The sequence below is a fragment of the Oceanobacillus luteolus genome (assembly GCF_023715655.1).
Classification (GTDB): domain Bacteria; phylum Bacillota; class Bacilli; order Bacillales; family Amphibacillaceae; genus Oceanobacillus; species Oceanobacillus luteolus.
Genome location: NZ_JAMBON010000003.1, coordinates 115,343 through 160,199, shown reverse-complemented (window position 1 = coordinate 160,199; position 44,857 = coordinate 115,343). Strand labels below are relative to the sequence as shown.

Annotated in this window: 45 protein-coding genes and 1 rRNA gene (1 of these 46 only partly in view); 11 read left to right on the top strand and 35 right to left on the bottom strand. The window is 38.2% G+C overall.

Annotated features, from left to right (window positions below):
• Positions 1-346: ribosomal RNA gene (locus M3210_RS04655) — 16S ribosomal RNA — on the bottom strand; the annotation flags it as partial.
• Positions 347-923: 577 nt separating this feature from the next.
• On the opposite strand from M3210_RS04655, the gene M3210_RS04650 reads away from it, so the two are divergent.
• The gene (locus tag M3210_RS04650; protein WP_251512024.1) at positions 924-1,301 is read left to right on the top strand and encodes a YgzB family protein; all 378 of its coding nucleotides are present in this window, start codon (positions 924-926) and stop codon (positions 1,299-1,301) included.
• A 49-nt stretch (positions 1,302-1,350) separates the two neighbouring features.
• On the opposite strand, the gene perR is transcribed toward M3210_RS04650, so the two are convergent.
• The 3 genes from perR to bcp all read right to left on the bottom strand — a co-directional run bounded on the left by perR (position 1,351) and on the right by bcp (position 3,396).
• Positions 1,351-1,794, bottom strand: a complete 444-nt coding sequence (perR, locus tag M3210_RS04645; RefSeq protein ID WP_251512023.1) for a peroxide-responsive transcriptional repressor PerR — start codon at positions 1,792-1,794, stop codon at positions 1,351-1,353.
• 149 nt (positions 1,795-1,943) lie between these two features.
• A complete protein-coding gene (locus M3210_RS04640) occupies positions 1,944-2,891 on the bottom strand; it encodes a D-2-hydroxyacid dehydrogenase (RefSeq protein ID WP_251512022.1) in 948 nt (315 codons plus the stop codon).
• Positions 2,892-2,925: 34 nt separating this feature from the next.
• Positions 2,926-3,396: a thioredoxin-dependent thiol peroxidase gene (bcp, locus tag M3210_RS04635; protein WP_251512021.1), complete on the bottom strand. Its 471-nt coding sequence runs from the start codon at positions 3,394-3,396 to the stop codon at positions 2,926-2,928.
• 167 nt (positions 3,397-3,563) lie between these two features.
• On the opposite strand from bcp, the gene M3210_RS04630 reads away from it, so the two are divergent.
• Positions 3,564-4,853 carry a glutamate-1-semialdehyde 2,1-aminomutase gene (locus M3210_RS04630; protein ID WP_251512020.1) on the top strand — a complete coding sequence of 430 codons (1,290 nt, stop codon included), beginning with the start codon at positions 3,564-3,566 and terminating at the stop codon, positions 4,851-4,853.
• Positions 4,854-4,897: 44 nt separating this feature from the next.
• On the opposite strand, the gene M3210_RS04625 is transcribed toward M3210_RS04630, so the two are convergent.
• The 20 genes from M3210_RS04625 to mutY form a co-directional block, all read right to left on the bottom strand.
• A complete protein-coding gene (locus M3210_RS04625) occupies positions 4,898-6,655 on the bottom strand; it encodes an ABC transporter ATP-binding protein (protein ID WP_251512019.1) in 1,758 nt (585 codons plus the stop codon).
• Between the two features lie 120 nt (positions 6,656-6,775).
• Entirely contained in the window at positions 6,776-7,303 is a 528-nt protein-coding gene (gene ntdP, locus M3210_RS04620; protein WP_349774315.1) for a nucleoside tri-diphosphate phosphatase, read from the bottom strand.
• 306 nt (positions 7,304-7,609) lie between these two features.
• A protein-coding gene (locus tag M3210_RS04615) for an IS3 family transposase (RefSeq protein ID WP_251512018.1) occupies positions 7,610-8,961 on the bottom strand; the annotation gives its coding sequence in 2 pieces (ribosomal slippage) (positions 7,610-8,511 and positions 8,511-8,961; 1,353 coding nt in all).
• A 163-nt stretch (positions 8,962-9,124) separates the two neighbouring features.
• Positions 9,125-10,471 (bottom strand): type VII secretion protein EssB/YukC, encoded by a 1,347-nt coding sequence (locus tag M3210_RS04610; protein ID WP_251512017.1) that lies wholly within the window; start codon positions 10,469-10,471, stop codon positions 9,125-9,127.
• A 15-nt stretch (positions 10,472-10,486) separates the two neighbouring features.
• Entirely contained in the window at positions 10,487-11,311 is an 825-nt protein-coding gene (locus M3210_RS04605) for a serine/threonine protein kinase (RefSeq protein ID WP_251512016.1), read from the bottom strand.
• Positions 11,308-12,171, bottom strand: a complete 864-nt coding sequence (locus tag M3210_RS04600; RefSeq protein ID WP_251512015.1) for a PP2C family protein-serine/threonine phosphatase — start codon at positions 12,169-12,171, stop codon at positions 11,308-11,310. Before M3210_RS04600 ends, M3210_RS04605 begins: the two co-directional genes overlap by 4 nt.
• Positions 12,164-13,615, bottom strand: coding sequence for a DUF6382 domain-containing protein (locus tag M3210_RS04595; protein WP_251512014.1), 1,452 nt, complete (start codon positions 13,613-13,615; stop codon positions 12,164-12,166). Before M3210_RS04595 ends, M3210_RS04600 begins: the two co-directional genes overlap by 8 nt.
• Before the next feature lie 12 nt (positions 13,616-13,627).
• On the bottom strand, positions 13,628-14,146 hold the full coding sequence (locus M3210_RS04590) for an A24 family peptidase (RefSeq protein ID WP_251512013.1): 519 nt from the start codon (positions 14,144-14,146) through the stop codon (positions 13,628-13,630).
• Between the two features lie 23 nt (positions 14,147-14,169).
• Complete coding sequence (locus M3210_RS04585) at positions 14,170-14,754, bottom strand: TadE/TadG family type IV pilus assembly protein (RefSeq protein WP_251512012.1); 585 nt, start codon at positions 14,752-14,754, stop codon at positions 14,170-14,172.
• Positions 14,755-14,842: 88 nt separating this feature from the next.
• Positions 14,843-15,445: a DUF4352 domain-containing protein gene (locus M3210_RS04580; protein ID WP_251512011.1), complete on the bottom strand. Its 603-nt coding sequence runs from the start codon at positions 15,443-15,445 to the stop codon at positions 14,843-14,845.
• 15 nt (positions 15,446-15,460) lie between these two features.
• The gene (locus M3210_RS04575; protein ID WP_251512010.1) at positions 15,461-17,740 is read right to left on the bottom strand and encodes a Tad domain-containing protein; all 2,280 of its coding nucleotides are present in this window, start codon (positions 17,738-17,740) and stop codon (positions 15,461-15,463) included.
• Positions 17,741-17,796: 56 nt separating this feature from the next.
• Positions 17,797-18,474 (bottom strand): DUF4352 domain-containing protein, encoded by a 678-nt coding sequence (locus tag M3210_RS04570; protein WP_251512009.1) that lies wholly within the window; start codon positions 18,472-18,474, stop codon positions 17,797-17,799.
• 19 nt (positions 18,475-18,493) lie between these two features.
• Positions 18,494-19,135: a TadE family protein gene (locus M3210_RS04565; RefSeq protein WP_251512008.1), complete on the bottom strand. Its 642-nt coding sequence runs from the start codon at positions 19,133-19,135 to the stop codon at positions 18,494-18,496.
• Between the two features lie 50 nt (positions 19,136-19,185).
• Positions 19,186-19,368 (bottom strand): Flp1 family type IVb pilin, encoded by a 183-nt coding sequence (locus tag M3210_RS04560; RefSeq protein ID WP_251512006.1) that lies wholly within the window; start codon positions 19,366-19,368, stop codon positions 19,186-19,188.
• Positions 19,369-19,395: 27 nt separating this feature from the next.
• Positions 19,396-20,262: a type II secretion system F family protein gene (locus M3210_RS04555; RefSeq protein ID WP_251512004.1), complete on the bottom strand. Its 867-nt coding sequence runs from the start codon at positions 20,260-20,262 to the stop codon at positions 19,396-19,398.
• 24 nt (positions 20,263-20,286) lie between these two features.
• Complete coding sequence (locus tag M3210_RS04550; RefSeq protein ID WP_251512001.1) at positions 20,287-21,216, bottom strand: type II secretion system F family protein; 930 nt, start codon at positions 21,214-21,216, stop codon at positions 20,287-20,289.
• Between the two features lie 20 nt (positions 21,217-21,236).
• The gene (locus M3210_RS04545) at positions 21,237-22,421 is read right to left on the bottom strand and encodes a TadA family conjugal transfer-associated ATPase (RefSeq protein ID WP_251512033.1); all 1,185 of its coding nucleotides are present in this window, start codon (positions 22,419-22,421) and stop codon (positions 21,237-21,239) included.
• A 115-nt stretch (positions 22,422-22,536) separates the two neighbouring features.
• A complete protein-coding gene (locus tag M3210_RS04540; protein ID WP_251511999.1) occupies positions 22,537-23,640 on the bottom strand; it encodes an AAA family ATPase in 1,104 nt (367 codons plus the stop codon).
• 1,088 nt (positions 23,641-24,728) lie between these two features.
• Positions 24,729-24,977, bottom strand: a complete 249-nt coding sequence (locus M3210_RS04535; RefSeq protein WP_251511997.1) for a gamma-type small acid-soluble spore protein — start codon at positions 24,975-24,977, stop codon at positions 24,729-24,731.
• 94 nt (positions 24,978-25,071) lie between these two features.
• On the bottom strand, positions 25,072-26,142 hold the full coding sequence (gene mutY, locus M3210_RS04530) for an A/G-specific adenine glycosylase (RefSeq protein WP_285853557.1): 1,071 nt from the start codon (positions 26,140-26,142) through the stop codon (positions 25,072-25,074).
• Positions 26,143-26,267: 125 nt separating this feature from the next.
• Here mutY and M3210_RS04525 point away from each other — a divergent pair, with 125 nt between their 5' ends.
• Positions 26,268-27,251 (top strand): metal-dependent hydrolase, encoded by a 984-nt coding sequence (locus M3210_RS04525; protein ID WP_251511995.1) that lies wholly within the window; start codon positions 26,268-26,270, stop codon positions 27,249-27,251.
• Between the two features lie 86 nt (positions 27,252-27,337).
• Here M3210_RS04525 and M3210_RS04520 read toward each other — a convergent pair whose 3' ends face one another.
• The gene (locus M3210_RS04520; RefSeq protein WP_251511992.1) at positions 27,338-27,670 is read right to left on the bottom strand and encodes a YfhH family protein; all 333 of its coding nucleotides are present in this window, start codon (positions 27,668-27,670) and stop codon (positions 27,338-27,340) included.
• 78 nt (positions 27,671-27,748) lie between these two features.
• The gene (gene recX, locus M3210_RS04515) at positions 27,749-28,558 is read right to left on the bottom strand and encodes a recombination regulator RecX (RefSeq protein ID WP_349774314.1); all 810 of its coding nucleotides are present in this window, start codon (positions 28,556-28,558) and stop codon (positions 27,749-27,751) included.
• 108 nt (positions 28,559-28,666) lie between these two features.
• On the opposite strand from recX, the gene M3210_RS04510 reads away from it, so the two are divergent.
• From M3210_RS04510 to M3210_RS04480, 7 genes are all read left to right on the top strand, one after another.
• On the top strand, positions 28,667-29,554 hold the full coding sequence (locus tag M3210_RS04510; RefSeq protein ID WP_251511988.1) for a TIGR01777 family oxidoreductase: 888 nt from the start codon (positions 28,667-28,669) through the stop codon (positions 29,552-29,554).
• A 375-nt stretch (positions 29,555-29,929) separates the two neighbouring features.
• Complete coding sequence (locus tag M3210_RS04505) at positions 29,930-30,487, top strand: GNAT family N-acetyltransferase (protein WP_251511986.1); 558 nt, start codon at positions 29,930-29,932, stop codon at positions 30,485-30,487.
• A 203-nt stretch (positions 30,488-30,690) separates the two neighbouring features.
• Positions 30,691-31,092, top strand: coding sequence for a GntR family transcriptional regulator (locus tag M3210_RS04500; RefSeq protein ID WP_251511984.1), 402 nt, complete (start codon positions 30,691-30,693; stop codon positions 31,090-31,092).
• Positions 31,085-32,185, top strand: coding sequence for a DUF1648 domain-containing protein (locus tag M3210_RS04495; protein WP_251511982.1), 1,101 nt, complete (start codon positions 31,085-31,087; stop codon positions 32,183-32,185). Before M3210_RS04500 ends, M3210_RS04495 begins: the two co-directional genes overlap by 8 nt.
• 19 nt (positions 32,186-32,204) lie before the next feature.
• On the top strand, positions 32,205-32,402 hold the full coding sequence (locus M3210_RS04490; RefSeq protein ID WP_251511979.1) for a PLD nuclease N-terminal domain-containing protein: 198 nt from the start codon (positions 32,205-32,207) through the stop codon (positions 32,400-32,402).
• Positions 32,403-32,405: 3 nt separating this feature from the next.
• Positions 32,406-33,314, top strand: a complete 909-nt coding sequence (locus M3210_RS04485) for an ABC transporter ATP-binding protein (RefSeq protein WP_251511977.1) — start codon at positions 32,406-32,408, stop codon at positions 33,312-33,314.
• Positions 33,311-34,090, top strand: coding sequence for an ABC transporter permease (locus tag M3210_RS04480; RefSeq protein ID WP_251511975.1), 780 nt, complete (start codon positions 33,311-33,313; stop codon positions 34,088-34,090). Before M3210_RS04485 ends, M3210_RS04480 begins: the two co-directional genes overlap by 4 nt.
• Before the next feature lie 55 nt (positions 34,091-34,145).
• Here M3210_RS04480 and M3210_RS04475 read toward each other — a convergent pair whose 3' ends face one another.
• From M3210_RS04475 to mbcS, 7 genes are all read right to left on the bottom strand, one after another.
• Positions 34,146-34,847, bottom strand: coding sequence for a hypothetical protein (locus M3210_RS04475; protein ID WP_251511973.1), 702 nt, complete (start codon positions 34,845-34,847; stop codon positions 34,146-34,148).
• A gap of 1 nt (position 34,848) precedes the next feature.
• Complete coding sequence (locus tag M3210_RS04470; protein ID WP_251511970.1) at positions 34,849-35,706, bottom strand: ABC transporter ATP-binding protein; 858 nt, start codon at positions 35,704-35,706, stop codon at positions 34,849-34,851.
• Positions 35,706-36,071 (bottom strand): GntR family transcriptional regulator, encoded by a 366-nt coding sequence (locus M3210_RS04465; protein WP_251511967.1) that lies wholly within the window; start codon positions 36,069-36,071, stop codon positions 35,706-35,708. The genes M3210_RS04470 and M3210_RS04465 overlap by 1 nt, the downstream gene beginning before the upstream one ends.
• A 156-nt stretch (positions 36,072-36,227) precedes the next feature.
• Positions 36,228-37,094: a ComEC/Rec2 family competence protein gene (locus M3210_RS04460; protein ID WP_251511964.1), complete on the bottom strand. Its 867-nt coding sequence runs from the start codon at positions 37,092-37,094 to the stop codon at positions 36,228-36,230.
• 551 nt (positions 37,095-37,645) lie between these two features.
• Entirely contained in the window at positions 37,646-39,784 is a 2,139-nt protein-coding gene (locus M3210_RS04455; protein WP_251511961.1) for an ATP-dependent Clp protease ATP-binding subunit, read from the bottom strand.
• Positions 39,785-39,953: 169 nt separating this feature from the next.
• Complete coding sequence (locus M3210_RS04450; RefSeq protein WP_251511958.1) at positions 39,954-40,130, bottom strand: hypothetical protein; 177 nt, start codon at positions 40,128-40,130, stop codon at positions 39,954-39,956.
• Positions 40,131-40,233: 103 nt separating this feature from the next.
• Complete coding sequence (gene mbcS / locus M3210_RS04445; protein WP_251512031.1) at positions 40,234-41,814, bottom strand: acyl-CoA synthetase MbcS; 1,581 nt, start codon at positions 41,812-41,814, stop codon at positions 40,234-40,236.
• A 237-nt stretch (positions 41,815-42,051) separates the two neighbouring features.
• On the opposite strand from mbcS, the gene M3210_RS04440 reads away from it, so the two are divergent.
• Positions 42,052-43,410 carry an IS1182 family transposase gene (locus tag M3210_RS04440; RefSeq protein ID WP_251512030.1) on the top strand — a complete coding sequence of 453 codons (1,359 nt, stop codon included), beginning with the start codon at positions 42,052-42,054 and terminating at the stop codon, positions 43,408-43,410.
• 126 nt (positions 43,411-43,536) lie between these two features.
• On the opposite strand, the gene pdaA is transcribed toward M3210_RS04440, so the two are convergent.
• Positions 43,537-44,322 carry a delta-lactam-biosynthetic de-N-acetylase gene (gene pdaA / locus M3210_RS04435; RefSeq protein WP_251511955.1) on the bottom strand — a complete coding sequence of 262 codons (786 nt, stop codon included), beginning with the start codon at positions 44,320-44,322 and terminating at the stop codon, positions 43,537-43,539.
• Between the two features lie 119 nt (positions 44,323-44,441).
• A protein-coding gene (locus M3210_RS04430; protein WP_251511953.1) for a Na+/H+ antiporter family protein crosses the window boundary here: on the bottom strand, positions 44,442-44,857 show its final stretch. It continues 901 nt past the right edge of the window; 416 of the gene's 1,317 nt are visible here — the last part of the coding sequence; the start codon falls outside the window, past its right edge — the gene reads right to left on this strand; its stop codon occupies positions 44,442-44,444.

The following is a 44,857-nucleotide window of genomic DNA, read 5'->3' as shown; positions in this document are numbered from 1 at the left end:
TCTCAGTCCCAGTGTGGCCGATCACCCTCTCAGGTCGGCTACGCATCGTCGCCTTGGTAGGCCATTACCCCACCAACTAGCTAATGCGCCGCGGGCCCATCTGTAAGTGACAGCAAAACCGTCTTTCGTCTCCACACCAGGAGGTGTGGAGCATTATCCGGTATTAGCTCACGTTTCCGCAAGTTATCCCGATCTTACAGGCAGGTTGCCCACGTGTTACTCACCCGTCCGCCGCTCGTTCCACAGACGTCACCCCGAAGGGATCAGTCTGCTTCCCGCGCTCGACTTGCATGTATTAGGCACGCCGCCAGCGTTCGTCCTGAGCCAAGATCAAACTCTCCATAAAAGTGTTTGAAAAAACTTAGCTGTTGTTTAATAAGAAAACGGGGTTTTCTTATTAAGTTTATGCTTGGTCACTCACGTGACCTCGCTTGACATACTGGTTGTTTTGTTCAGTTTTCAAAGAGCAAATATTTTGTTGCCGTTCGTAACGGCGACTTTTCTAATATAACACGAATGATATTTCCTGTCAACAACTTTTTTCAAAGTTATTTTATCGCTTTGTCGAATGTTGTACTCGTTTTTGGCGACGCTTATTAATTTACCATGTTATATTATAATTGTCAACGCGAAATTCAAATTCGAAATTATCACTTTAATCCCTCTGCCACGATTAAATTTTTCCTTCTATATATAGGACAACTTATCGTTCATTTCAAATGCCATAAAAAATAAAGATTCCTTTTAATAACCCTTCTTTTTAATCCAACTTAATAAAAGTAATCCTCCTCGTTTTATTAAAATTCAACACTTGCTTGTTCAATTAAGTAGGAATTCATCACATGTTCTTAGTCTTTTATTCTTCTACTTAATAGAAAATATGCTATACTACAATGGAAGATAAGGGAGGAATTTATGAGGTTATGGCACAACTGAAGTACTCAAATAAAATAAATAAAATCCGTTCATTTGCCCTGATATTGATCTTTGGTGGAATCCTGCTCATGTATGTAGGTCTACTCTTTAAACAAAAAGAATGGGTCATGATTATATTCTTTATATTGGGACTGCTGGCAATCTTTTTAAGCTTGATTGTTTATTTATGGATCGGCACGCTTTCCTTAAGAGCAATCCCGATTATATGTCCGAGTTGTGAGAAGCCGACTAAAATGCTAGGCCGTGTAGATGCTTGTATGCATTGCAAACAGCCGCTTACATTAGATCAAGACTTAGAAGGTAAAGAATTTGACGAGAAATATAACAAACGGAGTTATGCGAAATCCAAAGAGCAAAATACGTAACAAAAAAACCACACGAATTATCGCTGTGGTTTTTTATATCGAGATTAAATTAATGCTGTTGTGCCTCCACTGATTTACAATCTTCGCAAATACCATACAGTTCTAGGCGATGATGGCTAATATCGAAACCTGCCACCTGCTCAGCTAAAGATTCTACTTCTTCGAGTGTCGGATAGTGGAAGTCTACAATTTTCCCACAATCATTGCAAATAATATGGTAGTGGTCAGAAGTATTGCAATCGAAACGGCTAGATGAATCTCCATACGTCAATTCACGGACGAGACCAATTTCTTTTAATACGCGTAAATTATTATAAACCGTTGCAACACTCATATTAGGAAATTTGCCTTCAAGAGCTTTGTATATATCATCTGCTGTAGGATGAGTCATCGCATTGAGAAGGTATTCAAGAACCGCATGACGTTGTGGTGTAATTCGGACGCCTGATTCTTTTAATGTGTCAATTGCATCACGTAATCTCTTTTCAGACATCGCTAACAACCTCACTTTCGCTAGATAATGGCATTCAATAATATTATTAAATAATAATCTTTATAATTAGTTTATCGTTATTAGCTAGTCTAGTCAATATAAGTAACTTAAGAATAGTAATAATCCTCTTCCATTTATCTAAATTTCATTTAATATCCTAGTGACAAATCAATTTTATTTACAAATTCACCTTCATTATCCTCATATACGGTTAAATTGGTTTTAAAGATTTCTAATGCCCGCTTTACGTATTCAGGAGATGAGCCAGATATATGTGGGGTAATCGTTATATTTTGTTCTTTCCAGAAGGGATGCTCTGTCGGTAGTGGTTCTTCTTCAAACACATCTAAGACTGCATGTTGAATTTGCCCTTCTCGGACAGCCTGTAATAAATCATCTTCATCTAATACATTTCCACGCCCCATATTCAAAAACACCGCAGATTGTTTCATTGCTTTAAAATGATTATGAGTTAACAACCCTGCCGTTTCTTTTGTGCTCGGAAGGACGGAAACAATTAAATCCGCTTCAGGTAAAATGTCCAATAGCTCGGAAGTTTTATATACTTCATCAAAATGCTCTACCGTTTTCCCGCTCCTTGAAATACCTATCGTCTTCATGCGGAATGCTTTGGCGAGTCGTGCAGTCTCTCCGCCGATAGCACCTGTTCCCAGTATAAGGATTGTTTTACCTGTTATCTCCTGAACTTTAACACGCTTTTCCCATGTTGATTTCCGCTCATTTTCAATGATAGTCTTAGAATTCCGATACACTTGTAAAAGCATGGCAATCGCATATTCAGCCATTTGTATTTTATGAATTCCTCTAGCATTCGTAACAAGGATCCCTCTCTCCTCCAAACGCTCAAACGGAAAACCATCCACCCCAGCCGAGAGGCAGGCAATCCATTTTAGTTTGGGTGCGGAGTCAACGAGTTCTACTGTTATGTCATCCCCATACGTAACAAAAACCTCTGCATCCTTTAAATGACTTTCCGCTTCCTCTATCGATTCACAAAAAATAAACTTTTGATTCGTGAATTCCTCTTCTAGCTTCACACGATGTTTTTCTGAGATTTTAGCTGAAAATAAAATCATGACTTTCCCCCTCTGCCCCTTTGAAATCAAACTATTATTTCACTTCATCACGCAAGTACTCAAGTGCTTCTTCCACATGTCCTTTTACTCGAACTTTACGATACTCTTTTAATAATTTACCTTCTTTATCGATAATAAAAGTAGAGCGTTCAATTCCATAATACTCTTTACCGAAGTTTTTCTTTAGCTTCCAGACTCCAAAGTCTTCAGCTACCTTGTGATCTTCATCAGCCAACAATTCAAATGGCAGTTCATGTTTGTCGATAAACTTTTGATGCCTTTCCACCGGATCTGGACTGACACCAAGGATCACCGCATCCAATTCACCGAATTTCTCATGCTGGTCTCTAAAGTCACAAGCCTGAGTAGTACAACCAGGCGTCATATCCTTTGGATAAAAATAAAGAACTACGTATTTCCCTCTATAATCACTTAAGGATATATTTTCTCCAGCTTGGTTTGGTAATGTAAAATCTTTCACTTCTTTACCTACTTCTACTGTCATGATAATCCCTCCATCTCTATTTCCTCCACTATATCATAGAGATAAATGAGATACCTTCTAAAATGCTTGACAGCTTGCTCCTGTACGAAATGGATAATTTTGATATAGTAAAAAGAGTATATCCATCCTTTGTATGGAAATTGCAATCTTTCTAGGAGGCATAATTAATGAATTATTCAACATCCGAATCTTTACACGAAGAAGCATTAGAACATATAGTCGGTGGTGTGAATTCACCTTCCCGTTCGTATAAAGCTGTAGGCGGTGGATCCCCTGTTTACATGGAAAAAGCAAAAGGAGCATACTTCTGGGACGTAGACGGAAATAAATATATAGATTATCTGGCAGCTTATGGACCGATTATTACGGGACATGCTCATCCACATATAACCGAAGCAATTCAAAAACAAGCTGAAAATGGAGTACTATACGGAACACCGACCCGTTTAGAGAATAAGTTTGCGAAGATGTTAAAAGAAGCAATTCCTTCTTTGGAAAAGGTGCGTTTTAACAACTCTGGAACAGAAGCAGTTATGACGACCATCCGTGTTGCACGAGCTTATACCGGACGCAATAAAATCATTAAATTTGCTGGTTGTTATCATGGGCATTTTGATGCTGTACTCGTGGAAGCAGGTTCAGGTCCATCCACTTTAGGTACTCCTGATTCAGCAGGTGTTCCACAATCTACGGCGGATGATGTAATTACAGTTCCATTTAATGATTTAGACGGATTAAAAGAAGCTTTAGATAAATGGGGAGATGAAGTTGCCGCAGTTCTTGTGGAACCTATTGTTGGTAACTTCGGTATCGTGACGCCACATGAAGGATTCCTTCAAGGGGTAAATGACCTTGCACATGGAGCAGGTGCCCTCGTCATATACGATGAAGTGATTTCTGCTTTCCGATTCACTTATGGAAGTGCTCAACAAGTTTATGGTGTGGAGCCTGATATGACAGCGATGGGTAAAATCATCGGTGGCGGTTTGGCTATCGGAGCATACGGCGGCCGAAAAGATATCATGGAGCAAGTCGCACCTCTCGGACCAGCTTATCAGGCAGGAACAATGTCAGGTAACCCGTTATCCATGGCTGCAGGAATTGCTTGCTTAGAAGTACTCAAGGAAGAAGGTGTCTATGAAGAATTAGATCGACTTGGCTCACAACTAGAAGCTGGCATCCTTGAAAAAGCGGAAAAGCATGGCATCGATATTACAATCAATCGACTAAATGGTGCACTTACTGTTTTCTTCGGTACAGAGAAAGTGACAAATTATAAGGAATCAGAAGCAACAGACGGAGAAGCTTTTGCTAAATTCTTCAAACTGTTATTAAAAGAAGGTATTAACTTAGCACCTTCCAAATACGAAGCATGGTTCTTAACTACAGAACATACTGAAAAAGATATCGAAGAAACAATTGCAGCAGTCGACCGAGCATTTGAACAGATGAAATAAAAAAAAGGGAAGAATCCTTTTCATACGGATTCTTCCCTTTTATTTTATTTTTCACCGTTATCCAAATTCTGGATTTCATACAAATTATAGTAACTGCCTTGTTTCTTCATTAGTTCTTCATGGGAGCCTTTCTCGACAATTTCTCCATTTTCTATCACAACGATTGTATCGGCATGAGTAATGGTAGCGAGCCTGTGAGCAACGATAAAGGTTGTCCGTTCGGCAGCAAGCCGCTCCATCGTCTCTTGAATCAGATGCTCACTCTCCAAATCGAGGGCGGAAGTCGCTTCATCAAAAATAAGGATTGGAGGATTTTTCAAGAAAACACGAGCAATGGCGACACGCTGTTTCTGTCCTCCAGATAGTTTTACTCCTCTTTCACCGACTAATGTATCGTAACCTTTAGGCAGACTCATAATGAAATCATGGGCATTCGCCGCTTTTGCAGCTTCAATCACTTCCTCATCGGTTGCATAAGGATTCCCCATCCTAATATTCATCGCGATTGATTCACTGAATAAAATATTATCCTGTAATACCATTCCGATGTTATTCCGTAAAGAACGTGCTTTTACATCTCGGATATCCTTGCCATCGATGCGAATTGCCCCACTCGTTACGTCATAGAATCGAGGGATTAAACTGATTAGAGTGGACTTTCCTCCACCACTCATTCCGACAAATGCGACAGTTTCACCTTTTTCCACTGTAAGATTCACATTTTTCAACACTTGCAATTCATCTTCATCATAATAGAAGGAAACTTGGTCGAACTCGACATTCCCTTCGACGCGGCCCAGTTCCTCAGCATCTTCTTTATCTGTAATATCATACTTCTCATTTACAAATTCAAATACCCTGTCAATGGAGGCAACGGATTGGACTAAAACGGTCGATGAATTGACCAGACGACGCAACGGACTATATACCCGATCCATAAATCCGATAAAAGCAACCATCGTTCCAATGGAAGCAGCTCCGTTAATCACTTGATAAGCTGCAAAACCAATAACAAGTAATGGAGCAAGATCGGTGATTGTATTCGTTACAGCGAATGTCTTAGCATTCCAATCTGTATGCTCAATCGCCTTGTCTAAGAAGCTTTTATTACGACTACCAAACTGTTCCTGTTCATAGTCCTCCAACGCAAAGCTGCGGGTTACAGGAACTCCTTGAATACGCTCATGCAAATGACCCTGCACCTCTGCAAGTTTCTGGGACCTTTCCCTGGTCAGCTGCCTAAGCTTTCCATAGAAATACTTAATGGCGAAGCCAAAGATCGGAAACAACGCAACAGCAACAATCGTCAACGGAATATCCATCGTAAACATAATGCCAAGCGCAATCATGATGGTAATTAAATCAAGCCATACATTCATGAGTCCAGTAATGACGAAATTCTTCGTTTGTTCGACATCATTAATTACCCGGGAAATAATTTCACCGGATTTTGTCTTAGAATAGTACTTCAAGCTCAACTTTTGAATATGATCAAATAACCGATCACGGATATCAAATAAAATTGTATTTCCTACCCATTGCGCAAAATACTGACGATAATATTCAATCGGAGGACGAATGACAACGAATATAAAGAAGGCGATACCCATCACCCAAAAGAGCTGCGTTATCTTTTCATCAGTCGTCATCGTTTCCACATAAATAATATCATCAAGCACATATTTCAATAATAGTGGTAATAACAATGGAATCCCAAATTTAAGTATTCCAATAACGATGGTAAGAAGGATTTTCCATTTATACGGTTTTACAAAGTTCATATATTGCCTAATACTACCCATGCAGTCATCTTCCTTTTACATACACATATTCATACTTACTTATTCATTGTTAACTTGTTTACGCCCACTTGTAAAACAAAATGCCTTGCTACAAATCGTAACAAGGCTTTTATGGACGGCTTACCGATAGGTCAAATATCGTTCATACCAATTATCGACAAAGTCCGGCGCGAACGGTCCTTTCCGCTGATGAATCCAATGCTTAAGAATTATAATGTTTTTCTGTAGGATTCGGTCCAATACGGTTGGGTAATTCATTGTATTCCGGTGTGTTTCATACTCGTCTTCATCAAGCAGCTCATAAGTCATATCGGGAAATACTTTTATATCTAGGTCATAGTCAATATATTTCAGAGCTTCCTCATCATACACAAAAGGAGAACTTATATTGCAGTAATAATGGATGCCATCCGTCCTTATCATGCCAATGATGTTAAACCAATTCTCTGCATGAAAAAAACAGATTGCCGGCTCCCGAGTCACCCATGTTCTTCCATCACTTTCCGTTACCTGTGTACGGTCATTCGCTCCAATAACAACCATTTCCGTCCCCTTCAACACAAGACTACTTTCCCAAGTCCGATGAAGCATGCCATTATGTTTATAGCTTTGTATTTCTATCCTTGTACCAGGTTCCGGAGCAACCACTTGGATCAACCTTCCTTTACAAGATAATCATATATATGTTATTTTCTATAGTATCTTATCTATTATAAATGTTAAAACATAAAAGATAAAGGATAATGGGGAAGCATAACTTAGAGCACTTGGTTATCCACTACGACAGATAACTCTTCCCTCCTTCCTACCTGGAGATTAGTAACCCGCGCTGCTTTAATGGGATTAATGTATTCTACAAGATGGACTTTCACACCTAAATCGTTGCTATGCCGATATACATGATAAAAGCACTGCGAATGAAGTGACCCCTAAAAGTTAGACACGGTTAATTCATTATGCAGCTTGCTCAAAATGAGTTCGGTATTGTACCGGACTCATTTTTAACTTTGCTTTCAACCGTTTCGTATTATAGTATTCTATATATTTTTGTAGTTCTAGTTTAAAATGCTCTACATTTTCGAATTCCTTATAATAAAGAAATTCTGATTTCATAATCCCAAAGAAATTCTCCATCACAGAATTATCATAACAATTTCCCTTACGGGACATGCTTTGCTTGATCCCTCTATCTTGAAGGGCATGACGATATTGTTTCATCTGATAATGCCAACCTTGATCGGAATGCATGAGTAATTGATGCTTTGCCGGCAAGCGAATAAGAGCTTTCTCCAACATCTCTGAAACGAGTGAATACGTTGGTCTAGAACCTATTGTATATGTAATAATTTCTCCATTGAATAAATCTAATACTGGCGATAAATAAAGCTTTTCACCAAATAACTTAAACTCCGTTATATCTGTTACCCACTTTTGATTTGGTTCCTCTGCTGTAAATTGACGATCTAAATGATTTGGTGCCGTTTTTCCTACAGTACCTTTATAAGATTTGTATTTTTTCATTCGCACTAAACATTTTAGGCCAAGTTCTTTCATAATACGTTGGATCTTTTTATGGTTCACTTTTTGTCCACGGTTAGCTAGCTCATCACGAATACGGCGGTAGCCGTATCGACCATCATGTTCCTCATAGATAGCTTTTATTTCAGCTTTCAAATTAATATCTGGATCTGGCTGATTCATTCTCTTCACCAAATGATAATATGTACTACGTGGTATATCTGCGAGCTTTACGAGTGCCTTCACCGGATATTTATGCCTTAACTCATAGACTACTTGCGCTTTGTCTTGTTTGGTGATTTTTCCTTGTTTTGAACTAAGGCATTCAACTTTTTTAAATACTCATTTTCCATTTCCAGCTGTTTAATACGTGCTTCAAGTGCTTCTACTGAATCTTCAGCTGGTCCTTGTTTTGGTTGTTTAGATGATTTCTTTCCCATGGATGGACGCCCCTTACTTGGTTCAAGGGCTTCAATACCACCACTCTTCATCTTTTTCTGCCAATCATACACCATGGTATAACTAGAGATTTTAAAGAGAGCTGCGGTATCCATTAATGACGCACCAGTTCGAACCATATAGTTTAGTACGTCTAGTTTAAAACTAACAGAACAGTTTGTACAGGGGTTATTTAATCCTTCTACTCCATGCAATTCATATAATTTCAGCCAATATTGGAATAGTGCTCTGGGAATGCCCAGTTGCTTTGCATATCCTTTTTTAGACATTATTTTCGGATTATATCCTTGGATAATATTTAACTTCATATCACCTGTATATTTAGTCATATTAAAACTGCACCTCCAATTGTTAGTTAGTGTCTAACAATTGGGGTGCAGTTCAGAATTGCAGTGCTTTTAATATACAATCTTCAGCTATTTGAATTCATTTTCTATTTATAAGCTAAGGAAAATCAGTTAGAGTTAGAATCCCTGTGCTCCTCACCTTTATTTACTCTAATTCCTCTATCATTTCTTCTAATTCTTCAACTTGCTCTTCTATTTCACTTTCATCTAAATCTTTATCTTTCTTTATTTCTTTTATTTGAAGCTTTAGACTTTCGATTTGAACATTTTTATTCTCGAGTTCTTCTCCAAGCTGCATTGCTTTTTTATAATTACCTTGTTCGATATAGCTGTAAGCTGCCAAATATTTTGCCCTGTCATTATCTTTTAGACTAGTATAAGTATCAATTACCTTATCGTATGCACCATTTATCCAAGCTTGTTCTATAATTACTTCCGGTAAGGAAGATTCTATACTAAGAATCGCTGCTTTGGCTTCTTTAGTTTTCAAGCTGCGCAATTCCTCCACTAAGCTTATTGGATCATCCATCCCCATGTTCACTGCCTTTTTAAGACTTTCTTGAGTATTTAATAAGAGGTATTGTTCAAATAAAATCGCTTCTGCATGATCTTCGAGATATGCTGCACTTTCTAACAGATTAATTGCTTCTTCTGTATCGCCGTGAATGACATGTTCAAATGCTTCATTCATTATATCGCTGTGTTCGAGTTCTTCCTCCAGCTCGGCATTGACTTCTTTTAATTGGTTGTTTTCATCTTCCAATGAAGTTTTCCTATCCATCTGTACATCTGCAGCTTGTGTCATTGGCATTACCTGAAATAAATATATCAGCAGGACACCAGCAATAAGTCCAATTAAAACACCAGACAGTAATTGTTTATTTGGAAGCTGTACTTCCTTTGCGGCAGCAGGTGTTTCCTCAGCTTGGAGAATTTGACGAAGGTCATGGATACTGGAAGCACGGTAAATTTTTTCTAAAAAGGGATTTCCTTTCTTTAGATTTTTCCAATCTGACACTTCAGAAAAACGTGTCGAGGAAAACAGTAAAATAATGATTCTCTTTAAATCAGAAAGGAGCTGGGGAACCGTCAATTCTTCTGTCGGAAACACAGAACGTATTCCACGATGAGCAAGCTTTACATTTCCTTCAGCATCTGCATAAATATTCGTCGGATGGAGAAAAGTTGTATATTGTGTACCAATCAACTTTTCGACGGAAAGAAGACCAATCGCTATTTTCCGTTTTATTTCCTGATTTGCTTCAGTGAAGTTTATAATTGACTGATAACCGCTTTCCTTCTCATAATAAATATGTACGTGGTGCTTACTTTCTTGACCGTTTAAGAAATGAAAGAATAAAGGATCTGTTTTCTTCAATTCATTCAGCTGATCTGCATCAATCAGGTTGGTATACTCTTTATCAATCTGATAAATAACCTTTTCATTGTCTTCCGTGATATATCCCTGCTTGCTTCTCTGCGTATCTTCCATGTGATCACCTCCAAGTTATGTCCGTTCCGCCATTTCTATTTCTGGGCGGAATATATATTCCATAAACGTTGGTCTGACTTTTATTAAACTGCTTAGCACTTGATCAATTGAATGATAGCGTTCATCCAAATTTGTTTCAGTCAGTTTTATAATAAGTTTAGCAAAAGCTTTCGGCAGTTTGCTTGCCACAATTTTTTCGACATCACTTGTATAGATATTTTCACCTACACTTACAATGTAAAACAACACAGCTCCCAATGAGAATAAATCGGAACGTAAATCAGCAACCCCATGTTCAAACTGCTCCGGTGCAGCATAACCGATTGTCCCAATTGCTTTATGCTGCCCGGCAGCCTGCACTGGTACAGATGCACCGAAATCAATCAAATGTACTCGGTTCTCTTCACATAACAAGATATTAGAAGGCTTTATATCCCTAATGACAATTGGAGAACTGTGATGATGAAAGGCATGAATGATGTTCGCAAGCTGAATTGCTATTTCCAGCACTTCTCGCCAAATAAACCGTCTTCCATCTTCTTCAATTATTTCGGATAAACTTTTTCCTGGCATTTTTTTCATAATAATACCGTGATGATATTTTGCTATCGTTACTTTATCGTAGAGCTCAGGTACATTTTCATGATGTACAGCAGCAAGTATTTTTGCTTCATTGTCAATCTGCTCATTAAAAAGGGTTGTTGGCTGTTTCACTACTTTCAGTACAGCCCGTCTTTCGGAAGATGTTTTTATCTCATAGACGAAAGATGTACCTCCTTCAGATAAAAAATCTACCACCTGGTATTTATTATCAATCCATTCCTTTTTCTCTAATATCATTGGTCATCAGCTCTTTTACCGATATTCACAGCAATCAAAGAAGCATCATCTTGAAATTGCGACGCTTTTATCATTCCATAAAAATGGTCACAGACCCCCTGCATACTTGTTCCTTCCTCTACATGCTTACACCATTCTTCTCTTAATAAATCAGCCGAAAATAAGTCATGAAATCCATCTGTGCTTAATAAGAAATAATCAGCATAGGTAAATGAACCAGAGGCTGTAAAAGGCTGGATCTCTCCTTCTACACCAAGACATTGCGTAAGATAATTCGCTTTCTCATGTGCTCTTGCTTCTTCAACTTCCATATGACCATACTTTAACTGTTCGTTGGCCCATGAATGATCTTCCGTTAATTGAATGAGTGACTTTTCCTGATTCAGATCAATGGTATCGTCGCTAGGGTTCTCTTTTTCCAGCACACGTTCCCGAAAACGGTAAATTCTTGTATCGCCAATATGACAAATATAATATCTGTTTTCTGCATATAAAATGACACTTAATGTCGTGCCGATTTTCTTATTTTCAAGTCTGCCGAATTCAATGAGATCATGATTGATTTCATGAAATGCATCAATGATGCTTGTCTCGCATTCATTCATAAAACTTTCTGCTGACTGATGTGTCCAAACGGTACTTTTCCACCATTTCAAAATGAAATTGACTGCGTAATAACTTGCTGCATCACCTGCTGAATAGCCGCCCATTCCATCTGCAATGATGGCAATATGCACTTCCTCATCAGGTTGAATCAAAGCGCTGGAGTAAGTAAGATAATCCTCATTCACTTTTTTTGAATCAGGCTTAACACTTACCTTCCCAGCAAACAGTCCTTTGCTCTCCAATGTATTATTCATAGACGACCCTGTATGTATAGACTGTTTTTCCGATTTGTATATCATCTTCATCTTCCAATTCATGAATTTTATAAGGTATGACTTTTTCCTGATTAACATAGGTCCCGTTTTTGGCACCTAAATCCTTCAGACCATACGTATCAGACAACCTGATGAATTCGACATGCATTCGAGACACACCAACACCATTTTCTACAAAATCCGTACCCTTCTCTGCTCTTCCGATAATAAAGTTATCGCTATTTAGCTCAATTCTCTCTTCTGAACCATCCCGATTTGTAATTAAAAAGTTTTGTACTTTTGGTTTATTTGCTTGAGGTATCATTTCTGAAGCATCGAGCAGCATCGTTTCATCATAAGTTGGATTTTGGGGCTGATCCACGCGAACCTTATTTTCAACCGCTGTTTCTGTACTCATCGCAATTTCTCGCTGAGGTAAGTTATAGTCTGCTTCCGTAAACTGATAACCGTCTTGCTCCTCTGTACCTAATCCGAAGTGATCTGTTTCCGTATTTTCTTCTGTCTTTGATTGTACGGGTTGTTTAAATTGCTTACTCTTCACCTTTACTTCTTTTTCAGTAATAATCGGCTCTACACCCGGGCGCCAGATAAACCAGTAGACTACTACAGCAGCAATGACAAGCAGGGACAGAATAATCGATGTAATCAACATCACCGTACTCGGAGAATCCGTGTAAAACTTCCAGATAACAGCGATCGCAAGAAATCCAAACAGAATCGAATATAGTTTAATTTTACTGCTTAATGGTGGAAGGCTTCTCACCTTTTTTATTTTATACTCTTCCTGGTTACTATCATCTTCTGACTGACTTCTGTTTACTGGCATTTCTTCCTGCTGTTTATCCTGCAGTTTACTTAATAATTGTTTTATACCTCGGAGACTGAAACCGGGGTCTTTTAAATAATTGAGAATCATTTTGAATTGCGTACCATTTAATCCTCTAACTTCACTCGCCATATTCAATAATAGCTTCTTCAAACTTTCATTAACCGAAATACGGCTGTTATTCTGTTTAATCGGCACATACATAAGATATACATCGTGATAACCTTTACCAATGTAAATATTCTCTTCATTTAAAACAAAATGGTTATCATTCAGCATCGTGTTGTTTGAATCCTGTAATGCTTGAACCAGATTGATGAATAAAGAATAGTATTCCTGCATCGAAGGGGGGCGCTCCTTCGATATGGACCGAAGTCCTCGTAAACCTTCAATCTTATAATAAACGGATACCTCATTGTTTACATCTTCAAATGTCATTGGTACTAGTCGCGGTATATAATTGGACTGGATCATTTTTACTTGAAGCTCCTGAAAGTCTTCCTGCTGAAATCCTTCAGATTGCGACTTTTTCATTTTAATGTATGTACCGTTCGATTCGATATATTCAATCCAATAATCATCTAATTGATTAGCCATTTTCATTCCTCCTTATACGAGATACATATAGTAAAATGCTGTGAGTACACCTGGAATAACAGCATACATGAACGGAAATTTATTAGATATGTTGTTTTTAAATTCATCCAACGGGGTCAGTGATTTCTTTTTCATTGATTCTTTGATATGTAAGAGTGCTAACGTGATATTAACCAAAAATGTTTTTGTAAATAATAAAACAATAAGTCCGATAATCCCGGCAAAAATAATCGTATACATGATTGCATATAATGAAAATAAAATACCTGTAATAGCTCCGATCGCCGCAAACAGTTTCACATCACCTGCTCCGAGCGCCTTAAAGATATAAAGAACGAGCATAATACCCCCTGCAACGAGCAATCCTAGTACAGAATTCAGAAATCCATCGATTTGATAAACAACCAGGTGATAAGCCATTCCGACCAACATCCCGGTTACGTTCAGCCAATTTGGCAGCCGCTGGTATCTCATATCATAATAGGAAGCAAAGATTAGAAATATGAACAATATAATAAAGTGGTAGAGCATGTCTTTCTCCTTTTATTTTATTATCAGCCTCCAGCCCAAGCGCGTTCGACTGTTTTCTTCTTGATTTTTATATCTCTCTCAAAGAATGGAAATACTAGACGCAGTTCATTTTCAACTTCAATGACGACATCTGAATCCCCGCGGGTCTGAGGAAAATTATGGTCAGTAACGGTGATGCCGCTGGCATTGAAAAAGTCTGAACTACCTACTTTCTTTTCGTATTTATCTCTGACAGCAGCTTCGTAGACTGATTCTGCAACATAACTATTAAGCAAGGCTCCTGTTGTAGGGATAGCATTTTTAATTTCTTCACTTAACGCATCCAGTAAGTGTTCCGCAATTACATTGTTCTCGAACCTGTTTTTCTGTTCCTCCGTTAAATCATCAATAAATCCTTCCGTTCCATCCATAATCGCCCCTTCAATAACGAGAGCAAGAAATGAATAGTGTGCAATGGTTTGACCAGTTTCATTTACTGATTCCTGGAGTGCCATCTCTGCAATAGCTATTTTCACAAATGACATTAACGCAAGGAAAAACAGTAATAAAATAGGGATAAGCAAAGAGGCTTCAAGAGTGATGCTTCCATCTTCTTTTCTTAAGTTCAATGGTATTCAACCCGCCTTCTTTCTTAGACGTTAATCAGAGGAATATGCTGCCTCATATAGACAGCATACTCTTAGAACAATGGTTCTCTTAAGGTATAGGTAATTCAAATCTGAATTCAAGGTCAGAATCGTGGGTGTTGAAATATAGTTCGACCATTCCGTCTTCATCTAAAATTCTACTTGTAATGAAAATAAGATCAGCTGTCATTTCTTCACCAGGTTGAATCTCTTCATTAAATTCTGGCATTGCATCCCTTTCCGGACGTTCATTTGTGAAGTCACCAATTAATGAAGGAGTCATTGTATCATTTACAGAAAATGCATCATCACCTGTGTTTGCCACCGTGATATTTACAACTGAAAATCTTGTATCCTCACCTGGGTCAGATGTTTCGGAAAAGAATTCAGCAATCGTATAGCCATTTACCTCATCTGCAGTAACTTGAAAATCATTTACTGTAACTTCATATGGAAAACCATACGAACTGCTCTCTGCTACTGCAGTTTCACCGATCTGATAGACATCTTTCTGTTCATCTGCTGTTTCGTTTTCATTATTATTTTCGTTGTTTTCTTCTGTTTGTTCATTGTTGTTATTATCAGCGTTACTGTTTTCCGAATCCGAATCATCCCCACTGCAAGCTGCAATAAACAGGGTACTTGCTAATAAGATCATTAGTATTTTTTTCATCTGTCAACATTCCTCCTAGTATGAATAAACTTTTGTTTTCTCTATGCTGTACGTATTCCCTGACAATTGACCACTTTCATTCGGTATAAGATGCGTTAATGCTGGGATGAATAATAAATCCACCTCAGCAGTGACTGTCGCCTTAATATAGGAAGGATTTTCATCAAGCCGGACACCTGTATCTTCTGTAATAGCTGCCTGTAACCGCCGCATTTTGTCATTATTGTAGCCTTCTCCACCTAACGATCTTACAATCATAAAGAAACGCATAAATGTGGGCATCGTCATATTGAATCGTGGAGATATTTTTAATGGTTTCCACCTGTATACGTTATTTCCTGTTGTCAAATCAATAAGACCAGTAACCGTTTCGCTAAAAGCCAGAACAATTGCTCTTAAAACCCCTAAAGGGCCAGCATAGCCTCCTTCAAAAATGATGAGGTCGATCAACTTTACAACAAACAACAACATTGCAATATCTCTAATAAATGCCAAGTAATTGGCACCAGCTGTAGTATAACCGTAAGTAATAAATTGTGCCTGCTTCGTTTCATATAAAAATGCACCTAATTCCGGTTCTAAATTATATGGGGCACTTGTACCATAGTTTGCCATAATATATTCATTTACATAGAGCTGATTTCGAAACGAATCAGGAAACCCGGTCATAAATTCAATAAAGTGTCCAAATCTTTCAAATGCATTTCTTATAAATTCCAGTCTTCCCGGATCTTCATCATCCAAATCACCATTGACAGCATCATAATCGGCAATATATCCTGCTAATTCATCGTATACGTCTTGATCTCCAGCCAAGTTTTCAAGACCGCTCAGTAAATCCCACAGGTCAGAGAAAGCATCATCTGCTTCTTCTTCTTTCTCCTCCAGACCATCTTGTTCTTCCAGTAATTCTTTGGAATCCTCATAGGCATTTAAATGATCCTGGAGTATTTGTGCATCATTATCCCGATAAATTATATATCGCTGTCTTAGCTCATTTTTTATATTAGTAGCGGCATTCACATGATCCTTAATCGTTTTATAAAAACCATCTACAAGTTGGACAACTGTCTTTGAAGCGTAACCGCCTGCAAGTGCTTCCTCTAAACTCATACGCTTATCTGGATTGAATTGCTCGGCCAATATTTCAATATGATTATAGATGTCCAGGAAGAAGTCTTCTTCAAGAATCATCTTCTCCAGCTTTTCAATTTCACTGCGAGACTCTTCATCGACCTCAATATTATCAAAGTTTATATTGTCCATAATTCTTGCCATTTGGTCATTATAGTCCATTGCAGAGTTTGGACCATAATTATCTGGTGACCCTTCAAAAGATCCCATTCCAAATAGCAAAGTATAGATATCTGATTTTAAAGTTGAGTGGAACTGGTTAAATGCTCCTAAGTGATTGTCCCTTCCCTCACTAAGGGCATTCTCATAGTTTTCAATTTCCTGCTGTCTTGCTTCTCTTTCTTCTTCACTTTCTTCCTCTTCTTCTTCGCTCTCCTCATCGCTATCATTAACCTCATCCGCTGCCTCTTCTTGCTCCAGCAGCTCATGATAACGTTCATTATAATAGATTAACTCTTCCATATTTAGTAGTCTGTCCGGTATTGCTTCAGGTAAAGATGGATTAGGTGGACCTAGAATAGTGAATAATCCGCCATCTTCACTTAGCATATTAATGTACTTCTCAATATCGGCTCGTGCCGCATCAATTTTCTCATTGCGCTTTTTAGCTAATTCAAACAGTTCTTTATACGATTCAATTAATTCTTCAACACTTTCAACTCCATCTTCCGTTACACTATCAAAGCCGGAGTTTCTGACAAAGTCGAAGATTTCCTGCCCGATTTGGGCTGGTGCCTGATACTTCATACTTTCTAAGATCTGATGCTCAAAAACTTCTAAATCAACCAGGTTACGATCTGTATCAAATGAAGCTGTAGCTGAGCCGCTTTGTATATTCGGCTGTACCATCGTAAATACACCGCTTAGTTCTCCTGCGTCGTAAAATTGCGCATCTAGATAATGCTGGAAGTCTGCTTGGGCTTCGGCTTGACTTCCGCTATATCCAAACAAGCCTTTCGCAGCCAATTTTTCGTTGAACTCTGCCATCGTTGAACGAAGTGCGGTATCGATTGCATTTTCCATCTGTCGCTCCGCAGTGACAATGCGTATCGTATCAATAAATAAGGCGTTAAGCAGGAAAATCGGCACGATGATAAGTATGGCAAATACAGAAACCGCACCTTTTTCTCCATATAGAAGACGTTTAAAAAACTTTTTCATTCGTTCTCCTCCTAGAAGAGGTCTTGATTTTCTGCTGATAGGAGTTAATTAGCAGGTTACTCTATATCACTTTCCAAAACGTCCCAGTTCGCATATGTTAAAATTTGTTGTCCACTTCCACCAATAATAAATCTGTACTGATCGCTCACTTCGCCAATTTCAAAAATATGGTCGCCAGTTACTGATTCACCTGGGGCAATTTCTCCCTCTAATAATTCTTCATCGAGCTCCACACCGGCATCCCTAAATATGTCATTCATCGTTGTCTGAAGTCCTCCCTCAGGACCGAATCCCGGATTATACATATTGGCAGCATCAAAACTGGCATCACCAGTATTTTTAACGGTAATGTTAGCAACGACGAAGGTTTCTCCATTAGGTTCCAAACCTGCGACGCTGTCTTTAAATGTAACAGAGTTAAGTGTTACATCATATCTATTCTTATCGTTATCTACAACCGTACCCGTATCACCGATCCGTAGACCCTCCTGATGATTTCCAAAAGAAATATCACCGTCTTCTTCGGACTCGTCATTATCAGTTACTTCCTCCGAGCTGTCTTCTTCATTGATCACATCTTCTTCAGTTGTTTCATTTTCTTCAGTTTCATTTGTTTCCTGATTACTATTTTCTTCCTCGTTTACTCCCTCATCTACCTTATCATCTCCATTGCATGCAGCAATAAATAATATAGTAATGATAAGAATGAATGATAGTTTGATATATTTCTTCATGTTAACCTCCATAAGCCTGTCAGTTGAAAAAGTCACTGACAGAGTCTAAAATGTTTTGCGTTGCATCAGCTAACCCTGTTACCCTCCATAAATAGTTAGCAAAGTTATACGTACGAATTAATTCAGGGGTCTCGGTTACAACGTGTGTTGATTCAGCCGTTAATGAATCACTGCCACCCAACATTTCTTTTAAAAATTGTGGCATGAACAATTCAGTTTTAGCAGTTGCTGTCACTTCACTGTAAATAATATAATTATTGTAATCTACATCTACTGTAAGGGCGTTATTATACTCTAATTCCGCTTTCAACAGTTTTCTGTAAAATGTGCCATCATCTGATGGACTGAATACCCCATCCAAACCAAACATGCCAAGTATTCCGTTATCAAATATACGCCAATAAAGTCCATCACCTGCAGAATCACCTAATCCCGGGTACAGATGCTTTTCAAACTCACCAGTTTTCAGATCCTTATTTGAATTGTTCCAAGTATATGCAACCTGTGATGCCGCTTTTTGTGCAGTATAATGTGCTGTTCCCATCTGGAAAATAACAATACAAAGAAATACTCCAGCAAGAACAAACATGAGAAAAGCCGGAAAGACGAGGGTCGCTTCAACAGTAAAGCTCCCCCGTTCTCCTTTCAAGAAGGGTTTCATTTCTAGTCACCCCAAATTTCATTGATTTTTCGATTCACTTTTTAATACTCTTATTCTGACATCGGTAATTCTGTCTCTATCGTTCTAAAAATACCCTCTACCCATCCGATCAGTTCGTCTCGGAACATAAGGGCAACTACAATGAGCACAGATAAGATTAGTAGAATTTCTACCGTCTCAATCCCCTCTTCGTCATTCCAAAAATTCTTAATAAATGTCGTTAATTGTTGCATGTTAATCCTCTCCTTAATTTTAATTTTTTAAAATACCGCGATAGCCGGGTAGATTACAATTAGTAGTACTGCTCCAAAAATAAAAATAATCGGGAATACCAGTTTAGAAGAAGCCTCTTCTCCCTTAATGCGAGTAATCGTTTTTCTCTTCTCCCACAATGTTACAGAAAGTTCTTTAAGGGATTCTGTAAGCTGCGCTCCTCCTTTCCTGTAGTTCATCATTACAGTCGTTGTGAATACAGATACTTCCTGTATCCCACTCCTGTAACTTAAATCTTTTAATGCGTCCTGAAAAGAAGTGTTCGCAGACATTTTATTCACTGCTTCACTCAGTTCAAAATAGAGCGGTGATTCAAAAATTCTATGTTTATTTTGATTGACACATTTCTCAAAAGCTCCCTGAACGGTTTCACCCGCATTGACTAAGAGTATAATTTTATTGACAAATTCAGGGAGGTCAATCAAAATTGAATCCTTTCTTTGTTTCACTTTTTTATCTAAATCTTTTACGAGAAAAACACTGACAATACCTGTTAACAAGGAACCCCAAACGAGCATTTCATAGTCGCCGCCACTAGCTTCAACAGCAACTAACGTTAATAGAACCAGCAAAATCAGTGTAATGATCATTTTGGCCAGATAGACTCTTGTGTGGTCACCCGACAGCTTACTTCCCTTTAAAATAATCATTTTCTGATGAATAAAATTAACAAGTCTTGGAAGACGTCTGTTTACATCCAGTTTATCAATTACTGTAAAAGCAAATGGCGCAAGGACAGGCAGGGTAATATCCTCTTTGTACAATTCAATGAATTGCTGATAAATTTTCTTCTGTTTTAAGCTAGTTGTAAGTACAACGAGCAGGATAACTGCTATGAGTATTCTGATGATCATGTCCTTTAGCCTCCCCTCTGTTCATCAAATCTTGATATCCATAATTTTTTGACTGATAAATAGACTTAAAACGATGAAAATCAGCGCAACAGTCATTACTACTGGACCAGGGGTGCCAAGATCAAATAATGGTGCAACAAACTCAGGTGAAGAAACCCGAAGCATCAAGATAATCCCGATTGGTGCAATCGCCATTATTTTTGACTCGAATTTCTTTTGTGAGACTAGTATTCTAATTTCTTGCTGAATCTCGATTTTATCTGAGAGAATATCTGATGTCTGTTTAATTACCCTTACTAAGTCTCCGCCTGTACGCTTACACGTAATAAATACATTGGAAAAGTTAATGATATCTTCAATATCTGAACGTTTGGCAAAATCGTCAATTGCCCGTTCAACCGTTTCACCATTTTCTATTCTTCTATTAATCAAGTTAAATTCTTTAATAATGTGAATGTCATCATTTGGATAGAGCAATTTTAAATCTTTTAACGCATCCCGAAATGCATTTTCTATAGATTGTCCAGCTGCAAGTGATGAAGATAATGCTGAAATTGCTTCTTTAAATTGCAAGAGCAGTTCATTCTTGCGCTTTTCATTCAAGCTTTTCTTTTTCATCCGCGGATAGAATACACCAAGGAGTCCTACAATACTTGAAACGATGAAGTTATCGTAAAATAAATAAGCAATCCCGAACAGCACCGCTCCAGCCATCAGCGTATATTTCACTTTCTCCCCAAAGCTTAATTCATATGTAGCATAATCAATTAACGTATTACCACCAAGAGTTCGCATCCGGATCGCTTGAATACTTCTTTCTCTTTTCATGCTTTCCAGTTTACTCTGTTCTTTTTCTACCTGTTTTCTTCTACGGGATTGGAATAAACGGCGAAAAACAAGGGTTCCAAGGAGGAAAATAATTAAAATCGATCCAATAATTTGTTCTAAATCCATATCCATCAATCCCCAATTAATTAGTCAGAAAACTGTTCCAAAACATCATATTTCCCAGCTAATTTCAATTTGTTTGTGGACACTAATCCATTTTCTGTTTTCTGTAATTTACCGATGATTCTTCCACGATAATCTTCGCCTTCTTCTTCAAACTTATATAACGGCGCCGTTATAATTTTTCCGTTTTCCATTCCTCTTACTTCCGATATTTCGACAACTCTTCTTGAATGGTCCCGGAATCTGGAAAGGTGAACCATAATATCAATTGCTGAGCTGATTTGTTGGCGGATTGCCTCCAGTGGCAGTTCCGCAGCACTTAACACCATTGTTTCCAATCTGCTTAGCATATCAACAATCGAGTTCGCATGTCCTGTCGACAAGGAGCCGTCATGTCCTGTATTCATTGCCTGCAGCATATCCAGCGCTTCCTCTCCGCGGACTTCACCTACAATAATCCGGTTTGGTCTCATACGCAAGGAAGCTTTTATTAGATCTTTTATCGACACTTCGCCCTTGCCCTCTGTGTTCGGGTTCCTCGTCTCAAGACTAATAAGGTTAGGAATATTCCTAATTTGGAGCTCAGCTGAATCCTCTATTGAGATGAGCCTCTCGTCCGGCGGAATAAAATTAGACAAGACATTTAAGAAAGTTGTTTTCCCGGAACCAGTTCCTCCGCCTATGAATATATTGTATTTCGCTTCGACAAGGTGCTGCAGAAAATCGGCAACTTCTTCATCCAAAGCTCCAAACTTTATCAAATCCTTCATAGTTAAAGGATTCTGAGGAAATTTCCGGATGGTCATTGCTGGCCCTCTTAAAGCGATCGGCGGCAATACAACATTGACCCGGGATCCGTCTTCTAATCTGGCATCTGCTATTGGACTTGATTCATTTACTACGCGATTCACTTTCGACACAATCGTTTGGATTGTATCCTCCAACTTTTGTCTATTCTCAAAAGCAACATCCGTCCTTGTTACTTGACCATCTCGCTCAATAAAAATTTCTTCATGATTATTTACCATAATCTCTGTAATGGAAGGATCATCCAATAGCGGCTGCAATGCGCCCAATCCTCTAAATGCATTGTACATCCGGTCAACAATCCGCTTTATCATCGAAGAGTTGATAGCGTGTTCCCTTGCATAAGCAATTACAGTTTCTTCTACAAGCCCCAATAACTCTTCATTCGTAACTGAGTGCATAAAATCGAGTGTTTCCCTCAGTTCCTCAATCAGCTTTTTCGTTATCTCATCCTCATCGAGTGCAAGATGTTGTTTATCATCTTCCGAGGCTGGATTTTTTTTAATTTTCAGATCATCAGTTTTCAACAAAGTCCACCTGCCTAAACAATTCTTGATTTGTTATAAATAATTGGGCAAGCTTCTCCCCAATCTCGGTGTCTCCGAGGACCTTCTGCTGCTCATCCATCTCCATCCAGGATGAAAAGAAAGGAATACTTGCTTCAATACTGAAATTATAACTATCAAAATTACTGAATAAGTTTGAAGGAACTTTGTTTAGGATATAATGCAGTTTTGTCTTATCGATGTCGTTACCAATAAGATCGTTATCCAATATATACTTCGTTCTTGCCATACTCGTCTCACTCGAACTTAAAATCCAGAAAACTTCATCACTAATCTCCATTGCAGCAGTATTGCGTTCATGCAATGAAGCATCTAAATCTATAATGATATAATCATATTCCTGCATTGCTTTTAGAGCACTTACCAATGTTTTTACATCAGACGCCGTCAGCATTTCCATTTCTTCAGGCAGAACTGGAAAAGTGAAGTAATCAATATTAGTTAAGGCATCATGTGATTTCAATGCTTCTATTTTTGAAATCAAACGATCTGTATTATTTTTTAAGTAGTAGAACACTTCCGCAGAAGACACTTTCGGCTCTTTGAAAAATAGATATGTAGTATGTAATTGTTCCAGACTTATATAAAACACACGCTTATTCTGCATCGTCAAATTTTTTGCAAGGGATAGGGAGAGTATCGTTTTACCCGTACCAGCACTTCCACTGTAAAAACTGACGACCGTCTCCTTGTTTTCCTGATAAAATGATTTCTCAATCCTGCCGTTACTTTCATAATAAATGGATAGTACTTGTGATAATAATTCATTGAGCGGTTGATATTTAAATACATACAGATCATGCTCAGCTGCATTTGATTTATCTTCCGTAATGATAATCACTTTATCAAAATTGCTTTTGTCTGATTCTTCCAGATTCGCATCCGTCAACAAGATATGCTGTTTTTGGTTACGGATATTATTTTTGAAAGCAGCTTCATCCGTGAAAATCTTTGTCGAGAACTTCGAACTGTTCGAAGGATTTCTCATAAAGTTGGAAAAATATTCCGCATAGACAGTATCCTGCGTATATAAGACGACTTTAACTTTATTCATCTGGATAACCTCCTTAAGTAACTTCATTTGCTTTACAGTAAATAATCAACTAGAGTATATTCATAGTCTCAAAATTATGTCAATATTGTGTCAAAAGCAAATGCTGCCTTTAAATAAAATTAATATATTGTGTTTGCCGGATATAAAAGGATTGTTCGCTTTTCATAACATAAAAATCCGGTCAATGTTAAATTTTTGTAACAAAAGTGAAACGCTCCTTCTAATAAAATCAACTATTTTATGACAATGTAGCATAACAAAAAATAAAAATCCAATATCGATTAGAGAGAAAAACAGAGCATAGCAATATCATAGGAACATAGATATAGTGAATGATACCCTGTGTTTTCACTATTAGACTATAAAACTTATTTTCTCTATATAATCCGACCTGCTTCGACAGGCTCACGCTTTCTAGTTCATTCGAATCGTAAACTCTAATTGTCTTTATTCCTATACCATAAATCGTCTCTAGCTCTCGAATAGTACCTATTTGTGAATTACAAGCCAACATGCCAGTAAATTTCATTACATTCGAAGTGCAAACTATTAGAATTCATTGGTAAAAATTACCTAAAAATAATTCTGTTGCAACCAACAGAAAATTCTCCTCACCCCATAATAAAAAATAAGTCTTATGACCCCGCCACGTTAGCGCCTGCTTCTTCATGGAATTTGCTAAAAATGTCGAAGAAAAGGATGATTTGCATATCCGTTGATATACAATTATTCCAGGTTGCCACATTATGATATTCATCATATAGCTGTATATTTGTTACCAAAGAAACACTGTGCAAAGGTTTCCCATTGCTTCTATATGTTTACATTTAATTTCGGGTTATCATAAAGCAGCATCCTTTCACTCTTGTCCCACCTGTTCTGCAATATGCAGATATATTTTGCATACTGTTTTAATCGAGCATTTTCTACTACCCAGAACTTTCGAGTATTAAAAGTCGAGTAAAATCTTTGAAATAGTCTTTTTCGAAATGTAATACTATAGAGAAATTTCACCACTAGATAGTCACCTTGCTAGTAAATAAAGTAAAAAGAGCTTCCCACTAGTCAGGAAGCTCTTTTGTATGTTGTTACTTTTTATTTTGTTGAGACTTTTGGTTCTGACGTCTTACTTCTTGCGCATCCGTTTCAGAAGCAAACTCAGTCCCATATTGACCTTGACTTTGTCCTTGGCCTTGTTTAGACTTTTGGTTCTGACGTCTTACCTCTTGCGCATCCGTTTCAGAAGCAAACTCAGTCTCGTATTGACCTTGCTTAGACATTTGGTTTTGTTGTCTCACTTTTTGCACGTTAGTACCTGCTTGTGATTTTTTCGCCATTGATATCACCTCCGTAACTATAATTTAACCATTTACGAAGAAGCTATACGGAGGATATTTTAAGTATTTTTAATAAAACTTGGTAAAAGCTTGCCTACTCTAAACCTTTTCTTATTCGAAGATGCGACACTGGAAAAGGTAAATTTTTCATCTCCTCCAAGTCGACGATACGTAAACTTGAATCCTTTACTTCCGTATCATTCACCTCAGCCGAATGAATATCGATGTTCCAGATCAAATGACTGAATACATGCTTCAAATCACCACTTTGCACACCCATTTGTAGTTGCACACCATATTTCTTATAAAACCATGCAGGTATGTCTTCAAGCTTTACCTCTTCTAATGGGACCATCGGGAATTGATACATATTGGCAAGCAAGCCTTCTTCCGGTCTTTTCTCAATCAAATACTTGCCTTCCTGATTTCTGATGATCAATGCCGCATAATGAATTGACTTCTGTTTCTTTGCTTTTGTTTTCACCGGTAATTCAGCTTGCGCACCTACTTCAAAGGCTCTACAGTGTTCCTGGACCGGGCAAATTAAACAAGCAGGAGATTTCGGTGTACAAATTGTCGCACCAAGATCCATAATCGCTTGATTGAAGGATGATGGATCTTCTTTCGATATGACTTCGGCAACAATCTGCTCAAAATATTTCTTTGTTCTAGCACGTGCTATATCATCATTAATTAATAACAATCGAGAGAACACCCGCATAACATTTCCATCTACAGCAGGCTCAGGCTGATTGAAGGCAATCGAAAGAATCGCACCTTGAGTATACGGTCCAACACCTTTTAATTTTCCTAATTCATCCTTTGTATCAGGAACTTTTCCATCGTAGTTTTCCACGACTTCACGGACTGCCGTGTGCAAATTCCTCGCCCTCGAATAAAAGCCTAATCCTTCCCATACTTTTAATACTTCCTCTTCTGGAGCATTTGCCAATGAGTAAAGGTCTGGATATTTATCGATAAACCGATTAAAATAAGGAATAACTGTATCAACTTTGGTTTGTTGAAGCATGATTTCGGATATCCATATATAGTAAGGGTCACTTGTTTCACGCCATGGGAGGGCCCGCTTATTTTCTTGATACCAGTTAAGAATTTCCTTCTGAAATGCTTCTATGTTAAAATTCTGTAATATGTCTTTTATCAAAACTTCACCTTCTTTTGGTACAATAAATATATATGAACGCTTTTTCCATCATGGTTTTTTCTACGCTCTCTGTCTTACGGAGGCTGGACCGTGATAATCATATAAGATAGGAAGTGTCCAATACGATGGATACCGCAACGCATATCGTTATGGGAGTTTCACTCGCAGGACTTGCCACATTAGATCCTGTTGTGCAAAGTGATCCGGCATTGTTTAATGCCGTTTTAATTGGAACGATAGTTGGGTCGCATGCACCAGACTTCGATACCGTATTTAAAATGAAAGATAATGCAACGTATATCAGGCATCACCGTGGTGCAAGCCATTCGATCCCTGCCATCATCATGTGGGGGCTCCTTGTGTCTGGAGTGATCTATTTATTCGCCCCAGAAGTGAGTTTCCTCCATCTATGGCTTTGGACATTTCTTGCTGTCATTATTCATGTGACAGTGGATTTGTTTAACGCTTATGGCACACAAGCACTAAGACCCTTCTCCAGTAAATGGATAGCAAAGGGCTTCATCAACACTTTCGATCCTTATATTTTTTCTTTGAATGTAGTTGGGATTATTGCATGGACACTTGGTGCAAATCCGGCCTATACTTGGATTACGATCTACTCAGTGATTATCCTATACTATATTAAACGATATTTGGACAAACGGGAAATTGTAAACAAGATCAAGGAACATTTCCCTGATACGTTAGAAATTGCCACTTCACCAACTTTAAAACAAAATTATTGGCGTGTGGCAATCACTACAAAAGAACGTTTCTATGTAGGAAAAGTGGAAAATCGCCATATTGAAATTGTCGATGAGTTTAAGAAAATCCCTTTACCGGATCTGCCAATTATTGACGTCGCTAAGACCGATGACAATATAGCGGCCTTCTTGAATTTTTCACCGGTATACCGCTGGGAGATCAATGAATTCGACAATTATACGGAAGTTCGGCTTATCGATCTGAGATATCGTTCAAATGACTACTATCCATTTGTGGCTGTAGTAAAAATTAGTCCCGAACTCGAAATTATCAGTTCCTATACAGGTTGGATATTCTCGGAACATAAATTACAACGAAAACTATATGCGAGTGATTTTGTATAAAGACAAGAACAGCAGGCATCCCCTGCTGTTCTTTTTTGTTTCCAACTTCATCGCCTTAGCCTGTAAAGGCACTTCAGCTTTCGGATTTAATTTACTTTTTTACCTAATAATGCAATCGGCAGTGCTTCAATTTCTTCATACTGCTCGTCCAATAAATTGATTCGATATCCCCATGCAAACACGCCATTAATATAATCAATTTTGAAACGGAAGCCAGGCTCCATTTTGAATTGATAAATTTCACCAGCTTTGAAATCGTCTGGATTCATTGTATATGAAATTGCCACCTGCATTTTTCTTTCATTGATCTGCACCTCGGAAATATTACCAAGCTGCTCTGCCCTCTGAGCTTTCTCCTTCAGCTCGCTTATTTCTTTATATAATTGTTCCACTGAATAATCGCTATAACGATATGTCATTTTTCATCCCCCATTCTTCCTCTAGCTTATCAATTTTTAACCGGGAATGGAATACACGAGACCCGCCCCAACAAAAATTCATTCCTGCTCTAAGCTTTCTTGAATGAAACGCTGTATTAAATCAAAGGAAAAACCCTTCCGATAAAGTCCCTCTGTCAATTTATTCCTTAATTCGAAGCCCGAAAACTTGTTCTGATATTTTCGCAAAAGCTTCTCTCCTTGAAAGACTAACGCTTCCCATTCAGCATCTGCATCCTTTTGGTCTGAAAAATTAACAGCAACTTCTTGAATGATCTCCCGGGAGAATCCTTTTTGCATTAGATTCACTTGTATCTGCTCCAACCGTTTGCGGAACGCATGCTTGGACGATTGGCGCAGCTTTTTTTCCATAATCTTATACACTTTATCAAATTGTTTCTCTGTAGTATACAGTTCCAAAACGTCTGCAACTATCTTTGCACTTACTCCTTTTTCCCTCAACTCTTGAGCTATTACTTTCGGTCCTTTCGTCGATGTGTTGATTCTTGTCCGAACAAAAGCTTCTGCAAATTCCCGGTCATCAAGCAGTTTTTCCTTTGTTAACCGGTCAATGATTTCATCTATGTATTCAGGTTCTACTTCTTTTTTCTTTAAGTAATCATAAACTTCCTTTTTCGTCCGCATTCGATAGCTTAAATAGTTGATCGATTGGGTATAGAATTGGTACAGCTTCTCTTTTTGGACAATTTTATTGATTGCCGCTTCATCTAATTCAAGACCTTTGCGGAGACCAAATTCAATAAGAATTGCTTCATCGACACTAAATGCATACTCATCAGCAAGGAAAATATTATACCGATTCTTATTTTTCTGTTGAACGGTAATCCGGGTAATTTTTTTCAAAACCATTCACCCCTTCCCTACCATATTATCATGAATGCCTGTATACAACTAATACTTATCCTATATAATAAAATGAAATCAAAGACGAATCATAAAGACTTCCGGAGGGATACCATGAATTTTCTAATAACCGGTGGTACCGGATTTATCGGTAAACACTTGACTGCAAAATTAATAACAAAAGGACATCATGTCTTTGTCGTTACTCGATCACCCCAATCACATAAAAACACAAAACATGTCACCTATCTATCTTATCAAGACGATGTCCAAGATTTTCCAGCAATTTATGGGGTCATCAACCTTGCTGGAGAATCTTTATTCGGCTATTGGACAGAGGAAAAGAAAAAGAAAATCCGTCAGAGCAGAATAGAGGCAACAAAAAACCTCATTGAATTAGTAAGTAAACTGAATGAGAAGCCAAAAGTTTTCATTAATGGTTCTGCTGTCGGATATTATGGAACATCTACTGAGATAATTTTTACGGAGAATACCGAAAAACCAGGAAAGGATTTTTTAAGCTCTGTCGTTGTAGATTGGGAAGATACCGCAAAGACAATTGAAAAAATGGGAATCCGCACGATTTATGCGCGATTTGGAATTATACTTGGCAGAAAAGAAGGATCTTTTCCTCTCATGGCTTTACCTGTTAAACTGTTTGTCGGAGGAAGTATCGGTGATGGAGAGCAATGGATATCGTGGATTCATATAGATGATGCCGTAAATTTACTGGAATTCTGCATTTTTAATGAAAGAATGCAAGGTCCTGTCAATGTTACAGCGACTGAGCCGAAACGCAATAAAGATTTTTATCGGCTTATGGCGAAAAGTTATAACCGCCCATACTGGTTTCCAGCCCCTAAACTTTTTATCAAACTCGCTATGGGGGAAATGTCCACACTAATCACCGAGGGCCAATTCGCTTATCCAAAACAGGCTGAAGACAATGGATTTTCTTTTCAATATCCGAAGCTTTTCCATGCCTTAAATGACTTAATATAATAACAATTTTCACATATAAAAGGCAATGAATTTGATGTGTTTTTCCCTAAAAAAATTTTAATAAAATATTTTAAAAAACCCATTCACATTTTCGAGAAACCAGTGTAAAATGAGTTAAGAAATTAATTACAAACTGCAGAAAAGAGATGACGATTAGGAAGTCTCCAAACGTTAGTTGAAATTAAATAGGGAAGGCAAATGGTGCGCCACCAGCATATATGTACTGGTTCTAGTGGGTTCGATTCCCACCCCGAATTTTTGTTGATCAATCTTTAGTTTTTTCGATCTTGAATAAAAATTCGTGGGTAGGTTTCCAACTGGGACCACTAGTGCGCCTTAGGAAATATACCCACCTGGAAAAAGGAGGGTTTTTTTATGCTAAAATTGCGTGAATTACATGAGGTGCCTGTACTGTATGAGTTGATGACACATCCCGAAGTATTTCCCTATGTTAGACAAAAAGCCAACACATTAGATGAATTATATTTTTTAACGAAGCAGACGATTGAAGCGGAGCAAAATCGTGAATTGATTTCTAGAACTATTCTTGATGAGTTCCAGCAGCCAATAGGAACGATTAATTTGTTTGATATTGAAGAAAATTACGGATTTCTCGCTACATGGATTGGTAAACCTTATTTTGGCAAAGGATACAACCGCCAGGCTAAAGATATGTTCTTTGATGAATTATTCCTCACCCAAGGGATTGATGGCATATTCATGAAAGTACGGAAGACCAACATCCGCTCATTGAAAGCAGTGTTGAAGCTCCCTTATATCGCATTGGCTAATGAAACCTATCCTGGAGTCTTTTCCAAGGTCAATCCAGAAGAAGAAATCTATGATTTGTTTGTCATTACGAAAGAAAACTACCTTTCTTATAAACAGTTCTCCCATGTGGAAGCACCTATGACTGGAGAAGTTGTTTCATAAGTTAGTGCGATCAGCTTTTAAATATTAACTATAAAAACTTAACAAACCAAAGTGATTCTTTTGATAAGGAATTGCTTTGGTTTTTTTCTATTGAAGAAATATGCTATTGCCTCATAATTTCCTATTGTACTTCAACAATTTGTCTGTTATACTACTAATAGAACAGATACAACATCTTGCCTGTATAGAAAGAAGGTGTGTTTATGTTTATCAAAATGGATATGGCCGCTGATAAACCAATTTATATTCAGCTCAAAGAGCAAATTATTGAAGGTATCGCCAGAAAAGAATTGCAGCCTGGGGATGATTTGCCATCTGTCCGCTCCCTTGCCGCTGATATTGGCATAAATGTTCATACCGTAAACAAAGTCTACCAGCAATTAAAACAGGAAGGATACATCCAAATCCATAGAAAGCGCGGGGTCATTATTCACCCAGATGGATTCCTTCCAGCAGACGAAAATTATATCAACTCACTCAAAGAAGAATTAAGACCTCTGCTTGCAGCAAGCATTTGTCATAACCTCACCATCGATGAGTTTAAAGAACTAAGCGATGAGATATACTTACAGATTTTAAATAAAGAAGGTGAACAACATGAATAATTGGTTTCCCTTGATCGCACTGCTGATCCTCATTCCCAGTTATCTTGCAACTATATTTATCCCTTACTGGACTAGAAGAACAGAAAGTTTCGGAGTTACGATTCCGGAAGAAGTTTATCATAGCCCATTACTAAAGCGTCTCAGGAAAAAATACGTGCAATCGACAAGCCTGCTTGCACTTTTGCTCACCCTACTTTTTTTATTCTTAAGTATGGGGGCCGATGAAGCTCAGGCAACTATTCTGCTGACTATAACCATACTTTTCTACTTTATCGTAACTGCTATCATTTACCTTATCTTCCACAAAAGAATGAAGAAAATTAAAGTAGCAAGTGCATGGAGTGCCGATGAAACACAAGAGGTCGTCATTAGTACCGCTTTCCGAAAAGAGAAACTGACCTACTCCAACTTATGGTTCCTTATTTCTCTCTTCCTTACGGTTGGACTGATTATTTATAGTATAATCAATTACCATTTGCTGCCGGATCAAATACCAATGCAATATAGCTTTTCTGGTGAAGTGACAAGATCAGCAGAAAAATCCTATCTTTCTATTCTTATGGTGCCTGCATTCCAATTTTTTCTGATTGGAGTCTTTATATTTTCAAACAGCATGATACAACTTGCAAAACAACAAATCGACCAGTCCAATCCGAAACTGTCATTGAAGCGAAATTCGATTTTCCGGAAACGTTGGTCCCTATTTCTCATCATCACCGGGAATGGCATCATTGCATTACTTACATTTGTCCAGATAGCGATGTTCCATCCAGTCAATAAAAAACTGGTAGTTACCATCTCACTAATTTTCAACATAGCTATCATCATCTATGCCATCTATCTCAGCTTCAAACTTGGGCAAGGTGGAAGCCGACTCTATCATGTTACCGGACCTGGTGGTACACAAATTAATCGCGATGACGATCGCTATTGGAAACTTGGAGTATTTTATTTCAACAAGGAGGACCCGGCAGTCTTCCTTGAAAAGAGATTCGGAATTGGCTGGACTATAAATATGGCACGGCCACATGGATGGATTATCCTAATCATCATTCTTGGTCTCGCATTTCTTATTCCTGTTTTATTAAGCTAATCAATTGGAGGGAACTAACATGGAATCTTTAGCTATTAATTGGCAATTAATATTACCATTATTTTTTATACAAGGGATTTTACTGATTGTCGGTATTCTCGATTGGGCAAAGCAAGGAGAAAATGTCCGGGGTAACCGCTGGGTTTGGTTTGTAGTCATCGTGTTCATAAATATTATCGGACCGATTCTCTACTTTATTTTCGGAAGGAGAAGATAATCCATGAACCTGCTTTCCGCCACATCTTTAAAGAAAACGTATAAAGATTATACTGCTGTACGAGGGGTGGATTTTTCCCTTACTTCAGGTAAATGCATCGCTTTAATTGGACCGAATGGAGCCGGAAAAACAACGATTTTACGAATACTTGCCGGATTATTAAAGCCAACGGAGGGCAAGATTCGATTTTCTGGTCAGCCGGCTAACGCAGATTTACGGAAATTTATTGGTTATCTGCCACAATATCCCGTCTTCCCAAGTTGGATGACAGCGAAGGAATTTCTGATATTCAGCGGAGAACTCGCATATTTATCGAAGAAAGAAGCAGAAGAGCGGGCAGAAAAGCTTGTGGAAGAAGTAGGAATCAAAGATGCATGGAATAAACCTATCGGTGGATATTCTGGTGGAATGAAGCAACGTCTTGGAATTGCCCAAGCAATTATTCATTCCCCAAAATTACTTTTACTCGACGAACCAGTTTCGTCATTGGATCCGATTGGAAGAAGAGAAGTATTGACATTACTTGAAAAGTTAAAGGAAGAAATGACCATCCTCTTCTCAACTCATATTTTAAATGATGCCGAAGAGGTATGTGATGACCTTCTACTGCTGCATAAAGGGGAAATCATTGAAGCTGGCTCCATTCTCGAGTTACGGAAGAAATATCAAACTTCGGTTATAGAACTCGAATTTCAAGATAATCCAGAACAGTATTTGGAGAAATTACGAGCTTTACCAAGTGGAACTTCCAGTTATCTCGATCGCAATACAATTAAAATTCCGGCAGCAGATATCAGTAAAGTTAGATACGAAGTTCTCAAAGCAGCCACAGAGGAAAATTGGCCACTCGTTGAATTTCATCTCAATCGAGCTTCACTTGAAGAAATGTTCATGAAGGCGGTGAAGAAATGAGACAATGGAAAACTCTTTTCAAAAATGAAATGGTTGGACACTTCCGTGATCGGAAATGGATTTGGGTGCCTCTCGTACTCATCCTCATCGCTGTCATGGACCCAGTGATGAATTATTACCTTCCGCAAATTCTCGATAAGGTAGGCGGATTACCTGAAGGTGCTGTATTCCAAATGCCAGAATTCACTGGAATTGATGCAATTCAAATGAGCATCAGTCAACTTAGCAGCCTAGGTGTTTTAATTATTGCTCTTATCTCCATGGGAACAATTGCAGGAGAACGAAAATCCGGAATTGCTGAATTGATACTTGTAAAACCAGTAGCCTACCCAGCATATATCCTTAGTAAATGGGCAGCACTTCTCGTCCTCATTATAGCATCTTATGTGTTAGCAATGCTGTTCGCTTGGTATTATATCGGCATTTTATATGATACCATCCCCATCGGTGATTTTCTTGTAATGACAGCATTATATGGGCTTTGGCTGACACTCGTACTGACCGTATCCATTTTTTATAATACAATCTTCAAATCATCTGGTCTTGTCGCATTCAGTACAATAGCAACCATAATTTTAATAAGCGTTGGATCAAGCCTGTTTGGAGAAAAGTTAAGCTACAGCCCTTCTAATATTTCCAATCATTCATTTGAGTTTCTACACACCGGTGAAATATCAAGCTCTTTAATTGGATCGGCTGTGACAACGGTTATTGCATGTCTCATTCTACTATTACTGAGTATTTATATATTCCGTACGAAAGAACATGCGGGATAAATCCATATATCTTTAATCCACAAAAAACAGGAAGAGTACATCTTCCTGTTTTTTATTAAGCCTTTACTGTCGTTATCCCTCTCACTAAAAAATAGGTCAATCCATAAATCAGTATACTGATACCAAATACCTGAGCGAAGAAAACATAATCAATGGTGTGGTACAAGTTGAGAAAGAATTCAAACAGCCATCCTTGCGCGATACCAAATAGTAAAGTGACGCCAATCAGTCCGACAACACTGCCACCAATAATTAGGCCACCACGGTAAAACAACAGGGCCAATAGAAAGAATAGAGCAAAAACACCAAACATCATTACCGTATCTACGGCAATTCTTGTCAGCCATGTATCACTTCCAATTAATTGTGCTGGATGCAAAAACATGAATGAATGCAATCCAACTGCTTCTATAATCAGATTAATGATGAAATGAAGGGTACTAGAAATCATGGCCATGATAAATCCATACAAAACAAATAATACACCAGCTGCAGCAAAAATATTTTTCCGGACTGCTCCCAGCTTCAACGAAAAAGGAATATAATCCTTCACGATTAGAAAGCCGACTATCCCGACATTAATGTATGTTGCAAAAGGAAATCCAAAAAAGAACACACCATCCTGCACATCCAACAGTAAATACGCTATCCCCAATGAAAGAGCTAAAGCAATCAGAAGAATCGACCAAAAAATTGTAAACGAATGTCTTAGGTCAGATAAGAAAAAGAATAGCAATCCCTTCACTTGTCTCGTCATTTTATGCCCCCCGCTTTCTTTCCGTCAAATGGATCATTAACTCCTGTATCGGCACACCTTCTACATCTAATCCATACTCTAATGCCTCTTCCTTCTCTCCGTAAACATAAGCATTCATCATTCCCGCCAATTGTTTTATCTCAAGTGTTTCTTTATTTTCAATATACGTCTTTACTGCATCCACAGGCCCTGAAACAGAAATAATGCTTTGCCTTAGAGAATCCGTCTCCTCCTGAAGAACGAGTTTCCCTTCCCGGATAATCAACACTTCCTCAAACAACAGACTGACTTCATCTATCAAATGCGTAGAAAAGATAATTGTTCGTTTTTCATTCTGAAACTCCTCAAGCAATATTTCATAGAATTTCTTACGTGAAGGTGCATCCAGACCAATATACGGTTCATCAAAAATAGTGATAGGTGCTTTACTAGCCAAACCGACCGAGATTCCAAGTGCAGATTCCATCCCTTTAGATAGTGTTTTTATTTTTGCATTCCTATCAAGTCCATATTCATCAATTAATTTATCCGCAAGTTCCTGATCCCAAGTGGGATAAAAATAGGAATAGATTTTTAATACGTGTTTGATTTTCAGATCCTTCTTGAAGTTATTCCCCTCTTTGATAAGGCAAATGGATTCAATCAACCGTTGATTATCAAACGGACGGACACCATCGATTAGAACCTCACCCTTCGTAGCCGTAATTTGTCCAGCTAATATTTCCATAAAAGTTGTTTTACCTGCACCATTTCTGCCCAATAAGCCATAAATTTTCGGTTCATTTAAGGTGAATGAAAGATTTGACAAGGCTTCTTTTTCCCCATATCGTTTCGTTAACTCTTTCACTTCAATTTTCATCAGCTATCCTCCCGTTGTAACATTTTCAATAATTCATCTTTATCGATATCCAGCTTCTGTGCGGCTTGCTTCAGTGGCCGGATATATTCCTCGTAAAAATTGGCTTGATGTTTCTCCAATAGTATATTCCGTGCATTCTCTGCAACGAACATTCCTACACCCCTTCTTTTATATAAAATTTCTTCTGCCACCAATTCATTTATTCCCTTCGCAGCAGTTGCCGGATTGATTTTATAATGTGCTGCTAATTCATTTGTTGAAGGCACCCTATCTCCTTCCTTCAATGTATTGCTAATAATTGAATCCTCAAGCATTTCTTTGATTTGGAGGAAGATCGGTTTGGTGTCGTCTAATTTAATTTTCATCTGCAACCTCCTGCGTTCATTGGTTAGTTACTTATGTAATTAACCATATAACTGAAACGAATTTTTGTCAATAGTTTTCTGAATATTTTTGTTTATATTTTTAGAATTCAAATGAAAAAGTAAAAAAAGCCAGCTGTCCGCTGACTTCTATTATTTCTATTTATTTAATCGCTCAATGAGCCTTTCCACCGGTTGCATATCTGGAACTACAATATAATCATTTCCATCCGTTTCCACGATAATATTGCCATAGGCTGCAGTAGAAAAAATTTGACTCTCCAGTTTTAATAAATTGTTGATGACGCGTTTTACAGGATGACCATAATCATTTACAACACTGTAGGTAATAATCGAAACTTCAGGGTTGGCCTGTTTCAAAAAATCTAGCGTGCTGCTGGAGCTTGATCCGTGATGGGCTACTTTTAAAACTTCTGATTCAATACTATATTTATCAGCAATCACCTTCTCCTGCTCAGCACCAACATCACTCATTAATAAGAAATCTATTGAATGATATGTCAGCTTTAAGACAATTGCCGATTCATTTGGATTCTCTGCATTCTTCTGAGCTGCATGAAGGACATGAAGCTCGACCTCTTCTTCTACAGAGATTTTCTCGTTCTCTTTCGCGATTTTGATTGGAATATCATCTTTAAAGAGTTGCAAACGATACTTTGCATACGTATTAGTTGGACGTATTTCTCCATTTTCCAATACTTTACTTACAGGGAAATGCTTCATTACTTCAATAAGTCCACCAATATGATCGAAATCCGGGTGGGTCGCTATCATCAAATCAATTGTTTTTATACCATGTTTTTTTAGATACTTTACAAGCCGCTTCCCCTCTTTCGGCTCTCCCCCATCAATTAAAATCGTCTTATCTTCAGGTGTTTCAATCAACATACTATCCCCCTGGCCAACGTCGATAAAGTGGACACGCATGGGAGAACTGGCTGAAGTATAGGTGACGTGCGGAATGACGATTAAAATGATTATGAGTAGCTGAATTAACTTCTTCATACGTTACACCCTTTGTTTGATGTATTTATGTACATGATTGATTATCATTTACCAACCGAAAATGATGAAGCAGGACTTATATAGGTCTTCATCGTACTGATGACCGACCGAGAAGGAAGTAGTTCGTTACATTCGGGCGGTTAGAGCACCAATGAGTGACTGAAGAGCAGGGAAATCATCACATTCGGGCGGTTAGAGCACCGATGAGTGACCGAAGAGCAGGGAATTCATCACATTCGGGCGGTTAGAGCCTAGATGAGTGACTGAAGAGCAGGGAAATCATCACATTCGGGCGGTTAGAGCACCGATGAGTGGCCGAAGAGCAGGGAATTCATCACATTCGGGCAGTTAGAGCACCGATGAGTGACCGAAGAGCAGGGAAATCATTACATTCGGGCGGTTAGAGCACCGATGAGTGACCAATGATGAAAGAACCCAATTCATTTAGGCAGTCAAAGCACGTTTTAGTTTCACTCTTTATATTTTGTACGAAAAAACTAAGCTTATGAACATAAAAAAAACCGTCTGCAATATTGCAGACGGTTTATGATTTAAACTTGTTTAACAACAATCTCTTCTTCTTCGACGTCTACTTGGACTTTCTCAACAGAGTCTGACTCAAGAATTAGATCTGTGAGCTGGTCCTCGATTTTATCTTGGATTACCCGGCGTAATGGTCTTGCACCAAAGCGCGGATCATATCCAAGGTCAACTAGTCGTTGTTTAGCAGCGTCTGTGATCATGATTTCAATATCATTTTCTTCGATAGCTTCTTGTAGTTCATTAAGCATCAAGTCTACGATAGTCAATAGATTTTCTTTTGATAACTCATTAAATTCTACAATGGCATCAAAGCGGTTTAAGAACTCTGGTTTGAAATAGTCACTTAAATTCTCTAGTGTTGAAACAGCATCATGGGTTTGACTGAAACCGACATTCACACGCTTCGTACCCGTTCCTGCGTTACTTGTCATAATGATGACAGACTCTTTAAAGCTTACTGTTCTTCCCTGTGAGTCGGTCAAATGACCGTCTTCCATAATTTGCAGGAACATGTTCTGTACATCAGGATGAGCTTTTTCAATTTCATCCAATAAGATGATGGAGTATGGGTTTCGGCGTATTTTCTCGGTTAATTGGCCAGCCTCTTCATGACCAACATATCCCGGAGGAGAACCAATAATTTTAGATACAGAATGTTTCTCCATATATTCACTCATATCGAGGCGTACATATGCATCACGTTTACCGAATAATTCTTCTGCAAGTACTTTAGTCAGTTCCGTTTTACCAACTCCAGTTGGACCGACGAATAAGAAAGAACCGATTGGTCGTTCTTTTGACTTCAATCCTGCACGGCTACGGCGGATTGCTTTTGCAACTTTATCAACGGCTTCATCTTGTCCAATAACTTTACCGCGTAAGTTTTCGGCTAAGTTCTTCATTTGTTTTTGTTCTTCAGCTTGCATTTTCGTTACTGGAATACCAGTTTTTTCTTCAACAATCAATTCAACATCATGAACAGAGACATCCGTCACTTTTTCACTGTCATCCGCTTTTTCCAATTGTTTTTGCAGTTGAATTTCTTGGTAACGAAGATTTGCTGCAAGTTCATAATCTTCACGTTCAGCAGCTTCCTGCTTTTCTTTCACAATCTCATCTAGTCGATTCTTAAGCGATGTTGAATCTTGTTGTGAATTCTTCAAGTTAAGGCGTGATCCTACCTCATCCATCAAGTCTATCGCCTTATCAGGCAAGAAGCGATCTTGGATATAACGATTTGATAATGTTACAAACGACTCAACCACTTCATCCGAATAGTTCACTTCATGGAATTGCTCGTAGCGATCTTTAATACCGTTTAAAATCTCAATTGTATGCTCAATTGTCGGCTCTTTCACAGTAATTGGTTGTAGACGGCGTTCCAATGCTGGGTCTTTTTCAATTTGTCGATATTCTTTTAAAGTCGTAGCACCGATCAATTGCAATTCACCACGTGCAAGTGCAGGTTTTAAAATATTTCCTGCATCCATCTGAGAACCTTCTGTAGATCCAGCACCGACAATTAAATGGATCTCATCAATGAATAGGATGACATCTTTTCTTTCCTGAAGCTCTGCGATCAGCTTTTTCATACGTTCCTCGAACTGACCTCGGATTCCTGTGTTAGCAACTAACGATGCTACATCCAGTAAATACACTTCTTTAGAAAGCAATTTTGATGGTACAGAACCTTCGACAATTTTAAGTGCCAATCCTTCTGCGATTGCAGTTTTACCTACACCAGGTTCCCCAATGAGTACTGGGTTATTTTTACTTCTTCTATTTAATGTTTCAATTACTCTTTTAATTTCTTGATCTCGTCCAATAATCGGATCGATTTCTCCTGCTCGAGCAGAATCTGTTAAGTTCTTTCCTAATTGGTCAAGCAATCCCTTGCCTTTGTTTGCACGTTGCTTCGTACGGGTTCCAGCTTGGCGGCCAGAGCCTCCTTGTTGGAAGAATTGATTATTTTCAAAAGGAGTTGATCCTTGATTAAAGTTAGAAAAGAAATCATTCGCATGATTCATCATATTATTTTGTATTTCATTTAAACAGGAGTTACAAAGATGCATTTCCATCCGCTGACCATTTACATGTACTGCTGCATTAATGGTCGCATTATTTTCACCACAATGTTGACATTTCATCTTACATTCCTCCTTGATATTTATTTATCAATTTGACTTTGACTATCTTTGACTTTAATTTTATTATACTCTGACTATCTTTGACTTTCAAGTCTTTTACCTAGATTTTTTAAATTATTTTAGGCAAATGCCGTGATAACGCAACAAAAAGCAGATGAATGCTTTACTTTCATCTGCTGATTTCGTTCCATACTTTATCGTCATTATCCCAAAATGCTACAGGGGCAACTTCCTCAATCTCTTTCTCTTTAGCTTCCTTTACTTCCGACGCGAAATTTAGGACTCTTACAGCTTCTTCCTCTGTCAACTCGTTTATCAACTGTTTGATACGGTCTTTTGAATCCATCATAATCCCTCACTTCAAGTTTTTCTATTATTAGGATACCCAAAGAATAAGATATAAAAACAAAAAAGCCGCTTATGTCTATCATACATAAGCGGCTTTTCCTTTATTTATTTTTCTGCAACTCACGCTGACGCAATTCGATTCTTCTAATTTTACCAGAAGTCGTTTTTGGTAAATGGTCTATAAATTCAATTTCTCTCGGATATTTATATGGTGCAGTTTGTTCTTTAACATGATCCTGCAACTGTTTAATCAAGTTAGGGTCATTTTTATCGACATTTTGTTTCAAGACGACAAATGCTTTGACTATACTGCCTCGTTCTTCATGTGGACTTGCTACAACTGCACATTCTTGAACGTATGGATGCTTAACGAGGGCGTCTTCCACTTCAAATGGCCCAATCGTGTAACCTGAGCTAATAATAATGTCGTCTCTACGGCCTTCAAACCAGAAGTAGCCATCCTCATCCTTGCGTGCTTGGTCCCCCGTAATATAATAGGAGCCACGGCGAGAGGCTTTCGTCCGCTCCTTATCCTTATAATATTCACGGAATAACGCAGGACTATCAAGTGGAAGAGCAATATCCCCAATTTCATTTACTGCAACTGGGTTCCCATCTTCATCGATAATTTCCACCGCATTGCCTGGAGTCGGTTTACCCATTGATCCTGGTTTCACTTCCATATCCTTTGTTATTCCAAGTAACAAGGTGTTTTCGGTTTGTCCGTAACCGTCTCGTACAGTAATATCGAAATACTTACGGAATATATTGATCACTTCCACGTTGAGCGGTTCACCTGCAGATACAGCACTTTTCAGGTTAGTGAGCTTATAATCTTCCAAATGCTCAACCTTGGCCATCAGGCGATATTCCGTTGGTGTACAACAAAGTGTATTAATCTCATGTTCGTCTAAGAGTTGTAAGTATTTTTCTGGATCAAATCTTCCACTATAAATAAAGCCTGTGGCACCCGACCCCAACACCGATAGAAATGGGCTCCAAATCCATTTTTGCCAACCTGGACCGGCTGTGGCCCAAACTAAATCGTCCTCTTCCACTCCAAGCCAATTTTCAGGAGCAGTTTTTAAGTGGGCATATCCCCAAGCGTGGGTATGGACGACCCCCTTTGGATTCCCCGTTGTGCCGGACGTATACGGTAAAAATGCAATATCATCTTTTGATGTATCGACCATTTCCAATTCTTCTGTAGCATATGATTTAGCCTCATCTAAAAATTCCCAGCCGTCTACTGCTTGTCCGACCACAAACTTTTTCAGCTGTTCGAAGTTTGATACTTTACTCACTTCTTCGGTAAATTCATGGAATGCCACAACTGCACTTACTTCTCCATGATTGATCCGATATTCCAAGTCATTAGCTTTTAACATCTCAGAGCTAGGTATAATAATGATCCCCGTTTTTAATGCAGCAAGATAAACTTCATAAGTTTCAATTAAGCGCGGCATGATGATGATGATTTTGTCACCTTTCTCTAGTCCGCTATTCAAGAATACATTCCCGACTTTATTTACGTTCCGTAATAATGCCTGATAAGTGATTTCTTTTTTGTTGTCATTTTCGTCCAACCAAATTAATGCCTTTTTATTTTTATCGTTGGCAAACTTCTCCACTTCCATCGCAATATTGTACTTCGTCGGTGCGATTAAATCCTCTCTCTTCATCATCCCTTCACCACTTTCTATTTATTTTCCCCATTATAACAAAAAATCAGAAATTATTACATAGTTTTTTAGTACCAAGTACTAGTATGAAGTAAGAAATAAAAAAAGAGTAGATTTCTCTACTCTCAGGCTGTCGAGAAACCCTCGACAGCCTATTTATTTCTTTTTATTTATCAAAATAATAAAACAACTCTATTGCCTAATTTGGTATAATATTAGTAATAAAAATAGGCGGTGATTAGGTTGTTTCATACAAGAAGTAATACTCAAAATGAAGTTGAGTTTGTCTGTCTGGAAGACTTAGTACCACAAGATCACTTACTACGAAAAATTGATAAATACATTGATTTCTCTTTCATTATAGATAAAGTAAGACCTTATTATAGTGAGGATAATGGTCGACCTTCTTTAGATCCCCTCGTCTTATTCAAAATGATGTTTATTGGTTATTTTTATGGGATTCGTTCCGAGCGTCAACTGGAGAAGGAAATTCAAATGAATCTAGCGTATCGTTGGTTTCTTGGTTTAAAAATTTCTGATCCTGTTCCACACCACTCCACGATTAGTTGGAATCGCCGTACGCGATTTAAAGACACGAACATATTTCAAGATATTTTTGATGAAATTGTTCTCCAAGCTATTAACCACCAAATGGTTGGTGGGAGGGTTTTGTTTACGGACTCCACCCATCTAAAGGCTAACGCCAATAAACATAAATTCACGAGAGAAGAAGTGGAGGTAGAGGTTCGAGATTACGTAGAAGAATTAAATCAAGCTATTGAAGAAGATCGGAAGCAACACGGAAAAAAACCACTAACGGACAGGGAGGAAGTGAAGGACACAAAAACAATCCGTAAGAGTAAGACGGATCCAGAAAGTGGTTTTATGTCTCGTGACAATAAACAAGAAATGTTCTGTTACCTCGATCATCGTACGACAGACATGAAATTTAATATTATTACAGATGCTTATGTCACTCCAGGAAACGTTCATGATTCCGTCCCTTACTTAGAACGATTGGATCGACAAATAAACAGATTTGATTTAAAAGTAGAAGCGGTTGCCTTAGACTCAGGTTACTTGACTAACCCAATATGCAAAGGATTATCAGATAGAGACATATTTGGAGTTATCGCTTACCGTAGATATCATCCGACGAAAGGATTATTTCCAAAATGGAAGTTTAAATATGATAAAGAACAAGATATTTATATTTGTCCGAACGGACAAACTTTAGCCTATTCGACCACAAGTAGAGATGGCTATAGAGAGTATAAATCCAATCCTAAACAATGTGTAGGTTGCCCACTATTAAAAGAATGTACCAGGTCAAAAAATCATCAAAAAGTAGTAACTCGCCATGTTTGGGAAGAACATAAAGAAAAGGTACGAGAAAACCGTCTATCTTCATCAGGAAAGATGCTTTATAAATACAGAAAGGAAAAGGTTGAGCGAAGCTTCGCAGATTCAAAAGAACTGCATGGGCTTCGCTATTGCAGGTTGAGGGGATTGCACAATGCAAGTGAGCAAGTATTACTCACTGCAGCGTGCCAGAACATGAAGAAGATTGCCATCCACCTATCCAGATTAGGATAGGTGGATGGGAGTCTATTTTCATTGTAAAAATCACCAGAAAATATATCACTTTAACCAAAATAAAAAGCTTGCAGAGAAAAAACACCTACTTTCTCTACAAGCTGAGAGTAGATTTCTCTACTCTTTTCAATACCCATAAATCACCTGTGGCATGTAATCTCTCAGAACTAACTCATCCAAGCTTTTAAATTGATAACCCTCTGCTTTTAAATCCTTGATGATGGCCTCCAGTGCTTCTGCATTATCCTTTGAAACAGTATGCAGCAAAACAATTGCGCCTGGATGGACTTGCTTCATCACTTCTTCATAAGCATAGCGCCAACCTTTTTGATTGGCTGTTTCCCAGTCCTTGAATGCCAGCGACCAAAATATATGGACATATCCTAATTCCTTTGACCATTTCAATGTCTGCTCATTAAATATTCCTCGCGGAGGCCTGAGGTATTTCAAATCCTTCTGGTCTGACACCTCACTAACCTTTTTCGCAAGGTCTTCCAATTCCTTTTTCATCGCTTCCTTTGTCAGGATCGAAAAATCTGGATGATGATAAGAATGGTTGCCGATAATATGTCCTTCATCCACCATCCGCTTAACCAATTCTGGCTCAGATTCCACATAATGTCCGGTCACAAAAAAAGTGGCAGGTGCTTTTTCTTTTTTGAGAACATCTAATATCATCGGTGTATATCCTTCTTCATAACCATTATCAAACGTCAAATAAATATTCTTCTCTCCGGATTTGTCGGCATAATAGGCACCAAAACGTTCCAACAACTCATCATACGTACCGATATCAGGAACTTCACCATTTGTGCTTTTTTTATAACCCCAGCCAAAGCCTCTTGCATCCACATCAACATGGAACAAGAAGAAGGTAAGGAGTATAAGACTTCCTACTACAAAATGTTTCATCATCAACATCCTTTTTCCATAGCTTAACCGGGCAAATGAAATCTATTCCAAGCACAAAGAACGCAAACGAAAAAAATCACCTAGGCTAACGTCTCCGAAGCCTAAGTGATGTAATTGTTTTATAAAATAAGTGCTGCAATCCAACCAAAGATAATGAGTGGAATATTATAATGGATAAATGAAGGTACTACTGTATCCCAAATATGGTTATGATTACCATCAGCATTTAAGCCAGATGTCGGACCTAATGTACTGTCCGAAGCCGGTGAACCAGCATCACCTAATGCACCCGCTGTACCGATTAAGCAAGCAATCGCCATTGGTGAAAATCCAGCTGCAACACAAATTGGAACATATAGTGCAACAATAATCGGTACGGTTCCAAATGAAGAACCAATCCCCATTGTAATAAGCAATCCGACTATTAATAGTATAAATGCTATAACTGCCTGATTGCTATCTCCGATAAAACCTGCAGAGGCCTCCACCAACGCATCAACCGCTCCAGTTTCACGTAATACATTACCATATCCTG

Excerpts from the sequence above, each read along its gene's own strand:
- M3210_RS04600 (WP_251512015.1), bottom strand. The coding sequence starts at position 12,171 with ATGAATAATACATTGGAGAGCAAAGGACTGTTTGCTGGGAAGGTAAGT.
- M3210_RS04575 (WP_251512010.1), bottom strand. The coding sequence starts at position 17,740 with ATGAAAAAGTTTTTTAAACGTCTTCTATATGGAGAAAAAGGTGCGGTT.
- M3210_RS04505 (WP_251511986.1), top strand. The coding sequence starts at position 29,930 with ATGCTAAAATTGCGTGAATTACATGAGGTGCCTGTACTGTATGAGTTG.
- M3210_RS04545 (WP_251512033.1), bottom strand. The coding sequence starts at position 22,421 with ATGCACTCAGTTACGAATGAAGAGTTATTGGGGCTTGTAGAAGAAACT.
- M3210_RS04595 (WP_251512014.1), bottom strand. The coding sequence starts at position 13,615 with ATGGCTAATCAATTAGATGATTATTGGATTGAATATATCGAATCGAAC.
- perR (WP_251512023.1), bottom strand. The coding sequence starts at position 1,794 with ATGTCTGAAAAGAGATTACGTGATGCAATTGACACATTAAAAGAATCA.
- mbcS (WP_251512031.1), bottom strand. The coding sequence starts at position 41,814 with ATGAAGAGAGAGGATTTAATCGCACCGACGAAGTACAATATTGCGATG.
- M3210_RS04570 (WP_251512009.1), bottom strand. The coding sequence starts at position 18,474 with ATGAAGAAATATATCAAACTATCATTCATTCTTATCATTACTATATTA.
- M3210_RS04495 (WP_251511982.1), top strand. The coding sequence starts at position 31,085 with ATGAATAATTGGTTTCCCTTGATCGCACTGCTGATCCTCATTCCCAGT.
- M3210_RS04525 (WP_251511995.1), top strand. The coding sequence starts at position 26,268 with ATGGATACCGCAACGCATATCGTTATGGGAGTTTCACTCGCAGGACTT.
- M3210_RS04540 (WP_251511999.1), bottom strand. The coding sequence starts at position 23,640 with ATGAATAAAGTTAAAGTCGTCTTATATACGCAGGATACTGTCTATGCG.
- M3210_RS04450 (WP_251511958.1), bottom strand. The coding sequence starts at position 40,130 with ATGGATTCAAAAGACCGTATCAAACAGTTGATAAACGAGTTGACAGAG.
- M3210_RS04650 (WP_251512024.1), top strand. The coding sequence starts at position 924 with ATGGCACAACTGAAGTACTCAAATAAAATAAATAAAATCCGTTCATTT.
- M3210_RS04610 (WP_251512017.1), bottom strand. The coding sequence starts at position 10,471 with ATGGAAGATACGCAGAGAAGCAAGCAGGGATATATCACGGAAGACAAT.
- M3210_RS04485 (WP_251511977.1), top strand. The coding sequence starts at position 32,406 with ATGAACCTGCTTTCCGCCACATCTTTAAAGAAAACGTATAAAGATTAT.
- M3210_RS04625 (WP_251512019.1), bottom strand. The coding sequence starts at position 6,655 with ATGGGTAGTATTAGGCAATATATGAACTTTGTAAAACCGTATAAATGG.
- M3210_RS04640 (WP_251512022.1), bottom strand. The coding sequence starts at position 2,891 with ATGATTTTATTTTCAGCTAAAATCTCAGAAAAACATCGTGTGAAGCTA.
- recX (WP_349774314.1), bottom strand. The coding sequence starts at position 28,558 with ATGGTTTTGAAAAAAATTACCCGGATTACCGTTCAACAGAAAAATAAG.
- M3210_RS04555 (WP_251512004.1), bottom strand. The coding sequence starts at position 20,262 with ATGATCATCAGAATACTCATAGCAGTTATCCTGCTCGTTGTACTTACA.
- M3210_RS04460 (WP_251511964.1), bottom strand. The coding sequence starts at position 37,094 with ATGAAGAAGTTAATTCAGCTACTCATAATCATTTTAATCGTCATTCCG.
- M3210_RS04470 (WP_251511970.1), bottom strand. The coding sequence starts at position 35,706 with ATGAAAATTGAAGTGAAAGAGTTAACGAAACGATATGGGGAAAAAGAA.
- bcp (WP_251512021.1), bottom strand. The coding sequence starts at position 3,396 with ATGACAGTAGAAGTAGGTAAAGAAGTGAAAGATTTTACATTACCAAAC.
- M3210_RS04510 (WP_251511988.1), top strand. The coding sequence starts at position 28,667 with ATGAATTTTCTAATAACCGGTGGTACCGGATTTATCGGTAAACACTTG.
- pdaA (WP_251511955.1), bottom strand. The coding sequence starts at position 44,322 with ATGAAACATTTTGTAGTAGGAAGTCTTATACTCCTTACCTTCTTCTTG.
- M3210_RS04550 (WP_251512001.1), bottom strand. The coding sequence starts at position 21,216 with ATGGATTTAGAACAAATTATTGGATCGATTTTAATTATTTTCCTCCTT.
- M3210_RS04605 (WP_251512016.1), bottom strand. The coding sequence starts at position 11,311 with ATGATATTAGAGAAAAAGGAATGGATTGATAATAAATACCAGGTGGTA.
- M3210_RS04465 (WP_251511967.1), bottom strand. The coding sequence starts at position 36,071 with ATGAAAATTAAATTAGACGACACCAAACCGATCTTCCTCCAAATCAAA.
- M3210_RS04565 (WP_251512008.1), bottom strand. The coding sequence starts at position 19,135 with ATGAAACCCTTCTTGAAAGGAGAACGGGGGAGCTTTACTGTTGAAGCG.
- M3210_RS04535 (WP_251511997.1), bottom strand. The coding sequence starts at position 24,977 with ATGGCGAAAAAATCACAAGCAGGTACTAACGTGCAAAAAGTGAGACAA.
- M3210_RS04500 (WP_251511984.1), top strand. The coding sequence starts at position 30,691 with ATGTTTATCAAAATGGATATGGCCGCTGATAAACCAATTTATATTCAG.
- M3210_RS04475 (WP_251511973.1), bottom strand. The coding sequence starts at position 34,847 with ATGACGAGACAAGTGAAGGGATTGCTATTCTTTTTCTTATCTGACCTA.
- M3210_RS04520 (WP_251511992.1), bottom strand. The coding sequence starts at position 27,670 with ATGACATATCGTTATAGCGATTATTCAGTGGAACAATTATATAAAGAA.
- M3210_RS04455 (WP_251511961.1), bottom strand. The coding sequence starts at position 39,784 with ATGAAATGTCAACATTGTGGTGAAAATAATGCGACCATTAATGCAGCA.
- M3210_RS04630 (WP_251512020.1), top strand. The coding sequence starts at position 3,564 with ATGAATTATTCAACATCCGAATCTTTACACGAAGAAGCATTAGAACAT.
- M3210_RS04490 (WP_251511979.1), top strand. The coding sequence starts at position 32,205 with ATGGAATCTTTAGCTATTAATTGGCAATTAATATTACCATTATTTTTT.
- M3210_RS04480 (WP_251511975.1), top strand. The coding sequence starts at position 33,311 with ATGAGACAATGGAAAACTCTTTTCAAAAATGAAATGGTTGGACACTTC.
- M3210_RS04580 (WP_251512011.1), bottom strand. The coding sequence starts at position 15,445 with ATGAAAAAAATACTAATGATCTTATTAGCAAGTACCCTGTTTATTGCA.
- M3210_RS04590 (WP_251512013.1), bottom strand. The coding sequence starts at position 14,146 with ATGCTCTACCACTTTATTATATTGTTCATATTTCTAATCTTTGCTTCC.
- M3210_RS04560 (WP_251512006.1), bottom strand. The coding sequence starts at position 19,368 with ATGCAACAATTAACGACATTTATTAAGAATTTTTGGAATGACGAAGAG.